The sequence below is a fragment of the Corallococcus sicarius genome (assembly GCF_003611735.1).
GTDB lineage: Bacteria > Myxococcota > Myxococcia > Myxococcales > Myxococcaceae > Corallococcus > Corallococcus sicarius.
In genome coordinates, this window is sequence record NZ_RAWG01000011.1 from 1 (window position 1) to 57,671 (window position 57,671).

The 57,671-nt window shown below is 68.5% G+C and carries 47 protein-coding genes and 1 pseudogene (1 of these 48 running past the window's edge); 21 read left to right on the forward strand and 27 right to left on the reverse strand.

The features are described 5' to 3' along the window. From D7X12_RS02720 to D7X12_RS02730, 3 genes are all read left to right on the forward strand, one after another. Positions 1-1,349 (forward strand): TolC family protein (locus D7X12_RS02720; protein ID WP_244224316.1); only part of this gene is annotated, 1,349 nt, incomplete at its 5' end. Positions 1,350-1,387: 38 nt separating this feature from the next. After that, entirely contained in the window at positions 1,388-2,551 is a 1,164-nt protein-coding gene (locus tag D7X12_RS02725; RefSeq protein WP_120623743.1) for an efflux RND transporter periplasmic adaptor subunit, read from the forward strand. A gap of 25 nt (positions 2,552-2,576) precedes the next feature. Beyond that, the gene (locus tag D7X12_RS02730; RefSeq protein WP_120623701.1) at positions 2,577-5,735 is read left to right on the forward strand and encodes an efflux RND transporter permease subunit; all 3,159 of its coding nucleotides are present in this window, start codon (positions 2,577-2,579) and stop codon (positions 5,733-5,735) included. Positions 5,736-5,841: 106 nt separating this feature from the next. Here D7X12_RS02730 and D7X12_RS02735 read toward each other — a convergent pair whose 3' ends face one another. Next, on the reverse strand, positions 5,842-6,822 hold the full coding sequence (locus D7X12_RS02735; protein WP_120623744.1) for a hypothetical protein: 981 nt from the start codon (positions 6,820-6,822) through the stop codon (positions 5,842-5,844). Positions 6,823-7,005: 183 nt separating this feature from the next. Further along, a complete protein-coding gene (locus D7X12_RS02740; RefSeq protein ID WP_120623702.1) occupies positions 7,006-8,577 on the reverse strand; it encodes a carbohydrate-binding module family 20 domain-containing protein in 1,572 nt (523 codons plus the stop codon). A 190-nt stretch (positions 8,578-8,767) separates the two neighbouring features. Between D7X12_RS02740 and D7X12_RS02745 the strand changes: the two genes are divergently transcribed. Beyond that, positions 8,768-10,054 carry an MFS transporter gene (locus tag D7X12_RS02745; RefSeq protein WP_120623745.1) on the forward strand — a complete coding sequence of 429 codons (1,287 nt, stop codon included), beginning with the start codon at positions 8,768-8,770 and terminating at the stop codon, positions 10,052-10,054. A gap of 5 nt (positions 10,055-10,059) precedes the next feature. Further along, positions 10,060-10,548: a GNAT family N-acetyltransferase gene (locus D7X12_RS02750; RefSeq protein ID WP_120623703.1), complete on the forward strand. Its 489-nt coding sequence runs from the start codon at positions 10,060-10,062 to the stop codon at positions 10,546-10,548. An 80-nt stretch (positions 10,549-10,628) separates the two neighbouring features. Here D7X12_RS02750 and D7X12_RS02755 read toward each other — a convergent pair whose 3' ends face one another. The 8 genes from D7X12_RS02755 to D7X12_RS02790 form a co-directional block, all read right to left on the reverse strand. Further along, on the reverse strand, positions 10,629-11,186 hold the full coding sequence (locus D7X12_RS02755) for an imm11 family protein (RefSeq protein ID WP_120623704.1): 558 nt from the start codon (positions 11,184-11,186) through the stop codon (positions 10,629-10,631). A gap of 18 nt (positions 11,187-11,204) precedes the next feature. Further along, positions 11,205-12,179, reverse strand: a complete 975-nt coding sequence (locus tag D7X12_RS02760) for an AHH domain-containing protein (protein WP_120623705.1) — start codon at positions 12,177-12,179, stop codon at positions 11,205-11,207. Positions 12,180-12,209: 30 nt separating this feature from the next. Beyond that, a complete protein-coding gene (locus D7X12_RS02765) occupies positions 12,210-12,593 on the reverse strand; it encodes a DUF4150 domain-containing protein (RefSeq protein WP_120623706.1) in 384 nt (127 codons plus the stop codon). 9 nt (positions 12,594-12,602) lie between these two features. Beyond that, complete coding sequence (locus D7X12_RS02770) at positions 12,603-13,676, reverse strand: hypothetical protein (RefSeq protein WP_244224317.1); 1,074 nt, start codon at positions 13,674-13,676, stop codon at positions 12,603-12,605. Further along, a complete protein-coding gene (locus tag D7X12_RS02775) occupies positions 13,676-14,713 on the reverse strand; it encodes a DUF2169 family type VI secretion system accessory protein (protein ID WP_120623707.1) in 1,038 nt (345 codons plus the stop codon). Before D7X12_RS02775 ends, D7X12_RS02770 begins: the two co-directional genes overlap by 1 nt. Positions 14,714-14,727: 14 nt before the next feature. Continuing rightward, positions 14,728-16,020, reverse strand: a complete 1,293-nt coding sequence (locus tag D7X12_RS02780; protein ID WP_120623708.1) for a TIGR02270 family protein — start codon at positions 16,018-16,020, stop codon at positions 14,728-14,730. A gap of 149 nt (positions 16,021-16,169) precedes the next feature. Further along, positions 16,170-16,475, reverse strand: a complete 306-nt coding sequence (locus tag D7X12_RS02785) for a hypothetical protein (protein ID WP_147443496.1) — start codon at positions 16,473-16,475, stop codon at positions 16,170-16,172. Positions 16,476-16,563: 88 nt separating this feature from the next. Beyond that, on the reverse strand, positions 16,564-17,985 hold the full coding sequence (locus tag D7X12_RS02790) for an insecticidal delta-endotoxin domain-containing protein (RefSeq protein WP_158619935.1): 1,422 nt from the start codon (positions 17,983-17,985) through the stop codon (positions 16,564-16,566). A 311-nt stretch (positions 17,986-18,296) separates the two neighbouring features. Between D7X12_RS02790 and D7X12_RS02795 the strand changes: the two genes are divergently transcribed. Beyond that, on the forward strand, positions 18,297-18,977 hold the full coding sequence (locus D7X12_RS02795) for a MotA/TolQ/ExbB proton channel family protein (RefSeq protein WP_120623747.1): 681 nt from the start codon (positions 18,297-18,299) through the stop codon (positions 18,975-18,977). A 10-nt stretch (positions 18,978-18,987) separates the two neighbouring features. Here the strand turns inward: D7X12_RS02795 and D7X12_RS02800 are convergent, their stop codons facing one another. The 5 genes from D7X12_RS02800 to D7X12_RS02820 form a co-directional block, all read right to left on the reverse strand. Continuing rightward, entirely contained in the window at positions 18,988-20,034 is a 1,047-nt protein-coding gene (locus tag D7X12_RS02800; protein WP_120623711.1) for a fatty acid desaturase, read from the reverse strand. A 1-nt stretch (position 20,035) separates the two neighbouring features. Beyond that, on the reverse strand, positions 20,036-22,336 hold the full coding sequence (locus tag D7X12_RS02805) for an efflux RND transporter permease subunit (protein WP_120623712.1): 2,301 nt from the start codon (positions 22,334-22,336) through the stop codon (positions 20,036-20,038). Positions 22,337-22,439: 103 nt separating this feature from the next. Continuing rightward, the gene (locus D7X12_RS02810; RefSeq protein WP_147443497.1) at positions 22,440-24,317 is read right to left on the reverse strand and encodes a hypothetical protein; all 1,878 of its coding nucleotides are present in this window, start codon (positions 24,315-24,317) and stop codon (positions 22,440-22,442) included. Positions 24,318-24,329: 12 nt separating this feature from the next. After that, positions 24,330-25,121: an outer membrane lipoprotein-sorting protein gene (locus D7X12_RS02815; RefSeq protein WP_158619936.1), complete on the reverse strand. Its 792-nt coding sequence runs from the start codon at positions 25,119-25,121 to the stop codon at positions 24,330-24,332. A 42-nt stretch (positions 25,122-25,163) separates the two neighbouring features. After that, positions 25,164-26,087, reverse strand: coding sequence for an N-acyl amino acid synthase FeeM domain-containing protein (locus D7X12_RS02820; RefSeq protein ID WP_147443498.1), 924 nt, complete (start codon positions 26,085-26,087; stop codon positions 25,164-25,166). A 433-nt stretch (positions 26,088-26,520) separates the two neighbouring features. Between D7X12_RS02820 and D7X12_RS02825 the strand changes: the two genes are divergently transcribed. The 3 genes from D7X12_RS02825 to D7X12_RS02835 all read left to right on the forward strand — a co-directional run bounded on the left by D7X12_RS02825 (position 26,521) and on the right by D7X12_RS02835 (position 30,397). Beyond that, positions 26,521-28,020: an FAD-binding oxidoreductase gene (locus D7X12_RS02825; protein WP_158619937.1), complete on the forward strand. Its 1,500-nt coding sequence runs from the start codon at positions 26,521-26,523 to the stop codon at positions 28,018-28,020. A 176-nt stretch (positions 28,021-28,196) separates the two neighbouring features. Further along, on the forward strand, positions 28,197-29,090 hold the full coding sequence (locus tag D7X12_RS02830; RefSeq protein WP_147443499.1) for a DUF3455 domain-containing protein: 894 nt from the start codon (positions 28,197-28,199) through the stop codon (positions 29,088-29,090). 110 nt (positions 29,091-29,200) lie between these two features. After that, entirely contained in the window at positions 29,201-30,397 is a 1,197-nt protein-coding gene (locus D7X12_RS02835) for a hypothetical protein (RefSeq protein ID WP_244224318.1), read from the forward strand. A 110-nt stretch (positions 30,398-30,507) separates the two neighbouring features. Here the strand turns inward: D7X12_RS02835 and D7X12_RS02840 are convergent, their stop codons facing one another. From D7X12_RS02840 to D7X12_RS02870, 7 genes are all read right to left on the reverse strand, one after another. Further along, the gene (locus D7X12_RS02840; RefSeq protein WP_158619938.1) at positions 30,508-32,361 is read right to left on the reverse strand and encodes an Ig-like domain-containing protein; all 1,854 of its coding nucleotides are present in this window, start codon (positions 32,359-32,361) and stop codon (positions 30,508-30,510) included. A 303-nt stretch (positions 32,362-32,664) separates the two neighbouring features. Then, positions 32,665-34,707: an endo-1,3-alpha-glucanase family glycosylhydrolase gene (locus D7X12_RS02845; RefSeq protein ID WP_120623719.1), complete on the reverse strand. Its 2,043-nt coding sequence runs from the start codon at positions 34,705-34,707 to the stop codon at positions 32,665-32,667. Between the two features lie 27 nt (positions 34,708-34,734). After that, positions 34,735-35,514 (reverse strand): phytanoyl-CoA dioxygenase family protein, encoded by a 780-nt coding sequence (locus D7X12_RS02850; protein WP_120623720.1) that lies wholly within the window; start codon positions 35,512-35,514, stop codon positions 34,735-34,737. 79 nt (positions 35,515-35,593) lie between these two features. After that, positions 35,594-36,511, reverse strand: a complete 918-nt coding sequence (locus D7X12_RS44915) for a sulfotransferase family protein (protein WP_120623721.1) — start codon at positions 36,509-36,511, stop codon at positions 35,594-35,596. A gap of 1 nt (position 36,512) precedes the next feature. Further along, the gene (locus tag D7X12_RS02860) at positions 36,513-37,505 is read right to left on the reverse strand and encodes a cupin domain-containing protein (RefSeq protein ID WP_158619939.1); all 993 of its coding nucleotides are present in this window, start codon (positions 37,503-37,505) and stop codon (positions 36,513-36,515) included. A gap of 65 nt (positions 37,506-37,570) precedes the next feature. Beyond that, complete coding sequence (locus D7X12_RS02865) at positions 37,571-38,605, reverse strand: MAC/perforin domain-containing protein (protein WP_120623723.1); 1,035 nt, start codon at positions 38,603-38,605, stop codon at positions 37,571-37,573. Positions 38,606-38,661: 56 nt separating this feature from the next. Beyond that, positions 38,662-39,495, reverse strand: coding sequence for a hypothetical protein (locus D7X12_RS02870; RefSeq protein ID WP_120623724.1), 834 nt, complete (start codon positions 39,493-39,495; stop codon positions 38,662-38,664). 325 nt (positions 39,496-39,820) lie between these two features. Here D7X12_RS02870 and D7X12_RS43640 point away from each other — a divergent pair, with 325 nt between their 5' ends. Continuing rightward, a complete protein-coding gene (locus D7X12_RS43640) occupies positions 39,821-40,036 on the forward strand; it encodes a glutathione S-transferase family protein (RefSeq protein ID WP_208718786.1) in 216 nt (71 codons plus the stop codon). Positions 40,037-40,103: 67 nt separating this feature from the next. Here D7X12_RS43640 and D7X12_RS02880 read toward each other — a convergent pair whose 3' ends face one another. Beyond that, entirely contained in the window at positions 40,104-41,075 is a 972-nt protein-coding gene (locus tag D7X12_RS02880) for a GlxA family transcriptional regulator (RefSeq protein WP_244224319.1), read from the reverse strand. A 100-nt stretch (positions 41,076-41,175) separates the two neighbouring features. Here D7X12_RS02880 and D7X12_RS02885 point away from each other — a divergent pair, with 100 nt between their 5' ends. The 5 genes and pseudogenes from D7X12_RS02885 (at position 41,176) to D7X12_RS02900 (ending at position 43,987) form a co-directional block, all read left to right on the forward strand. Then, on the forward strand, positions 41,176-42,003 hold the full coding sequence (locus D7X12_RS02885; RefSeq protein ID WP_120623727.1) for a dienelactone hydrolase family protein: 828 nt from the start codon (positions 41,176-41,178) through the stop codon (positions 42,001-42,003). A gap of 314 nt (positions 42,004-42,317) precedes the next feature. Then, on the forward strand, positions 42,318-42,629 hold the full coding sequence (locus D7X12_RS02890) for a hypothetical protein (protein WP_120623728.1): 312 nt from the start codon (positions 42,318-42,320) through the stop codon (positions 42,627-42,629). Between the two features lie 22 nt (positions 42,630-42,651). After that, positions 42,652-42,762 (forward strand): annotated as a pseudogene (locus tag D7X12_RS43645) (transposase domain-containing protein); the annotation flags it as partial. Between the two features lie 163 nt (positions 42,763-42,925). After that, on the forward strand, positions 42,926-43,162 hold the full coding sequence (locus D7X12_RS42240) for a hypothetical protein (RefSeq protein ID WP_147443500.1): 237 nt from the start codon (positions 42,926-42,928) through the stop codon (positions 43,160-43,162). Positions 43,163-43,441: 279 nt separating this feature from the next. Then, positions 43,442-43,987: an ester cyclase gene (locus D7X12_RS02900; RefSeq protein WP_120623729.1), complete on the forward strand. Its 546-nt coding sequence runs from the start codon at positions 43,442-43,444 to the stop codon at positions 43,985-43,987. Between the two features lie 152 nt (positions 43,988-44,139). On the opposite strand, the gene D7X12_RS02905 is transcribed toward D7X12_RS02900, so the two are convergent. Beyond that, positions 44,140-47,421: a C45 family autoproteolytic acyltransferase/hydrolase gene (locus D7X12_RS02905; RefSeq protein WP_120623730.1), complete on the reverse strand. Its 3,282-nt coding sequence runs from the start codon at positions 47,419-47,421 to the stop codon at positions 44,140-44,142. A 246-nt stretch (positions 47,422-47,667) separates the two neighbouring features. Here D7X12_RS02905 and D7X12_RS02910 point away from each other — a divergent pair, with 246 nt between their 5' ends. From D7X12_RS02910 to D7X12_RS02925, 4 genes are all read left to right on the forward strand, one after another. Beyond that, on the forward strand, positions 47,668-48,699 hold the full coding sequence (locus tag D7X12_RS02910; protein ID WP_120623731.1) for a 1,9-bis(guanidino)-5-aza-nonane synthase: 1,032 nt from the start codon (positions 47,668-47,670) through the stop codon (positions 48,697-48,699). A 152-nt stretch (positions 48,700-48,851) separates the two neighbouring features. Further along, the gene (gene ada / locus D7X12_RS02915; protein ID WP_120623732.1) at positions 48,852-49,925 is read left to right on the forward strand and encodes a bifunctional DNA-binding transcriptional regulator/O6-methylguanine-DNA methyltransferase Ada; all 1,074 of its coding nucleotides are present in this window, start codon (positions 48,852-48,854) and stop codon (positions 49,923-49,925) included. Then, positions 49,922-50,671, forward strand: a complete 750-nt coding sequence (locus D7X12_RS02920; RefSeq protein ID WP_120623733.1) for a 2OG-Fe(II) oxygenase — start codon at positions 49,922-49,924, stop codon at positions 50,669-50,671. The genes ada and D7X12_RS02920 overlap by 4 nt, the downstream gene beginning before the upstream one ends. 109 nt (positions 50,672-50,780) lie before the next feature. Then, positions 50,781-51,314, forward strand: coding sequence for a hypothetical protein (locus tag D7X12_RS02925; protein ID WP_120623734.1), 534 nt, complete (start codon positions 50,781-50,783; stop codon positions 51,312-51,314). Between the two features lie 84 nt (positions 51,315-51,398). Here D7X12_RS02925 and D7X12_RS02930 read toward each other — a convergent pair whose 3' ends face one another. The 3 genes from D7X12_RS02930 to D7X12_RS02940 all read right to left on the reverse strand — a co-directional run bounded on the left by D7X12_RS02930 (position 51,399) and on the right by D7X12_RS02940 (position 54,141). Further along, positions 51,399-51,827 carry a tellurite resistance TerB family protein gene (locus D7X12_RS02930; protein WP_120623735.1) on the reverse strand — a complete coding sequence of 143 codons (429 nt, stop codon included), beginning with the start codon at positions 51,825-51,827 and terminating at the stop codon, positions 51,399-51,401. Between the two features lie 204 nt (positions 51,828-52,031). Further along, the gene (locus tag D7X12_RS02935; protein WP_158619940.1) at positions 52,032-53,372 is read right to left on the reverse strand and encodes an ankyrin repeat domain-containing protein; all 1,341 of its coding nucleotides are present in this window, start codon (positions 53,370-53,372) and stop codon (positions 52,032-52,034) included. Positions 53,373-53,379: 7 nt separating this feature from the next. Next, positions 53,380-54,141: a hypothetical protein gene (locus D7X12_RS02940; protein ID WP_147443501.1), complete on the reverse strand. Its 762-nt coding sequence runs from the start codon at positions 54,139-54,141 to the stop codon at positions 53,380-53,382. An 843-nt stretch (positions 54,142-54,984) separates the two neighbouring features. Here D7X12_RS02940 and D7X12_RS02945 point away from each other — a divergent pair. After that, entirely contained in the window at positions 54,985-56,295 is a 1,311-nt protein-coding gene (locus D7X12_RS02945; RefSeq protein WP_120623738.1) for a hypothetical protein, read from the forward strand. A 156-nt stretch (positions 56,296-56,451) separates the two neighbouring features. Next, positions 56,452-57,671: the 5' portion of a hypothetical protein gene (locus tag D7X12_RS02950; protein ID WP_120623739.1), read on the forward strand. It continues 604 nt past the right edge of the window; the window shows 1,220 of its 1,824 coding nt (coding positions 1-1,220); its start codon is at positions 56,452-56,454; its stop codon lies off the right edge, out of view.

Genomic DNA, 57,671 nt, shown 5'->3' on the forward strand with positions numbered 1-57,671 from the left:
CCTCCGCGGCCCCTGCGAGCGCACCGGTTCCCGTCCAGCCGAAGGTGGACGACCCGATGCTCACCCCCGTCCCGCCCGCTCCCGAGCAGGTGAAGACGTGGGACGAGGCCCTCACGCTGGTGCGCCAGCGCTCCACGGACCTGCGCTTCGCCGAAGCGGGGGTGACGCGGGCGCAGGGCCGCTGGCGCCAGTCGCTGTCGGCGCTGCTGCCCAACGCGCGGGCCACCGCGGGGCTGGGCGTGGACGTGCTGAACCCGGACACGCCCTCCATCCCTGGAGCCGGCGGCGGTGGCGCGGTGGTCGGTGGCGGGGCCGCGGCGCCCGGGACCAAGGTCCCCAGCGCGCCCCTGGGCACGCTGTCCGCGACCCTCACCCAGTCCCTGGTGGATGTGAGCGCGTGGCGGGGGCTGTCGTCCGCGAGGGCTTCGGAGACGGCGTCCGTCGCCAACCTCCAGGACGCGCAGCGCCGCCTCACCCAGGGGCTGGCCAACGTGCTGGTGGCCACCGTGGCCGCGGAGCGCGCCGCGGAGATCAACCGCGTGGGCCTGCGCCAGGCGCTGGAGCGCGCCGCCCTCACCCAGCGCTCGTTCGAGCTGGGCGCCGGCACGCAGTTGGACGTGGTGCGGGTGGGCCAGGACGTGGCGCTGGCCCGGCAGTCGCTGGTGGCCGGGGACGAACAGCTGCGCCAGACGCGCGAGTCGCTGGGCCTGTCGCTGGGCACGGACCACGGCGTGGGCGTCACCCCGGACTTCAACCTCACGGGGCTGGTGGAGCAGACGCGGCGGGACTGCGCGCCCGTGCAGGAGCTGGGTGAGCGCGCGGACCTCGTCGCCGCCCGCGCCAACGTGGAGGCGGCTCGGGAGAGCCGGCGTCAGGCGTCCGCAGGATACCTGCCCACCCTGGGCCTGAGCAGCACCCTCTTCGGCTTCACCACCGACCCCGGCTTTGGCCGCTTCGCCACCTGGAACGTCTCCGCCGTGCTGGCCGTCCCCCTGTGGGAGGGCGGCGGACGCGCCGGACTGGTGCGCGAGCGCGCGGGGGTGGAGGAGCAGGCCGCGCAATCCCTGGAAGCCACCCGCCGCGGCGTCGGCGTGGAGGTTTCCCGCGCCCGGCGTGGAGTGGAAGTCGCCGAGGCCCTGTTGAAGACCGCGGCGGAGTCCCTCGAGCTCGCGGACCGGACGGACAGGCTGACCCGGCGGGCCTTCGAGGTGGGACGAGGTGGGAGTCTGGAGCTGGTGCAGAGCGGAGCAGCCCTCCGCCAGGCGCAGCTCGCGGTGGTTTTGAGGGAATTCGAGCTCGTCCAGGCCCGCCTGGACGCGTTCCTCACGGAGGCCCGGTGCGACTGGTGACGAAGGTGCGCCCCCTGAAGGCGCTGCTGACGAAGACGATGGTGGGCGCGACCCTGGTGGCCGGCGCGGCCGGCTGCTCAGGCAAGGTGGAGGCGAAGTCCGCGCCCCCGCCGCGCGAGGTGCAGGTGGTGGCGCTGGCGCCGCACGAGGTGCGGGACACCGGGGAGTACCTGGGGTCGCTCTTGTCGCGGCAGAGCGTCACCGTGATGCCGCAGGTGGCCGGCTACGTGCGAAAAATCCTCGTGAAGCCCGGCCAGAAGGTGGAGGCGGGCACGCCGCTGGTGGAGGTGGACGCGCGCGAGGAGACCGCGGCGCTGGACAGCGCCCAGGCCCAGCAGAGCTCCTCCTCGGTGAACCTGGAGCTGGCGCGCCGCACCCTGGCGCGCACGGAGTCCCTCAACAAGGAGGGGCTCGCGAGCGTGCAGGAGCTGGAGCGCGCCCAGGCGGACGTGAAGGCCGCGGAGGCCGCCACGCGCGCGGCCGGCGCGACGGTGACCCAGCGCCAGGTGCAGCTGCAGTTCAACCTGGTGCGCGCCCCCTTCGCGGGCACCATGGGCGACGTGCTGGTGCGCGTGGGTGACTTCGTGAGCGCCACCACCACGCTCACCACGGTGGCCCAGGCGGATGCGCTGGAGGTCAGCGTGTCGGTGCCGGCGTTCCGCGCGCGCACGCTCAAGCCGGACACCGCGCTGGAGCTGTTGGATCAGCAGGGCAAGCTCATCCTCAGCAGCACCGTCTTCTACGTGGCGCCGCAGACCGACCCGCGCACGCAGCTGGTGGAGGTGAAGGCCGCCTTCCGCAACACGGTGGGCCTGCGCCCCAGTGAGCTGCTGCGGGCGCGGCTGGTGTACTCCACCCGGGACGCGCTCCAGATTCCGGCGCTCGCGGTGGTGCGCCAGAGCGGGCAGCCCTTCGCGATGGTGGTGGAGAAGAAGGACGGCAAGAGCGTGGTGGAGCGCCGCCCGGTGACGCTGGGCGCGCTGGGCGACATGGCCTACGTGGTGGAGGGCGGCCTGAAGCAGGGCGACCTCGTCGCGGTGTCCTCGCTGCACATGCTCAAGGACGGCATGGTGGTGATTCCGAAGCAGGTGTCCCTGAACCCCGAGCCCGCGCAGGGCCCGGACGCGGCGCGCGCGGAAGAGGTCCCCACCCGCGCCATGGCGCCCAGGGCCGCGGGCGGCACCACCGGCGGCAGCCGCTAGGCGATTCGAGAGAGGGCGTCACACCGTGTTCGTCGACTTCTTCATCCGCAGGCCCGTCTTCGCCATCGTCTGCTCCATCATCCTGACGCTGGTGGGGGCCATCGCCATCCCCACGCTTCCCATCGCGCAGTACCCGGACCTCGCGCCGCCCCAGGTCACCGTCACCAGCACCTACGTCGGCGCGAGCGCCGAGGTGGTGGAGTCCGCCGTCACCATCCCGTTGGAGCAGGAGCTCAACGGCGTGGAGGACATGCGCTACATCACCTCCACCAGCAGCAACGACGGCACCAGCACCATCACCGTCACGTTCGCGCCCACCCGCAACATCGAGGTCGCGGCCGTGGACGTGCAGAACCGCGTCAGCCGCGCCGCCGCGCGCCTGCCCGCGCAGGTGAACCAGACGGGCATCGTCGTCAACAAGGCCTCCAGCCAGATGCTGCTGACGGTGGGCCTGTCCAGCCCGGACAACCGCTACGACGCGAAGTTCCTCTCCAACTACGCGGACGTGAACCTCAAGGACGCCATCAAGCGCGTGAAGGGCGTGGGCGAGGTGCGCATCTTCGGCGAGCGCAAGTTCTCCATGCGCCTGTGGTTGGACCCGTCGGAGCTGGCGCGCCGCCAGCTCACGCCGCAGGACGTGGTGCGCGCCCTCCAGGAGCAGAACCTCCAGGTGGCCGCGGGCCAGGTGGGCCAGCCCCCCTCCAGCAACGAACAGCCGTACCAGATCGCCGTGCGCGCCCGGGGCCGCCTGATTGAGCCGGAGGAGTTCGGCGACATCGTCCTCATGCGCAACACGGACGGCCGCGCCGTCACCGTGAAGGACGTGGGCCGCGTGGAGCTGGGCGCGGAGAACTACGCCACCCTGCTGCGCTTCAACGGCCGCACCGGCGTGGGCCTGGCCATCTTCCAGCTGCCCACCGCCAACGCGCTGGACGTGCGCGACGGCGTCATCAAGGAGCTGGATCGCCTGTCGCAGGCGTTCCCGCCGGGCCTGGAGTACCGCACCGGCACGGACACGACGCTCGCGGTGCGCGCCTCCGTCAACGAGGTGGTGCGCACGCTGATTGAAGCCATCGTGCTCGTCATCCTCGTCATCTTCCTGTTCCTGCACGGGTGGCGCAGCGTGCTCATCACCGCGCTCACCCTGCCGGTGTCGCTCGTGGGCACGTTCGCGTTCGTGTACCTGATGGGCTTCTCCATCAACACGCTCACCCTCTTCGGCCTGACATTGGCCACGGGCCTCGTCGTGGATGACGCCATCGTCGTCATCGAGAACATCGAGCGCCTGATGGCGGAGCGGGGCCTGAAACCGCTCCAGGCGGCGCGCGAGGGCATGAAGGAGGTGGCCGGCGCCGTGGTGGCCATCTCCGTGGTGCTGGTGGCGGTGTTCATCCCGGTGGCCCTCTTCCCGGGCACCACGGGATCCATCTACCGCCAGTTCGCGCTCACCATCGCCGCGTCGGTGGCCCTGTCCACCTTCTGCGCGCTGACGCTGACGCCCGCGCTGTCCGCGCGGCTGCTCAAGCACCACCACGGCCCCAAGTGGATCTTCTTCCGCAAGGTGGACCAGGTGCTGGACTGGACGCGCGACACCTACGGCCGGGGCCTGCGCAAGCTCCTGCGCCACCCCATGCTGGTGCTGGGGGCGTTCCTGCTCTGCATCGGCGCCACGGTGATGCTCTTCCGCGCGGCGCCCACGGGCTTCATCCCGGATGAGGACCAGGGCTACGTCATCATCTCCGTGCAGGGCCCGGAGGGCATGTCGCTGGCCCAGACGGAGAAGGTGCTCCAGGAGACGGAGGCCGTGCTCAAGGCCCAGCCGGAGGTGAACGTGATGTTCGCCATCGGTGGCTTCTCCCCCAACGGCAACGGGTCCAACTACGCCACCGTGTTCACGGCGCTGAAGCCGTGGGACCAGCGCAAGGGCAAGGACCAGTCGGTGGCCGCGCTGGTGGAGCGGCTGCGCGGCCCGCTGGGCCGGATTGGCAGCGCGCGCGTCATCCCCTTCCAGCCCCCCGCCATCCGAGGCGTGGGCAGCGTGGGCGGCTTCCAGTTCATCGTGGAGGACGTCGCCGGCAGCCACTCGCTGGAGGAATTGGCCAACGCCACGCAGGAGCTGGTGGCCAGGGGCAACGAGGAGGGCCGCCTGAGAGGCGTCTTCACCCCCTTCAACGCCAACACCCCCATCCTCGACGTGGAGGTGGACCGCCAGAAGGCCAAGGCGCTGGGCGTGCCCATTGAGCAGATCTTCGGCGTGATGCAGCTCTACATGGGCAGCCAGTACGTCAACGACTTCAACTACGCGAGCCGCACCTACCGCGTCTACGTCCAGGCCGAGCAGCAGTTCCGCGACAGCCCGCAGGACATCGGGTCGTTCTACGCGCGCACCGACACCGGGGACATGATTCCGCTGGAGTCGCTGGTGAAGGTGAAGCCCATCGTCTCCGCGCAGGTCATCAAGCACTACAACCTTTTCCGCTCCGTGGAGATCAACGGCCAGGGCGCCCCCGGCGTGTCGTCCGGCCAGGCGCTGGAGGCGATGGAGAGCGTGGCCAACCAGGTGCTGCCGCAGGGCATGGCCTCCGAGTGGACGGGCATCAGCCTGGAGCAGAAGGAGTCCGGCGGGCAGACGCTGATCATCTTCGGCCTGGGCATCCTCTTCGTGTTCCTGGTGCTGGCGGCGCAGTACGAGAGCTTCAGCCTCCCGTTCGTCATCATCCTGTCGGTGCCCCTGGCCATCATGGGCGCCCTGGGATTGCAGGTGGCGCGCGGCTTCGCCAACGACGTCTTCTGTCAGGTGGGGCTGGTGATGCTGGTGGGCCTGTCGTCCAAGAACGCCATCCTCATCGTGGAGTTCGCGGAGCAGCTGCGCGAGCAGGGCAAGAGCGCGCTGGAGGCCGTCGTCACGGCGGCGGAGGTCCGCCTGCGGCCCATCCTGATGACGTCCATCGCGTTCCTCCTGGGCGTCGTGCCGCTGATGACGGCGTCGGGCGCGGGCGCTGCGGCGCGCAACTCGCTGGGCACCGCGGTGTTCGGCGGCATGCTGGTGTCCACCATCGTCAACCTCGTCTTCATCCCCGGCCTCTACGTGCTGATGCAGAAGCTGCGCGGGGACGCGAAGCGCACGAGCGACAGCGACACGGAAAGCCCGGGCGAGGCCGTCGTCCCCGCCCACTCCCCGTGAGCTGACGACAGGGCTGCACCCCAGCGCTGAAAGACAAACCGCCCTCCCCTTCCGGACGTGAAGAGGAGGGCGGTGGTGTTTCGAGGCTCGGAAGAAAGCGCGCGCGTCAGATTTCGTGCGCGGTCTGCTCGTACACGATGACGTGGAAGGAGCGCGGGAAGAAGATGACGTTGAGCGTGCGCCAGTTGTCGCCGTTGGGGCCGGTGCTGAACTCGCGGAAGTAGCTCTTCACCTGCACGGGCTCCGCGGTGTCGCCGTACGTCGCGAGGATGGCCGGGTGCAGCGGCTGGAACGGCGAGTACATCCGCGTCAGGAGATTGGCGTACGCGAACGTCTGCGGGGCCGCGTCCGTGCGGTAGCCGGCGTACTCGGAGCGGGACAGCACCGCGGCGCCAGCGGCGTCCACCGTGGCGGGCGTGCTGTACGGCCACGCGAAGTCGAACTTGCGCAGGTAGGAGAACATGTCCTCGCGGTAGGTGTTCGCGGTGGCGAGCGTGGCCTGGAGGCCCGCGTCCACCGGCGCCTCCACCAGCGTCAGCCCCTGGTTCGCGGACGCCGGCTGCGGGTTGGGCACGCACGCGCCGCCCACGCACGACGCCTGCAGGCGGTACTGCTTGCCCGCCGCGTTGTTCCAGCCCACCACCGCCAGGTACTCGCCGGCCTTGTCCAGCGTGGCCAGGGACACCTTGCTCAGCTCGCCGTAACCGGAGTCATCGTCCTGGAACAGCACCTGGTGGCCGTAGCTGCCGCTCGCGTCCTTGGGGCCGTACACGAACAGGCCGGTGTCCAGGTACATGGAGCTGCCCAGGTGCGTCACCTCCAGCTGCACCTGGGTGTGCGCCGCGACGGTGAGCTTGTAGCCCTCGTAGCCCGGCGTCAGGCCCGTCGAAGACTGCACCGCGCTGCCCACCGCGAGGGGGCTCGCGTAGCTGGTGAAGGAACCCAGCGGCAGGGGCGGCGCCGCGATGAGGGGCTGCGCGGCCGTCGCGAGCGCGTCCTCACCCTGCTCCGGTGCACCGCCACACGCGCCCAGCAGGCCCACCGCTGACAGCCACAGCACGGCACTCCGCACAGTCGTCCGACGCATCATCGCTTCCGCCTTGTTTCAGGAGGACGGCGGCCGTCGGCACCCCATGGTGTGTCCGGCCACCGCCCAGGGGGTGGCGGACCCTGTGCCAGCTTGAGGGTGGGAACTCAAGCAACAGGTGAAACACAAGCAGGCGCAGACGCCCCGGGATTGTCCTGCCTCCGGGGCGCCTGTCGCATCGTCTCAGAAGCTGGCGGTGGTGGTGATGCTGGCGCCGGCCGCGGGCGTGGTGACGACGTTGTTGCCGCCGCCCTGCCAGACGACGTTGCCGGCGCCGTCACGCTTCACGCACTTCCACTGGATGGAGGTGTTGGCGGGCATGGCGTAGGTGCCGCGCCAGGTGGGGTACGCGGTGGGGTTGAGGATCTTGTTCGTCCCCGTGGCGCTCCAGTTGGACAGCTCCGTGATGCTGCCCGTCACGTAGACGTTCTGGCCCATCACCGTCGTGCCGTTGTTGCACACGAACTCCACGTTGGCGGTGGTGGGAGGAGGCGTGGTGCCGCCGGAGGTCCACACGGTGTAGTCGGTGCCGGAGGCGGCCTGCGTCCAGCCGGCGCCGGGGCTCCAGGACGTGGTGCCAATCTTCACGGCCACCTTGTTGTCGATGATGGCCGCGTACAGGCCCGCTTCCGCGCGCAGGATGTTGACGGTGGACTCGGAGGTGAGGCCCGCGTTCTTGCGGATCGTCATCAGGGCCTTGATGGAGTTGCCCAGGCCCCAGTTGAAGTAGTGCGGCCAGTAGACGGTGGGGATGCCCGGGTGGCTCAGGATGTAGGCGTAGCCCTGCATCACCTTGGCGCACGGCACCGGCCAGTGGTTCTGCGCGTTGCCGCACGTCTCGCTGGGGCCGGTGTCGTGGTTGTCCACGAACGTGACGGAGCCCTTCGGGTAGTGCCCGATGAAGCCCGCGGGCTTGCCGCTGATGGCCTTCAGGCGCGAGTAGTTGTTGTTGGTGAGCGCGTCGTTGAGCAGGCCCTTGGTGGAGAAGTCGAAGGCGGCGCAGGTGCCACCGTTCGCCGTCACCCAGTTGCCAATCTGCTGGCTCCAGTTGTCGGGGTTGTTCGCGTCGAAGTAGTTCGTGGGCCAGTGCTCGCCCACGCAGAACCAGGGCGCGGTGCCTTCCACGTACTCCTTCACGTAGCCGCCCGCGAAGCCCTTCACGAAGTCGAAGCGCCACCCGGCGAAGCCCACGCCCTTCAGCCGGCTGTTCATCCACGTCTTCAGGTCGTTGCGCACGAACGTCTGCGTGTGGTCCAGGTCACGCGCGGCGCCGTAGGCCTCACCGCTGTCGGGGTTGCCGCAGGCCGTCGCCCACTCGTCGCCCTTCGCCACCGCGTTGCAGCCGCCCCAGGTGGGGTTGGTGAAGTCCGCCCAGTTGGCGGTGCCCACGCGGTGGTTCACCACGATGTCCGCGATGGGCTTCACGCCCTGCGCGTTGAGCGCGGCCAGCGCGGCGGTGAGCTCCGCCTCCGTGCCGTAGCTGGAGTTGAGCACGTTGAGCTGCCGGGGCAGGTAGCCCTGGATGGAGGCGGCGTCGGACGGCGGCGGCAGCCACACCATCGTGAAGCCCGCGTCCTTCAGCGTGGCCGCGTTGTTCTTCACCGTGTTCCACCACCCGCCCGCGCTGGCCGAGTTCCAATGGAAGCCCTGGATCATCACGTCGGTGCTGGCGCCATCCAGCGGCTTGGCCGCGGCGGGGGCGGCGGCGAAAAGGCTGGCCATGGAGGCGGCCAGGAGGCGGGTCTTCATCGTCATCGGGACCTCGGGATTGGGGGAGGAAGCGGCGGCAAGCTAATCCCGCCCTCTCTGGTGAACCAGGACTGCCCGTGTACGCAGGACCTCCCACCTGCTGCACCCGGGACATGGCGCACTGCGTCGCACTTTGTTGAACGGGGGCCGTGTCTAGAATCCCACCCTCCTTCGTTTCCACCCCCGAGCGTTGCCCTTGATTGAACCCGAGACGGCCCTTCCGGCCACGGCGCCGGTCGCCGAAGAGCGTTGGTCCTGGCCTCCCCTGTTCGGCCTGCTGGAGGTGCAGTTCGGCGCCGCCGTGGGCTACCTGCAGACGGCGGTGCCGTACTGGCTGGCGAAGGACGGGATGCCGCTGGCGCAGATTGGCATCCTGTCGGGGGCGGCCTTCTCGCCGCACGCGTGGAAGCTGTTGTGGGTGCCGCTCATCGACCTGGGGCCGTGGCGCCGCGTCTGGTACGGCGTGAGCACGCTGCTCACCGCGCTGCTCATCCTCGCGTGCGCGGTGTTCCCGGACCCGGCCCGGCACCTGGGCGTCTTCACGTTGATGCTCACCGCGCTGCAGGCGGCGGCGACGACGGCGCACGCGGCGCTCAACGGGCTGATGGCCACGACGTCGAAGGCGTCCGACAAGGGGCGCACGGCCGGCTGGCAGATGGCGGGCAACGTGGGCGCCACGAGCCTGCTGGGCGCGCTGGCCCTCTTCCTCGCGAGCCAGTACTCCCGGCAGGTGGCGGGCGTCGTGCTGTCCACGCTGGTGCTGGCGAGCGGCGCGGGCATCTTCTGGATCACCGAACGGAACGACGCGTCCACGGTCCCCACCGGCTCCCTGCTGAAGGCGGCGTGGGAGCGGGTGAGGGGCATCGTGGTGGACCTGGGGAAGACGGCGTTCAGCCGCGACGGGCTCATCCTGCTGGTGCTGTGTCTGGCGCCGGTGGCCTGCGGGGCGCTCACCAACCTGTTCAGCGCGATGGCGGGCGCGTACCAGGTGCCGGAGCGCACGGTGGAGCTGGTGAGCGGCCTGGGCATGGGCATCGGGGGGGCGCTGGGGTCGCTCGTGGGCGGCTGGCTGTCGGACCGGATGAACCGCAAGCTCGCGTACGTGCTGATGGGCGGGGCCACGGGGCTGTGTGCCTTCGCGATGGCGGCGGCGCCCATGACGCCGACCACGTACATCTGGGGCACGCTCGCGTACAGCATCGCGAACGGCGCGGGCTTCGCCGCCTTCGCGGGCATGGTGCTGGAGATGGTGAGCGAGGGCGCGGCGGTGACGACGAAGTACTCGCTCTTCGTCGCGGCCTCCAACTTCGCCATCAGCTACACCACCGCGCTGGACGGCCGCGCGTCGGAGTTCCGGAACATCGGCCCGCGGGCGAGCATCGCGGCGGACGGCCTCATCACCTTCGCGGGCATCACGCTGGTGGTGCTCATCTTCGCGCTCTTCCTGCGCAAGAAGCCCGCGGCCCCCGCCGTCACGGCTTGAGTCCCATGTCCCCTGCCCCGTCCGCCGTGGAAGTCGTTACGTACCGGGATGCGTTCCGCGCCGACTTCGAGCGGCTCAACCGGCAATGGATTGAGAAGGACTTCCGCATCGAGGGCTCGGACCTGGACTCGTTCGCGGACCCGCACGGGATGTTCGTCGCCCCGGGCGGCGAGGTGTTCTTCGCGCTCGTGGACGGACAGGTGCTGGGGACGTGCGCGCTGCGCCGGGCGGACGGGGACACGTACGAGTTGTGCAAGATGGCCGTGGCCGCGGAGGCGCGGGGCCGGGACCTGGGCGACGCGTTGATGCGCGCCGCGCTAACCACGGCCCGGGAGCGCGGCGCCCGGCGGATGTACCTGGTGACGAACAGCGCGCTCGGGCCGGCGCTGGGGCTGTACCGCAAGCACGGCTTCGTCCTCACGCGCAGCGGCCCGGAGCTGGCGAAGGAGACCGGGTACTCGCGCGCGGACGTGGAGATGTCCGTCGACCTGTGAGGGCATGAAGCAGCGCCGCGCCCTTCGTAGGGACGCGGCGCCGCGCCCTTCGTAGGGACGCGGCGCCGGAGCCAGGGCCCTCAGCCAGACCAGTCCTCCGGTTTGTAGAAGACCATCCCGGGTACGCCCTGCTTCTCGACGGCCTGCTTCACCCGCTCATGCACGATGATGGCATTCACGCTCTGGGCCAGGCGGAACATGAGCAACCCCTGCGTCTTCGAAGCGTCGATGACGAGGCTGTCGAAGAAGACGTCAATCATCTCCGACTCCAGGTTGATGGGGGCTCGCTGGGACTTGTCCATGTCGGCCGCGGCCACGAGTCCCAGCACGTTGAAGGCCTTGTAGTCGTGGCGCTCCTGCCCGGTGACAGGGTCCTTGAGCACCGCGTCGAAGAGCTCGAAGTTGTCCACGCCTGCTTCTCGCAGCGCGCCCACCAGGTCGTTCCGGATGAGGGGAACGCCGGGGCCGTAGAAGGCCTTCGGAGTGCCACGGTACGTGGAGCTCAGGGTGTACTGGAGCGGCTGGGGCACCTGGATGTCGATGCGCGCACCTGTAAACCAGGGTCCACCCGGCAGCCGCGGTGCCTGATCCATCGCGGCAATGGGAACCGGGCCCGAGCAAGCCATGACGTAGTACATGAAGCGTTCCTCTCTTCCTCACGCGTCAGCGCGGTCATCTTCCGCAGCACGCTTCAGATACTTGTGCGCGGCATTGTAGGCATCTGTGAAGGTCTTGGACACCTTGGGGACGTTGGCCTCCGAGAAGATCGCTTTTTGCAAGCTGTCACTCGCGAACCAGGGACTCTCCCAGGCGCTGGGAGGGGCCAGGAGCTGCCCTTTCAAATATTCGGAAAAAGCATACAGCCTGTCCTTGACGAGGTAGGGAGGCGGCAGCTCGCTCTTCTTCTTGCAGTCTTCACAAACCTTGAGATGGCTGAAAAAAGCTACCGTGAGTTTGTCCAGCTCCTCCTGCACCTTCTCGCTGTAGTCGACGTGCGTGTCATGGAACTGCCCGCCCGCGACCTTGACCACGGAGGCTGCGTAGTTGATGCACCAGTTGGGTTTCGAGTCCCGGAGCTTCGACCACGTGTCCTTCATCTTCGTCTTGCCGGCACGGATGGCATAGCTGCCAGGCAGCCATACGCCGTTGTGGCACCCGTTGATGTTGTAGCCCACATGCGCGGAGATGGTCCACGACTGGCCACCGGACTGGACCGTTCCGCCCTTCCTCATGAAGTCATACAACTGGCTTCTCTTCAGCGCTGCGTTGCCGGGAATCAGGTGGTGCGCCGCCACCGTGAACGGCAGCCCCTGGTCCTCCACACCATCCGCTCCCGGCACATACACCGTGACTCCGGTGCGGTCGGTATCCACCTGCCTTTCCTTCTTCATCTCAGGAGGAGGACACGGCCCCCCCACCGTACCCGCCTTGCCCGGGGAAGCGTTGGCCAGGTTGGTGCCCAGGACGCCACCGTTGTTGGCCTGCAGCTCCACGACCGAGTCCCGGTCATCGTCCTCGATGCTCTCGGGCTCCTCTTCCAGCGACTCCCCGGCGACCCAGTTCTCCTGGAAGGGACACTTCGCTTTCACCTCCTCTGCCATCGCCACGGCGATCTTCTCCAGCGTCTCCATCGCAGCCCTCCCTTCAGCGCCGTGGCGCGTTCAGCCCATGATGTTCTTCTTGTTGTGGAAGAGCGGGTCCCCCAGCCGGCAGACGTTCTTCCCTTCGAACTTCACGTTGAACGAATACAGCATGAACTCCGCCGGTCCCTTGGTGGAGCCACTCACCACGCCGCCTCCCGCGGTCCCCGCCTCGTCGCCGCTGGTGCTCTTGTATTGGGCGCCCTTCACCATGGGCATCTTCCCGTTGATGGTGACCTTCTTCGGTCCCTTGGACGTGTCCGAGGACATGCCGACATTCGGATACGGCAGCGGCACCGGGCCCGCGGGAGACGGTGTCTTGCAGACGTCCGGGAAGACGAGGCTCTGTCCTCCGCTGTCCTCTGTCGCGATGCCCCGGCCATTGGCGAAGACTGTCGTTCCCATGCGTGCCTCCTAGACTGCGATTGCTTCGATGATGACCGCGCCCCGCTCTTCCCGGTCCGAGGAGCACCAGGCCAGCCAGGCGCCCTCGCGGTACCCCTTCGCCAGCCCCAATGAGGCCAGGGCCACCAGCATCGGACCGAGCGCCGCGCCCGGGTCGCCCATGCACTCGATGGGATGCTCGATGCGCAGCGGCTCCGCGAAGTGCCGGGCATGCCGCAAGCTGGCGACGCCCCACTCCTTGGCCCAGAAGTTCTCACCATTGAAGCCGGCTTGGACGCCCTGGACCTTGCGTCCCTGTCCGTCCCACGACTGGAAGACTTCCTGGAAGGCCGCGGCCAGTCCCTCGCCCCGGTAGGGCTTCGTGCTGGAGCGATGTCCCTCCTCGCGTCCCAGCCCCAGCGCGCAGATGCGAGCCAGGGACCTGGGCCCCTCACGCCGCCCGGTGTCCGCCAATCGCAGACACAGGAACGCGGCGCCCTCGCCCGGGGCAAAGCCGTCCGACAGCCCCTCCGCGAGCAAACGGTCCTCCGCATCCAGTGCCGTCAGCAGCTCCAGGTCCAGGTACGTGTCCACCCCGCCCACCAGCACGAACGGCATCCGCTGGCCCACCAGCAGCCGCAGCGCCTCCCGCAGCAGCAGGAGCCCTCCGGCGCGTCCCTGGGGGAAGACCTGGCTGTGGCGCACGTCCAGGGAAATTCCCGACTGGAGGGCCAACACCTCCAGGAACGCGGTGTCTGGCGCGGCAATGCCTCCGGCCCGAGGCTCCGGCAGGGCCAGCAGCAGGGGCAGCGGCGAGGACTGTCCCTGGGCGGCCTCCTGGAGCGCGCCTGTCGCCAGTCTCAACAGCCGCTGGTGATGGATGGAGGAGCGGGAGGCCCACTCCGACAGTCGCTCATCGATGGGCGGAAGATGCTCCTCCTCCAGAAAGCAGGTGATGAGCGGTTTGAAGCGCTTGTTCAGCACGGGCGACAACCGGGTCCGTGCAATCCCTGCGCGTATCGCCGCGGCGGTGGAGCGGGCCGTCAGCCCCACGGGGGTGACCATCCCCACCGAGCACACCTCCACCGGGCGCCAGGGCTCCATCAGGCGACTCCCTTCACGCCAGCCAGCGACTTCACCCGGAAGCGGGCGCCCTCGACCTTCAGGACCTGCTTGTCGCAAGGGAGCGCCCCCCGCCACAGGAGGCTCAGCCGTTCCTCGCCCGGCTCCAGCAGCACGGTCTCCAGCCGCATCCGGACCTGCTGCGAGCGGCCCGCGATCCTCGCGGTGACGTCGAGCTCGCACCGGGGCAACCGCAGGCTCACCACGCCGGACGGCGTCACGTTGCGAAGCTCCACGGGCTCGCCTCCCTCGAGGAAACCCGCGGCGCTCAAGCCAGGGCTGGCGGCACGGAAGTAGTCCGGCTTGAAGTCCCGGGGCAGGTAGGGCGCGCGCCCGGTCTTCCACGCTTCATCATAGGTCCCCGCCAACGCCCTGCGCGGCATCCACGAAGGCGCGACGTACCCCAGCCCCATGGGCACCGGCGCATCCGAGATGCTGTGGACGAGGGCACGCGGATCTTCCACGTTCGGCAGCGGCAGGTTCAGCATCTCCGAGGCACTGCGCCTGCCACGAAAGCCCCGCCCGACGGGATTCCTCGGTTCGGCCAGCACCTCGCCCCTTCCGCCCTCCGGCACATGGGTTCCACCGAATGCGTGCTCGTAACGCAGCGGCATCCTCACGAAGGGCTCGGGCGTGGAGATCCTTGGAGACATCACCCCGCCCTTCCACTGTCGCGCTCCGAAGACCTGGAGGGTGCGTTGCAGCGCGCCCACGCCCAACGAGACGAGACAGGACGTGACGGCCCGGCCGCCCGGCGCGAAGGCGTCGCCCACCAGCACCACGTCCGTGCCCGGCTTCAGCAGATGGACCTCGCTCGCGTACTTCAGGCTGGAGGCCCCCGACTCGCCCCAGTACGTGTCGGCGAGCACCAGCGGTGGCTGCACTTCCGCCACCTGAAGCGCGCCAGCGCCGAAGTGGAAGGTCGCCTTCACCGACAGGTACACCGTGTCCACTCCCGCTTCATCCGGAAGGATGAAGAGGCCGGGAACGAAGGGCGTTTCATTCTGTACCTGGAGCATGGGCGTCTCCTTGCCTAGCCAAGCGCTTGCGCCAGCGGCGACTGCAAGCGGATTTGGACCCGCGAGGACGCCACCCGCTGGAGCATGGCGCGCTGTTGGCCCACCCGCGCCCGGGTCTGCACGCGGCACGCGCCACGGGTGCGCAGCGCCAGCTCTCGTGCCAGCACATGCCGGCGCCGCATGGGCTCCAGGGCCAGGCCCTCCAGCAGCACGGCCGCGTCCATGAGGCGTCCGCGCAGGTAGCGCTGGCCTGGCGCGAAATCCGCACGAACCGTCTTCCACCACGCGGCCACCGCCCCCCCTCGTGGCATGGGCAGGTCGTCCTCGGGACGGGGCGTCAGGTCCGCGTCCAGGTCTTCCTCCTCGAAGGACTCGGACGCCTCGGAAGCCCCGGTCCTCGGCAGGATGAAGTCCGCCTCGAGCCGCAGCCCGGTGATGGCACAGAAGGCCTCGCCGGCAAGCGCGGCCATCTTGGGGTCCTCCATCCATGCGAGGCAGGCGTCGGCGGCCTCGACCCGCCCGGAGAAGCCCAGCGCCCAGAGCACCTGCGCTCGGAGCGGCTCCAGGTCGAGCAGCGCCACCAGCCGCACGATGTCCTTCTCACCACCACCGAGCGCCCACAGGACCAGCGCCTCGGACTCCCGGGCTTCGACCGCGCGCTCACAAGCGCCCCATGCCTCGCGCAGGCCATGCACCAGGCCCGCTTCAATCAACGAAGCGCCCGGGACGGAGGACTTCGCGCTGAGCATCCTGGACAGTGTCGTCCGGAACTCCTGCCGGGACGCGGCCAGCGCCCCTTCGAGCGCACTGCCGCGCACGCGCGCATCCTCATGCTGGAGCAGCCGCGCCACCACCTCGGACGACAGCGTCCCCCGCGCGGACAGCGTCCCCACCACCTCGGCCAGGAGCTCCGGTACGTCCGTCCCCAGAAGCGCGCCCAGGCGCAGGTCCAGCGCCGGGCACGCGGCCAGTGACAGGGGCGCCCGGAGCAGCGGGCGCAGCTCGGGGTCGCCGAGTCCCTTCTCCAGCAACAGCGCCCACCCCGCCTCGCCACCCTCCAGCAGGGCCAGGGCCGCGACCGACGCGCGGCACGGGTCGTCGGGAGCCAGCGCGGGCAAGAGGAAGCCCTCCACCACGTCGGGGCCCGCCTCGACCAGCCCATCCACATGGGACAAGAGCCGCTCCTCGACCCCTGCCGTCTCGGTCAGGTCGAAGTCGGGAGCGCACACGGCACGCTCCCGCTGGAGCCAGTGCCAGGAAGCCTCGTCGAGGTGCTCCTCCACGACATCCAGCAGCACGCGGCCCATGGAGTCTCCCTTCACTCAAGGTGAAGAATGGCACTCTCAGGGGCCGTCAGGCAAATGACATCGCCGCACCGCTCTCGGTGTCCACTGGGAGCCTGCCGCTCGTGTGGCCCGCGATGCGGGTCGCGTCCGAGCCGAATCAGACGAGCCCATCAGCGCCCCTTCACCGGAGCGGAGGAGGAGGACGGGCTGCCCTCGGTCCAGGTGGCGTTGCCGTCGTAGGCGAAGCGCACGCTGCCCACGCCCGTGGCCGTGGTGTTGGCGCGCACGTTGAGATTGCGAGTGGGCAGCGCGGACAGGTCCAGCGTGGCCCCGCTCCGCAGCGGGCCGAGGTCCTGGTCCCTGCCGGCGTTGATGAGGGTGAGGCCCGTCAAGCTCTGGGCGGAAGCGGGCAGGCCCAGGGCCAGCCACGCCACCACGGACAGGCGGAAGATGCCGCGAGAGAAGAGCGGGGGCATGAGGAGTGTCATCCCATGACAACGCTGAAGAACCCACCCGCCTCTACTCCCGGCCCACCACGGGCCGAGGATGCGTGCAGCGGCGACGTCAGCTTGCGAGCGCGGCGCCCTGCCCTTGCGTCCGGGCCTTCCGCCCCGCCTGATACGCGGCGCGCTCCGCCTCCCAGCCCTGCGCCTCGGCGAGCGCCGCGACGTCCTTCCGTCCCGCGGCGTCCGGTTGCACGACCTCCAGGAACTCGGGGAGCGAGGAGACCTTCGGAGCGGAGACGTAGAGCGTGCGCAGCACGCTCATGCTGACCGTGGACGCCGCGGCATACTGGAAGCCGACGATGATGCAGTCGGCCCCGGTATCGGGGGTGACGCCATTGATGAACACGCTCGATACAATCTGTCCGTCGTACGCATACGTGGCCTTCATCCCTTGAGCGACGGTGTCGCCGGTGATCGCCTGGCTCCCGTCCTGGAAGGTGAAGAAGCAGGCGAACGGCTCGCCCCCGGAGACGAGGACGGAGACGGTCGTGATGGGGTTCCCCGCGACGTCGAAGGTGCCGCCCAGCGGCGGGGTGCTCGACCCGGCGGTCGGATTGCCCAGACGTGGGGTGGTCGTGGCCCCGTTCGGGCCCGCGCCCTGCGGGTAGGTCGCCTGCACCGCGAAGATGTTGCTGGCGCCCCACACCGTGAGCTGTGACATCGGTTGGGTGGGCGCCGACGGCAGACCGTTCCAGCCCTCCGCGGTGCCGATCGGATCCGAGTAGATCTCGCTCTTCAGCTGGATGCTCACCGGAGGCGGGTAGGCGGACGGATCGAAGTACGGCCACAGCGTGGCGAAGTCGAGGACCATCCTCGTCATCTGACGCACGTACGTGTTCGTCCAGAGGAAGAGGGCCTGCCCCGCGTTCATCGAGCCGAGGTAGGGCGGAGCGGTAACGGGCGGAATCGGAGGCTTCAGGGGGGAATCCAAGATGCCCGGGACAAGGGGCGTGAAGCTGTTCTGATACGTCGTGTCCACGTAGGACACGTAGTCCTTGAGGGTCTGCGTCAGGAGCTGCTGCTGCTGCTGGAGGTAGTCTGCGGTCCACCCCCACGTGCTGCCAAAGAGCACGCCATCCCGCAGTAGCGACAGATGCAGGTTCGCGAACTGGGCGAACTGCGGCAGCAGGAGCACCGCGTAGGTCGCATCCTGGAACTTCGGAGCGCTGGCGATGAACTGGGTGTTGGCCGAAATCCACGTCGCGCTGATGGCCGAGGGGTCATCGCCGCCGGCCGTGGTCGTGTACTCGGTGATGACCCCCTTCAGCCCCGTGAGCGTGTCGTTGATCTGCCCCGTCTCGTAGTCAGAGAGGTCTTGAGCCACGAGGGCTTCGACCTGCGCCTTGATGTCATCCCAGACATTGTCGGTGGAAGGCCAGAGGATGTACGTGAGCGCCGAGAGCAGCGAGCCCACGCCGGGGACCAGCCCCAACACTCCCGCCACCGCCTGCTCCGCATCATACGACCAGGTGTTGCTCATTGCGTGACTCCACGTCTGAGGGACTCCAGGAGCATTAGCAATCCATGCGCCAGCGCTCCCTCCCCGGGTGTCGAGAGGGAGCGCTCCGTGGAGGCGCCCCCGCCGACGCCATTTCCGCCGTGGGGAACGTCGGCCGACGTGTCGACCGACGCGTCGACCGGCGCGATGACCGAACGATGACCAACGCATGGAGCCGAGCCCACCCTCGCGCCCATGCGCCTGCGTACCTTGGACACCGTTCCCGTCACCCGCCGTTCCCTCATGGGGCCATGCCGTGGCCCACGCGCACGGAGGCGCGTCTCGTTCCCACCATGAACTTCACATTCGCGGGTCTGTGGACCCACATGGGCCTGGTCGCACAGCTCATCGTCATCGTCATGGGCGTGATGTCGGTGGTGTCCCTCCTCATCCTCGCCGAACGCACGCTCGTCTTCCGCGCCTCCCGCCGCCACTCGCGCAGGTACGCCGCGCAGCTGGACTCCCTGCTCGCCAGCGGCGACTTCGACGCCGCCGCCGAGGCGAAGACGGAGCAGGACGTGGGCTACCTGGGGAGGACCATCCGCGCGGGGCTGACGGCCTACCGCAGCTCCTCCACTGACAGTCGTGAGGAGGTCATGGAGTCCGTGGCGCGCAGCCTGGAGCGACAGGCGCAGCGCGAGGTCCAGAGCCTCAAGCGCGGCCTGGGCCACCTCGCCACCGTGGCCGCCACCGCCCCCTTCGTGGGCCTGCTCGGCACCACCATCGGCATCGTCACCGCGTTCCAGGCGATGGGCGCCTCGAATTCAGGCGGCATCGGTGCCATCTCGACGGGCATCTCCGAGGCGCTCGTCACCACGGCCTTCGGCCTGCTCGTCGCCATCCCCGCGGTCATGGGCTACAACTCCCTGCAGGGCTGGGTGGACGCCCGCGCGGTGGACCTCTCCGAGGCCAGCAACGAGTTCCTCGACGCCGCGTCCCGCGCCCTCAAGCGCACCCGCGTCGCCGTGCGGTGAGTCGCACGACCTACGAGTAGACACCCTGCAGGAACCTTCTCAGCCCGTCGATGATCCCCGTGCGAACATTCGCATGATAAAAAGAATCCTTCTCGAAGTGGGGAGACAAACGTCTCCTCGCTTCCGGAAGATGATGAAAAGGAATCGCGGGGAACATGTGGTGGGTCAGGTGGTACTGGGTCCCCACCGGACAGAAAAGAAGGGTGCTCAGCCCCCTCTTTTCAATCTCGATACATTCCTCGATGTGCTCACTCCAGGGAATGGGAGCGTCCCCCATGCTGAAGTACTTGTGGGTCACCGCGAGGGCCCTGATGCCGTTGATCACGCCCACGCAGGTGATGATCGACGCCCAGACGACGATTGCGCTCCAGTGAAGCCTGCCCGCTAGAACGCAGAGGACCAGGGTCCAGAGATAGGCAAAGGTGACCATCTCCTGGATCGACCAGGACTTCAGCACGGACGCATCCTCGCTGATCCGACGGGCAAACCGGGACTTCATCCCCATGAAGGAAGCCTCTCTCAGCACCAGCTGCCGGAGCCTGGAGTGAAGGTGGCTGACGGGGGTCAGGATGCAGAAACGGACCATCCCCAGATAGGGGAGGAACAGATTCATGCCCAGGAATTCAATGAGACCCAACGTCGGGGCCTTCTTGAAGTTGATGTACTCCGGATCAAGGCTCGTTCCGTACTTCTTCGAGTGATGATCAATGTGGTTGTCACCGTAGATGAAAGCCGGAATCGCAAACAGACATCCGACGAGGATGTTCCAGGTCCAGAAGAACGAACCAAACCTCCTTTGATCAAGGTGGGCCAGCTCATGGGTGAACGTCACAGCATGGTAGACACAAATGACGGAAACCCAAAAACCACAGAAGAACACGAAGTCGAACTGAAGGCTGCTTGTCTTGGAGATGAGAAAACCCAGGGAAGCCCAGGCCGAAAAGGTTGCCAGGAGCAGATAGCTCCAGAACACCTTCATGTCAGGCTCCATGAGATCGCTCAAAAGCGGTCTCAATTCCTTGAGCCGGAGTTCGACTCTCTCTTCTTTCATGTTCATTTCACTGTTCCAGGGCAGGAAGGGATTCGTCGGGCCGGGGGAGCACGTCGACCCCCAGCCGGCTCCTCGTCACGAGGATCAGCGGCCCCAGCAGGAGCAGCTCTCCCACGAGGCCTGCCAGCATCGCCAGGGCGGTGAGCAGCCCGAAGTTCCGCGTGGGATTGAAGTTGGAGACCACCACCACCAACATTCCCAGCCCGATCACCAGCGCGATCCAGAAGGCCCCCAGGCCCTTGGTGCTCAGCGTCTCCTCGAGCGCCCGCTCCGGGTCGCCGTGCACGCGCAGCCGCTCCCGCATGTACTGGATGAAGTGGATGGTGTCGTCCACCGCGATGCCCAGCACGATGGGGGAGGCCATCGTCGTGGACAGGCTCAGGGGAATCCCCGCCCAGCCCATCCACCCCAGCACGCAGGCGATGGGGAACAGGTTGGAGGGGATGGTGAACAGCCCCGCGCGCACCGAACGGAACACGAGGAAGATGGGGCCGAAGATGAGCAGGAACGACAGCCCCAGGCTGTTGATCTGGCTGCCGATGATGTTGTCCGTCATCTCCACCCACAGCCGCCCCTGCCCCGTCGCCACCGCGCGGTAGCCCTCCGAGGCGGGGAAGTGCTCCTGCAGATACGCGCTCACCCGCCCGTAGAGTCCCTGGAGCCGGCTCGAGCCGTGCTCCTTCACCCGCGCCACCCCGCGCACCCACTGGTAGGACGCGTCCACGGACTCCCCCAGGCTGTCGTCGCCGTCGAGCTGGAGCAGCTGCGCCACCTGCTCGCGGGTGTCCGGGATGCGGAAGGACTCCGGCCTCCCCTCCTCGAACTCCCGGTGCAGGAGCTTCACGTGGTCCACGAGCGAGGTGACGTGGTCCGCCCCCACCTCCTGCTTCAGGAAGGTGTCGAGCGCCTCCAGCTTGCGCAGCTCCGCCGGCTCGAGGAACCGCTCGGGCTCCGCGGCGCGAATCGACACGATGAGCTGCGTGGTGCCTCCGAGGTGGTCCTCCACGAACCGGGTGTGCTGGCGCAGGAGTGTCCCTTCCCGGAACTGCTCCAGACTGTTCTCGTCCACCTTCAGGCGCGTCATGCCCACCCCCGCGACCAGGCTCAGGGCCACCGCCGCGGCCGCGAGCCAGCGCGGATGCCGGAACATCCAGCGGACGTACGCCGCCATCCACGCGTCGAGCCGGCCCGGGCCCCGGGCGGGCTCGCGCCGGATGTACCAGGACGCCGGCCGCAGCCGCGCCGCCAGCGGCAGCAGCAGGAAGGAGACCCCCATGGACAGCATCACCGCCAGCGCCGCCGCGAGGCCGAACTCGCGGACGGCCGGAGTGGGGCTGACCGCCAGCGAGCCAAACCCCACCGCCGTCGTCAGGTCGCACATGAACACCGGCACCATCAGCTCCGCCAGGGTGCGCACGGGCGCGCGCTCCGGCGTCTCCTCACGCGCGTTGCGCGCCCACTCCGAGAGGAAGTGGATGACGTTCGCCACCGACAGCACCATCATCACCGGCGGAAGAAGGGTGGAGAGGTTGTTGATGGAACCGCCCACCCACGTCAGCGAGGCCATGCCCACCAGCAGGCATCCCGTCACGTTCGCCACCGCCAGCAGCACGCCGGGGAGCCTCCGGGAGAAGGCCCACAGCAGCGCCACGGCCAGCGCGTAGACCAGGGGGATGAAGCGCTCCAGGTCCACCCGCATGGAGTGCGCGGTGTCCGCCTCCACCACCGGGCCTCCCGTGAGGAAGAAGCGGGTGGCATGGCGCGCCTCTTCCTGCGCCAGCAGCCGGCGGACCTCCGCGACGAGCGCCGCTTTGCGCGCGTCATCCAGCCCGTTCACCAGGCGCACGCTCAGGGCTCCCACCGAGGGCGACACGTCCGAGAGCAGCCCTCCGCGAATGAGCGGGTTGCGGCGCGCGCGCTCACGCAGGGCCGCCAGCACGGCCGGCTCTTCCGGCGTCGTTTCAGGGACGAGCGGCAGGGTGCGAAAGCCCTCCGAGTCCCCCACCAGGTCCTTCACGTGCGTGAGGCTGGTGACCTTCTCCACCGGGGAGGCCTCCGCCTCGTAGCCGGGCAGCTGGAGTCGTTGGAGGGCATCACTCAGCGCGCGCACCTGCTCCAGGCTGGCGCGTGAGAAGACGTCGTCCGTGCGGTAGCCCACGTAGAGCAGCTCGTCGTTGACGAAGTGGGCGTTGACCTCATCCAGCTCCGCCTGCAGGGGCGAGCCCCGGTCGAAGAAGGGCTCCGTCCCTGACTCCATCTTCAGGTGCGGCAGGGTGAGTGCGCTGGCCAGCAGCAGGCCCGCAAGCATCCCCCCCACACTCCAAGGGTGCGTGTACAGCCACCCGGCCAGACGTTCGGGGAAGTCCTGCGGCTGCCCTTCGGAGGTCGCGCTCACGTGTGTTGCCCCATCGCTAGAAGCTTGCTTCCATGGAGGCTTCGAGGCGCGAGTTGTCCCGGAAGGGCGCGAAGCTGCCTTCCTTTGCGCTCCCGAAGAGCCACAGGTATTCCAGCCGCGCCTTCACCCGGTCGAAGAGGACGTACTCCACTCGCGGGTTGACGAAGCCATCGTCCCCTCTCAATGACAGCGTCCCGGCCACCTCGAAGCGCAGGTCCGGACCGGCCTCGTAGGCCACGCGTGTCAGCAGCCCGCCAGGCACGGGCCGCCGCAGCCGCCCGAGCGCGTCATCCGACAAGCGGCCCACCAGGGCCTGGGCCTGCACCCACTCCAGGAAGACATGCAGCGAGTGGTCCTGGAGAAAGGGCCCCACCTGGTAGTCCCCGCCGATGACGCCAATCGCATACGGGTCCTCCACGAAAGGATTTTGGGCCCGGCGGTCCCGGGTGAGAAAGGCCGCCGCCTCCGCCACCAGCCGCAGCTTGCCCAGGCTGTACTCCGCGTCGAACGTGGCGACGTGGACCCGCTCGTGGGAGCCCGTGACGGTGACGTCCAGCTCGGGAGGCGGCGCTGGCGTGGGCAGGATGTCCACGCGCAGGGTGGGCATCCTGTCCATCAGCGTGACGAAGCCCAGCGACAGGTCCGCTCCGCCCACCGAGGCCACCAGTCGCACCCCACCCTGCGCGTGCGCGAGACGGGCAGAGGGCACCCGCGGCGGCACCAGGGTGACGCGGGCGGAGAGCCCCTCCGGCAGCGGCAGCCGACCGCGGCTCCAGCGCGAGCGGGCCACGAAGGCGCCGTCCGGACCGATGGCCTCTGGCAATGGCAGGAGGTTCTGCTCTGGGACCGGCAGGAAGTACCCCTCCAGCAGCACCGGGCCGAAGAAGGCGCTCAGCCGGGCCATCCACGCGCCGCGCTTCTCCGGGGCCAGGGGGTCGCGCAGGTCCACGGGATCCAACACGTCCGACGGGTTGTAGAGGCTCGCGGCGCCCCAGGACGTCAGCACGCGCCCCGCCCGGAACGCCCAGCGCGAGCCCTTCAACTCGAAGAAGGCCTCCTCCACGTCGAAGCGGTCCCGGCTGGGATCCGCGAAGTCGCGGCGCATCAGGAACGAACCCTGCGCCCGGGCCCCCTGCGTCGAGCCCCGCACCTGGACCGCCAGCTCCGCCACGTCGCGCCCCGACACCCGGTCGTCGCCCAGGTGCTTCGGGTAGCTGAAGTGCTCCACCGCCACCCGCGCGCCCAGCTCCACCGGCGGTTGGGTCTGGGGCGGCTCGGGCGCATCCTGGGCGAAGTCCACCCCGCTCATGGCCGCGGCCCACGCGTCATCGCTCGGGACGGAGGACTCCGGCGCGCGGGGGGCTTCGGCCACGGGTGGCGGCTCGGGCGCCGTGTCCGCGGGGGGCGCGGCGCTCCGGGGGGGCAGCTTCCGCGACAGGGACTGGACCAGCCGGTCGGCGGCCTCGGCGCGCAGCCGGGGCTTGCCCAGATCCGTGAAGGCGAGCGCCAGCTGCTGCCCGCTGCCAGGATCCACCGCGCGCAGCACCAGCCGGAAGCCCACGCCCCTGCGGGTGAGCGACGCCGTCACCGCCGTGTCGAAGGACAGACGCTCCGCGAGCTGCGGCAGGTGCTCGGGGTCCGCCTGGCGGCCCGCCGGGACACGGAGGGCCCGCGCGGCCTGCGCGAGCTGCCGCTTCCCGACCGTCTGGAACTGCCCGCTGCGCTCCAGCGCGCGCTGAAGCGTGTCGCGCAACGCGGACTCGGAGGCGAGCCCCGTGGCGTCCTTCACCCGCACCAGCCCGACCCGCGACGACACCTGGGGCTGCGCGGCCACCGTGGTGGCCGCCAGCACCAGGAGCGGCAACAAGGCCCGTCCCGGGAACCTCCATCGCATGGGTGGCTCCGCCTACTCGCCGCTCATCGCGTGCTGACTGAAGGTGTCCGGCGCGAGGGTGAACTCCGTCTGGCGCTGGTCCACCGTGAGCACGGTGCGGTGCTTGCGCTGGACGTCGATGACCGTCGTCTCATCCGCCCGCCACGCAGCGCCCGCAACCTTGCGGATCTGGCCCATCCGCATCTCCTTGAGCGGCTGGAGCTTCCGATCAAAGGCGCGCACGCGGACGGTGAAGAGGTTGTCCTTGCGCAGCCAGAGGTGCGTCTTGCCGTAGGGCGACTCCTTCACCACCTGGGGTGCGGAGGGCGTGGCTTCGATGAGGTAGCAGTCCTGGCCATCCACCGCCTCGCTGCCGAGCATGCGGTAGCGGTAGTCCTCCACCTCCCGGCGCTTGAGGTCCTCGAAGAAGAGGTCGGTGCCGACGAAGCGGTCCCCCAGCTCCGCCTGCCCCACCCGGCGCGTCTTGCGGAAGGACGGCAGGTACAGCCACTGGTCGTCCCCGCCATTCGCGTCCGGGGCCTGGAGGCTCAGCAGGGTGGTGCCCTTCACGTCCGCGGGCTGGAGGAAGCGCACGCGCAGCCGGTCCCCGCGCCCCTCGCCATCCAGCGTGATGAACTCCACCTGGCGCATGCGCTGGGCACCGCCTTGATCCTGCAACATCAGACGGGAGCGCACCCGCTCCTGCGGCAGGCGGTGCCAGGCGTCACCCTTCCGCATCAGGGCCAGGGCCTCGTCCTCGGCATGGGCCGGGACACCCAGGCCAGTCACGACCACCACCAGGAGGGCGAGGAACGAACGAAACATGATGTGTCTCATGGATGGATTTCGGGGGGGGGAGAACCGACGTCAGGAGTAGGCCAGGGCAGGCACGGAACGGGACGGCCTGGAGGGGGCCACCGGGTGCGGGAGCGCGAAGGGCAGCACCGAGTTCAGGTGGGCCCGCTCACCCGGACCGAGGGCGGCAATGACATCCGGGCGCAGCCGGGCCAGGTGCGCCACCGCACGTGCCCGGGGGCCCTGGAATCGCTCCAGGAAGTCCGGCTCCGCCGGGAACTGGAAGCCGGGCTCCTCCCGGACGCAATAGAAGTGATAGGGATTGGCGTTGGAGGGACGGGAGCCAAAGCGTTGCAGAAGCTCGCGCGGGGCGTCCTTGACGCGCAACCGCAGGCAGATGGCCAGGGCCTTCTCCGACAGCCCCTGGTACCTGCGCCGCTCCCCCACGCGCTCGGTCGGGAGGAAGCTGCGATACATCACCTCCGCGTCCGGGTGGACGGTCATCACCATGTCGTCCACGCCCAGCAGGCCCGAGGTCCGGTACACCATCTTGTTGAGCATCTGCACCACGCCCACGCTCCGGTGGCGGCGGGCAATGCACAGCGCCCCCACCTCCGCCAGCCGCCGCCCCTGGGCCCGCAGCTTTCCCACCACGTCCGCGAAGGTCTTGTCCAAGGGGAGCCCCTGCGGGGAGTCCACGTGCAGCGACACCGTCCCCACCACCTCGTCGGCGACCTTGGCCACGAGGATCACCGTCGAGGGGAGCAGCAGGTGCGGCGTCACCTGCACGCCCTCGGAGTGCGGGGAGATCAACCCGCGGTGCACGTAGCCTTCGTGGAGCACCCGCGCGGCGGCCTCCAGCTCCGCGGGGCTCTCCGCCACCTTGATGCTCACGCACGCCAGGCTCGCGGAGTCGATGCGCGAAAGCGAGCGGACCAGCCGCTCCTGCACTTCCTGGGGAAGCCACCGCAGACCCTGGCGGACGAGATGTCTCATGCCGGACCGCAGAGCAATTCACGGACCAACCCCGGTGCAGGCGCGCATTCCCTGTGGAGAGGCACATCGCGTGTCGGGCGCGACAGCCCGCGAGCCGTGGACAGTTCCCCACAGTCTGTTGGGCGATGCCCACGAATTGCCGGATCCGAGAGGCGGCGCGGCCGCCGGCCCTGGAAATGATGTCATATTTTTTCGTTGCGCCCGGCGCGCTTCAATGGATCTCTAGACAGACACGTCCACAGCGTGCCTCCGCAAGTGATTGCGACCCTGCCGCGTCCCTCCCTCTCCGCCAGCTCACGGGGCCACTGCCATGTCTCTTCCATCTTCCACCGAGTTGTCCACGCAGACCCTGGAAGCCCTGGCCGGGATTGTCGGGCCGCAGTGGCTCCGCACCGGAGAGGAGGCCTGGAAGCGGGGCACGAGCACCACGTCCATGAGCAGACGTGTCCCGGCGGTGGTCTTCCCCGCGTCGACGCGTGAGCTCGTGGCCCTGGTGGAGCTGGCCAACGCGCGAGGGTTGGCCCTGTACCCGGTGAGCACCGGCCGCAACTGGGGCTACGGCTGCGGGGCGCCCGTGCGGGATGACTGCGTGGTGGTGGACCTGTCGCGGATGGACCGCATCGTGTCGCTCGACGCGGAGCTGGGCCTCGTCACCGTCCAACCCGGGGTGACGCAGGGGATGCTGAGTCAGTACCTCCGGGAGCGACAGCTCCCCTTCCTGGTGCCCGTCACGGGGGCCGGCCCGGATTGCAGCCTGCTGGGCAACGCCCTGGAGCGCGGCTACGGCATCACCCCGCATGCGGACCACTTCGGCGCCATCACCCGGCTGGAGGCGGTGCTCCCGGACGGCTCGCTGTACCGGTCCGCGCACGGGGACCTGGGGGGACAGCGGGTGGACCAGGCCTTCAAGTGGGGCGTCGGCCCGTACCTGGACGGGCTCTTCTCCCAGAGCAACCTGGGCATCGTCACCGAGCTCACCTTCGTGCTCGCCCGGAGGCCCGAGCACCTGGAGGCCTTCTTCTTCTGGGTGCCCGAGGACGCGGGGCTGGAGGACGCGGTGGGTGCCATCCGCGAGACGCTGCGGGAGCTGGGCGGGGTGGTGGGCGCCATCAACCTGCTCAACCCCCAGCGCGTGCTGTCCATGGTCGCGCCCTACCCTCGCAACCGGGTGCCGCGCGGTGAGGCGCTCTCCGCGGAGCTGCTGGCCGAGCTGACCTCCCAGCATGGCGTGGGGGCGTGGACGGGCACCGGAGGCCTGTACGGCACGCGAGAGGTGGTGCGCGCCGCGCGGAGCACCATCCGGCGGAGGCTGGGGCGGGTGTCGCGGCGCCTCGTGTTCATGGGTGCGGAGAGAGCGCGCATGCTGGGCCAGTGGCTCCCCCGACTGCCACTGGGACTGGGCGCGAAGCTGTCCCCGCAGGCGCGCGTCCTGTCCAACGTGTTGAGCGTCCTGGAGGGTGTCCCCACACAGATGGCCTTGCCGCTGGCCTACTGGAAGTCAGGCCGACGCCCGCCGGAAGGGGCTCCCCTGAACCCGCACGCGGATGGCTGCGGTCTGCTGTGGACCTCTCCGCTCGTCCCCATGGTGCCGGAGTTGGTGCGCATCTACGTACGGACCGTGCGGGAGGTCACCGCGCGGCACCGCATGGAACCGCTCATCACCCTCACCTCGCTGTCCGACCGCTGCTTCGACAGCTCCATCCCGCTGCTGTTCGACCGGGAGGATCCGGACGAGGCCGCCCGCGCGCTCGCATGCCAGCAGGCATTGCTGGACACCTGCCGCCGCGAGGGTTTCCTGCCCTACCGCGTGGGGACCCACACCATGCGCTGGCTCGCCGAGCAGGCGCCCCAGGCCTGGCGGCTCACCGAGCACCTCAAGCGCGCCCTGGACCCGCGCCAGGTGCTCGCGCCTGAGCGGTACTCCGGCCTGTGATGAACCGATACACAGGCACCTGGGATTGAGTGATTCGGAGGCTCGCCCAGAACACGGGGACGGGCCTCCGGGCCGACTCCAGAGCGTCGTGAGGAAGACATGCGTTCCTCCCCCTGGATGGATTGCTGACACGGAAGACTGGCGTCACCGTCCCTCGTTTGTGAGGGAGCTCCGTCTTGAAGACTGCTCGAACGAGACCCGTCCGTGTCATCGCCACACTCGCGCTCACCGTCATGGCCTTCGGTGGGTGCGACGACGATGATGATGATGATGACAACGATGAGAAAGCGGCGGCCACGGAGGCGGTGAAGCGGATCTCCCAGGACGCCCCCACCAGCCTGCCTGCCAATGTGCCGGATGAGGTGCTGCGGGTGACGCTGGGAGGCGTGGAGTACAACCTGCGCGAGCTGCTCAGCCGCCCCCCTGAATCACGACCCTCCGCGCACATCGTGGCCGCCTACCAGACGGTCTCCACGCCCGCGGACCCACCGCCCTTCGGGACCCGCGACGTGGCCGTTCTTCCGGACTCCACGCGGGAGGCGCCAGCGGCCCAGGTCTACGAGTGCCGCCAGAACGCGAGCGACTTCGCCTGGGCCTTCCTCCAACCGGAAGCGGGTCTCCAGCCCATCACCGACGAAACCATCCCAGCGCTGGAGAAACTCGTCCTCGATCATTTCCGCTACCCGGCTGGCATTGATTTCGGGCCACCCACCGGCACGCCCCCCGTGGGTCCCGCCTGGCGCGTATCGGCTCCGTTGCTCGACGAGGGCTCGCCCACCGCCGGCCAGACCCTCTTCATCGGCAGTGTCGAGGCCACGGTCGCCAACGGGCCTGGCAACGTCCCCTTGCTGCGACTCGCCAACGTCGCGCGCATCGACCGGGGGCTCCCGTCCGAGGTGTTCTCGAGGACCCCGTCCGACGGAACCCAGACGGGCTACGTGCTCCGGCTCAACACCGCGGGAGGCATCACGCCAACGACGGGTTGCGACGGAACCTCGGACATGGGCAAGCGCAAGCGGGTGCCCTACGCAGCGGACTACTACTTCATCGATGTCTTCACGACTCCGTAGCGTCGGCCACATCTTCGCGTGAGCGGCCCGGGGCGCGCTAGGTTGCGGGCCCTGACGCCGCCATGCCCTCGCTCCGCCCACCTTCCATCCCCCTGATCGCGGCCGTTGTCGTGCTTGCCTCCAGTCCCGTGGCGCTCGCGGACAACCCGCCCCTGACCAGCTCGAACTACGCGATCGACGTGTTCCAGGGCCCGGTGCTGGCGCCGGTGCGGGTGACAGGCCTGGCCGGGGCGTATGCCCCCATCGCCGAGGGCGTCGAGGGCATCGGTGCCAACACGGCCGCCCCGGCCTTGCGCTCGCTCTACTCGACCCAGCACGTCGACTACGACCTGTCGCTGGGCTTCACCCTGCCCAGCTCCGTGCGCAACACCGACTTCGACAACAACGGCTCGGTGGGCTTCACCTACAAGAACTTCGTCTTCACCCAGCTCGGAGGCCTGATCCAATGGGGCCCCTGGGGGGCGGGAGGGCTCGCTTCCCTGCAGAGCTACACGCTGGGCCAGGACGCGAGCGGGCAGACCCTCCAGCTGAACACGAGCCGCTTCCAGATTCAGCTCGCGCGCACGCTGTTCGACGGCGAGCTGGTGGTCGGCGTTGGCCTGCGCGCGGTCTCCCTCGAAATCGACTCCGGTGAAGGCGAGAAGAGCAACCTCGCCTCCATGCTCGGCGTCAACACCGAGGCCGGCGCCATCTGGACCCCGCTGGCCCTGCCGCTGCGTGCGGCCCTGACGTTCCGGGCTCCCGTCCAGGGTCGGCTCAATCCCGACAGCCCGACCACCGCCGACGACGAGGGCAACGTGAGGGTCGCCAACCTCTACCTGCCCTCCACCATCAAGCTCCCCTGGGAGATCGAGGCGGGCCTCGCCTACCAGTTCGGCCCCCGCCCCCTGCAGATTCCGTGGGGCCCGGAGCGTGCCGAGCGCTTCAAGGCCCTGCCGCGAGCGAAGCTGCTCCTGACCGGCTCGGTCATCATCAGCGGCGCGGCTTCGAATGCCATCGGCTTCGAGTCCTTCCTGTCACAGCAGCTCGAGCGCTCCGGGCGCCATCTCCTGGTCTCACCCCGCGTCGGCGCCGAGCTTGAGCCCATCGAGAACCGGCTGCAGGTTCGCGCCGGCAGCTACCTCGAGCCCAGCCGCTTCGACGACATCCGGCCTCGCGTGCATGGCACCGCGGGCGCGGAGGTGCGCCTGTTCCGCTGGTCCGTCTTCGGCATGACGTCCCCCGAGACCTCGTGGCGCATCAGCGGCTTCGTCGACGTTTCCCACCTCTACCTCGGCTGGGGCGTTGGCGTCGGCACCTGGCACTGACGCCCCAGGGCGCGGACGAAGAAGGCGACGCGCGTCTACGGGACGTCCCCTGCACCAGGAGTACTACCCACCCGCCTGGCTGGCGGGTGGAGCGGGCTCCGCGGGAGTCTTCAGCCAGAGGTGGCCACGGTGAAGGACCGGGCGGGGAGGTGTGGGCTGTTATTGCCCGCCGCATCCGTCGCCCAGGCCTTCACCGTGTGCACTCCCAGCGCCAGCGCCTTGGTGGGAGTGAAGCTCCAGGTGCCCTCGGCGGTGGCCTTGGTGGTGCCCACCTTGACGCCATCCACGATGATTGTGACGGAGAAGCCGGCCTCCGTTCTTCCGCTGTAGGTGGGCGTGGTGTCGCTCGTCACCGAGCCAGCCGCCGGAGTCAGCACCGTCGGAGCCGACCGCTTGATGCGCAGTGTGATGGCGGTGAACACCTCGGTGCTGGTCCCATTCACCTGGATTTGATGACTCTCGTAGTGCACCGGCGTGATGAGCAGGTCGCTCGCGATGTTGCCGACGACCGCCTTCGGGCCAAACCGCCCGACCTGCATCGTGCCCATCGCCATGCCCGTGCACCCCACGCACTTGGGTGCGCGGTACACGAACACAGCGCCGCCGGGGATCTGGTTCACGCTGTTGACGCGTGACTTCGGCACGGCGACGAACAGCCGCTGCTCAGAGTCGGGGCTCTCCCAGACGGCACCCAACGGCAGGGGGCTGGCGTTGTCGGCGTTGTTGTCCACCGGCCGGAGCGTGACGTCAATCGAGCCACCAGCTTCGATCGCCGGGTTGACCTTCACCAGGTCCGCCTTCTTCGTCCAACCCAGCCAGTGGAGCTGCGGGAGGTTGTAGTTGTCCGACGGAAACCTGCCCATGTTCGTGCTCGCGTCGCCGCGGTCGTCGTCAGGGCCCGTGGCAATTTGCCGGTTGCCGTGCGCGAGGCCGAGGATGTGTCCGGTCTCGTGGTAGTAGGTCCGCATCAGGCCGTCATTGAGGTAGATGTGGTGGCCATTGGCCCTCGAGCTTGGACACATCCCCAGGGGCATGAGGTACACGTTCAGGAACGCGTTCGAGGTGCTGTGCTCCACGGCATATGTCTTCGCCTTCTCGCAATCGCTGATCGTCACCCTCACGGTCTCATCTGTGTTGAGGAATTTCAGGTGCACCTGGTTGTGCGATGCCACGGCGAAGGAATTATACATTTCCTGGATGCGGCCCCTGGCTGTCGCGATCGAGGGAGTTTCGCGACCCTCGATGACGACGCGGACGACCTTGACCGTGTGCGTCGTGTTCACCGCGCCCAGTTTCCTGTTGAAATTCCTGACGCAAGTCGGCTCGTTGTCGGCACAGACGTAGCTGGCTGGCGACGTCTCTTCGTCGGCGGACTGAACCCGGAACGACCGCACGTTGTCGTCCGTGCCAGCGCCGCTCGGGAACGAGGTTTCGCAGAGCTTCGTGTCGTATTGGACGACAGTCGATTCGCCGGTGCAGCCCGCGGCAACGTGGAGCGTCACGGTCTTGCCAAACGGAACCTCGACGTAGGAGGCATCCGCGCTACCGAGCGTGTAGCAGCCGTCAAGCTCGGCTTCCTGCATCACCGTGGAGTCGCCGTTGCAGCCCTCGCGCACGCGGACGCGCGGCGTCTGGGAAGCGATGAGCTGAGCGCTCAACGTGGGCCAGTTGGCGGACGTGCAGCGCCCTGCCTGTACCGCATCGAGGAAGAGACCGTCTTCGAGCTCCGGGTGCTCGTAGGTCTGGCACATTTCCCATAGCTCGCTCCAGTGCGCCCAGTCACAGGTCCCCGCGTTGACGTATCCCTGCACGCACGAGAGAGACGCCTCGAGATCCAGGGAGAGGAGCGACTGGCGGGTGGTGGTGACGGGCCCCCGGAGCTCTGGAGTCGGCTCCGCCGCGCTGCCACATCCTGTCACCAACGCCGCGCCCATCACGACAGCCACCACGAATGTCTTTTTCATGTTTCCCACGCTGATAGCTCACGGTGCCCGTGCGCCACCGCCCATCATGTGCGGCGGCACGACAGCCTCAATCCAATGAATCGGAGCCTCAATTCGTGGAGTCGACCAGTTATCCTGGAAAAGCTGCAATGATGACTTGTCCGCTTATTAATCGATTCAGGCAAGCTTTGATGCGGCGCCCGGCGCGATTGCCGCATGACCGTGGGCAGGACGCTGGATTGCGCGACGCGACAGCGCAGGAAGTCATGAAACCAGCCCAGGGCGTAGAGGCCGCTTGAGCCCCCTTGGGGACACGCCCAGCATTCAGCGCTTCAGCCACATCGGCTCGCCGGGGCACAGCCGGCAGCGGGCCTCACCGTTGGCACAGGAGGCCGCGCAGGACGGGAGCGCCGCGCGGGCCGAGCTTCCGGCGCGGTACAGCAGGTCCTGGTACGCGATGGAGCCCACGATGGGATGCATGCTCTGGAGCTGCACCACGGTGGCCCCCGAGCGCTTCAGCCGGAAGGTCGGCGTCCCCACCGCCAACGCCGTCCGGATGGCCTGCACGCCGCCCGCCGCCTTGTCCACGCCGTAGGTCGTCGTGCCCTGCGTGATTTCGAGCCGGCCCGCCGACGTGAGGAAGCCCACCAGCTCCACGTCATCCGTCGCCGGGCACCCTGCCCTGCACACCGCGAGGTTCGCTGACGTCTGGGTCGTGGGCACGAGGGACTGACGGTGGAGGCGGTGGTTGTAATACAGCACGTCGCGCTCGACGGTCGGCTGCGTGCCCATCTTGAACCACTGGATGTAGTACGCGGTCATGTCGTACGCGGGCCACTGCTTCCCCGTCGACGGCCGGATGTTGTGGTGCTCGTGCTGGTCGTTCCAGGTGACGATCTGGACTTCATCCAGGCCGTCAGCAATCACGTTTTCCCAGATGGAGCGGAGCGTCAGTGAGTTGCGCGCCTCCCAGAAGGCCCTGTCCTTGGGCCGGTAGTCCTGGCTGCTCATCGGGTGCATCCACGACTTCCCGTACCCGGCCGCCTTCGTCTTCAGGCTCCCGGAGTACCCCGCCGTCGTCACCGGGACGGCCGTCCCCCACCCCGCGTAGGCATCCCCCACGGTCCTGTACTCCTCGAAGAGCGCCGTGCTCCCCGTGCCAAGGAAGACAGGCACCAGGTACAGGCTCATGCCCAGCTCCGTCGCCGCGCGCTGCTTCACGGTGGCGTAGAACGCCGCCGTCCGGCCCTGCGCGGGAGGATTGAACAGGCCAACGACATACTTCCCATCCGGCCGCCGCAGGAGCGCCGCGTAGCTCTTCAGCTGGCCCAGGATGCGAATCATCAGGGCCTGGTCCCCCGCCTGGCTCCCCGTATTCAGGATCGTCATGTCGAAGTTGGGGACGATGTCGAAGCCGCCGACCTGCGAGGCCGCGTCGACAATCGTCTTCGCCCGCGTCCACACCGCGCCGTTGTTCACGTCGCTGTCGGTCCACAGGTTCAGATAGAAGCCGTCAATGCCAATCCTCGCCGCGAGCTCGATTTCGTCCTTCGCGTCGCGAAGCCGCCAGTCCGTCTCCGTGCGGGGCAGTCTTGGGAGCGGCCGCTCCCGCATCATGCCGCCGTAGGCCGCGTGGACTCCGCCCTCGCCATTCACCGCGATGTAGTTGAGCTCGTAGTAGTCGTTGGACGTCGGGTTCGTGTTGCCCAACGACACCGGGTAGTAGTGCCAGTGCGCATACACCCGCTTCGCCGACTGCCGGAGCGTGGCGAGCGGCACCGCGGTGAACGGCCACTCACACGGGCCACAGTCCGGCCCGCAGTCGACGCCCGTCTCGGTGCCGTTGCGCACCCGGTCCGAGCAGGTCGCGGCGGGCGTCACGCTCAGCGGGACGCTTGACTGGTTGTCGCTCTCGGAGGTCTCCGCCGGCAGGCGGTTGATGTCATCCACATGCGCGAGGAGCGTGTGGGCCCCCGCCGTGGCCGGAGCGGTCCACACCTTCGTCCCCGCGGGGCCGGAGTTGGCGGTGAGCGTGACGCTGGCCCCCGGCGCGAGGGAGCCCGTGTGCGTGTCCGACCACGACACCTGCGTGCCGTCCACCCAGAAGGAGAGTCCGTGGACGATGCCGGCAGGCGTCGCGACGTTCCCCGCGTTCTTGATGGTTGCGTTGAAGGTGACGGCACCGCTCGGGGTCACCGTGGTCGGGCTCACGCCCGTGACGACGAGGTTGTAGCCGTCCACGAGCGCATCTTCCTGCGAGGCCAGGGGCTCCTGGAGCGGATCCCCGCCACAGCCCATCCACGCGGCCAGCAGCCCCAGGGACAGGACCTTCCATGCGCTCTTCGAGGTGTGAATCGCCGGTTGCATCCAGAGGCTCCGTTCAGAATTCCGCCCCTACTCTCGCGCCAGCGCGAGCTGGATGGCGCGTTCCACGGGCGGGCCGGCTCCATTGTCGCGGTGGAGCTGAAAGGGTTGCTTTGGGAACAGCGGTGGCTGCGCCATGAACTTCGGCCGGGTGCCCCGGTGGGGTTGCGCGGCGTGCACCAGGAACGGATGGCAGAGGTAGACGGTGCCCGCCGCTCCCGTGGCGAAGGCAAGTGGGCACCCGTGCGTGGCGTCCAGCTTCTTCGCCAGCTCCATGAACGACAGGCCCGCTTCACCCTCGGGCTCCAGCAACCGGGCCGCCTGCAGGTGCGAGCCCACGCGGATGCGGGTGGGCGCGTCGTCCTCGCCCACGTCGGAGAAGAGGAAGAGCATCAGCAGCGCGCGGCCCCGCGAGGCCACATTCACACGCCAGTCGAAGAACGACGACGGGTCCTTCCCCGGGAAGCTGGCGTCCACATGCCAGCCGTCATCCCCCGGTACCTCGCTGCTCGGAAAGCGCACCGGGAAGCTGCCGAGGCTGGAGCGCGGCGCCCAGCCTCCGGGGCCCACGAGCCTGTCGTAGGCCGCGTGGAGTGGGGGCGTGTTCGCCGCGAGCCGGAAGGGCTCCTGGCTGTATTCGCCCAGCCGGATGACGGGCCGGGTCCAGGTCGCCGGGTCGTCCGGACTGCAGCCCGTGTCGCGCCACAGCAACTCGCGGGCTTCGGCCGCCAACGCTGACGGGAAGGCCCCGTCGATTCGAATGAAGCCCTCTTCGATGAACCGTTCCACCTGCGCGTCCGAGAGTTCCATCGCTGCTCCCATTGCTCAGGGCGTCTTCCACGTACCGGACGCCCTGGGCCGTGATGGCCTTGCCCTTCCGGGGTGGACTTCACCATCCATGCCCAGGGACCACCACCTTCACGGCCGCCCGGATGGCCTCCGTCGCCTCCGCCCGCTTCTGCTCCCCGTCGGGCACGAAGGCCTCCCGCGTGTTTCCCTTCGACCGATAACGGCCCTTCTCCTCCATCCGGGCCCGCTGCGGCGCATCCGCTTCCAACCCGAAGTGCGCAAGGATGTGACCGTGCACCATGCCGGGCAGGCGGGCGTAGTCCACCCATAGACACAGCGGCCCCTGGTGCTCCCAGGCCTTCTGCGCGTAGCGCGCCAGACACCCCGCGAAGAACGCTTCAGGCGCGTCCCGCTCCTCGCCGGGCCAATCCGGGAAACACGCCTCGAACCATGGCTCCCGGTTCCGGTACCACCGCAACGGCGCGGAAGGGCTCCGGAAATTGGATGCCATCACCTCCGTCGCGTCCCGCGTCAGGAACACCCAGGGCACGTCCGGCAGTGCGTCGCGGATCCGGTCCAGGAACAGCAGGTTCCATGAGGAGAACTTGATCACATACCGCCCGCCAGGCCCGACCCCTCGCCCGAAGGCCTTGATCAACCGGCGGAACGCCTCCGCGTCGAACGCGCAGGCGCCCTGGGCGCAGTGAAGCAGGTAGAGCGACAGCGCCTCCGGTTCGCTCACGCCCCGCACTCCCGGGAGCGTCCCCAACATCCCGGTCACCAGCGTGCTCCCACACCGCGAGACGTGGAAGATGAGGCCCACCGGCAGTGGCCCCTCCTCCGGCAGGTCCTTCACAGGACACGCGAAGGAGGACCGCCCCTCCCCTTCCGACAGGGCCTGGCGCAGGCCGTCGGACAAGAAGGGCGCTTCGTAGACCGAGGAAGGCAACTCCACCGTCTGGAGCATGGCCTGTCCATCCTGGACGTACAGGCGGGTGGGGACGGGGACGCGTTCCATGTCACCCGCCCCCGGACGAGACCACCCGGAGCCTGGGCTTCTCCATCTCCGCGAAGGACCGCGCCAGCCTGTGGATGCCGGCGGAGGCATTCCCGTTCGCGTGCCGGCCCAGGTACTCGTCCAACAGCCCCTCCAGCTTCGCGTCCAACCCCGCCATCACCGCGGCCTTCAGCTGGTCCTTGAACGCCGCCAGTTCCCCCTGCTGCCAGACCGCCAGCGGGACGGTGTTGCGCATGAAGTCCTCCTTTTCGAGCCCCTCCGCCACCCGCCGGAACAGCGCCTGCCAGGGGCTGGTCAGGAGGCCCACCGTCATGTGCAGGGAATGCACGTCCGTGGCCGTCACATCGTGGAAATGCCCCCGGGGCACGTACAGCAGGTCGCCCTTGCGCAGCACCTCATCGAACACACAGCTCAACGAGGGCCGGTGCTGCTCCGGGTTCTGCATCGGCTCGCCGTCATAGGGCAGGTGGATGGGCTTGTCATACAGGCGCCAGCGCTTCTCTCCCTCCAGCTGCAGGATGAAGGCATCGTGCGTGTCATAATGGAGCGTGAAGCCCTGGCTGCCCGCGGGCGTCATGTACAGGTTCGCCTGCACCCGCACCCGCCACTCCCGCTCCAGCGTGTCGCAGAACCGCCGGAGGGGCGCCAGGGCCGTCTGCGCCTGGTAGACAATCACCGAGTGACCCTGCTCCAGGAACAAGCGAGACACGCGCTCCCGGTTGATCATATGGTTGAAGTTGACGCGTGCCTCCTTGTAGGACATGGACGACGAGAACTCGCTATACGCCGTCTCGCGCCCCTCCTTCACCATCCGCACGTTGGGATAGGCGTTGTTCTCCTTCTGCAGGAACGACAGCATCTCCTCGATGCCGAAGAGGTCCGAATAGTATCCCGCGTCTCCCCGGCGGATCAGCAGGCGCTCCCGCTCGAAGTACGTTCGCAGGAACGCGTCCGGGGAGACAGGCTTCAGCAGGTGCTCGGTATCGTACTTCATGAGGGTCGTCACCAGGGCAGGAGGCGTAAGGGGGCGCACACGCGTGCGCCCCCCAGGGGGAGCCATCAGTCGTTCATGTCGGCCTGCTCCTCATTGGAGATGGCTTTCGTGTACGGCGTGACGCCGTATCTGGCGGTGATCGTGTTCGCCACCGTGTAGCGCAGGGCCTTGTCGGGGATGAGGTTGATGACCGGCTCCAGCACCAGGGTGTCGATGATGTGCCAGCTCACGTAGTTGCCATTCAAGGACGCGGCCCAGGCCGGGTACTTGCCCATCAGCGATCCGTCGCCGCCAATGACATTGATGGTGACGTTCTTGTCCGACTGCGTGGAACCGTCATGCGAGTTCGAGCCATGGCCGTTGCCGCCACTGCCGCCACCGGAGATGGGCACGTCCTCCAGCTCCAGGTTGGCCTGGAAGCCCGCGGAGACGCTGTCCGAGAAGCTGCTCCCCTGGCTCATGCTGGTGACCTTCCGGCTGTCCGTGCCGTACAGGAGGCCCCCCAGGTCCAGCTGCTTCACGTAGTAGTGACCCCACGCGTTCAACACGTTCGTGAGGTTGTCGTAGCTGCGGGGGTCGTTGACGCCAGGCTCCACCGCCTGCGCCAGCGCCTGGAGGAAGTCAGCCGTCAGCGTCATCGCGCCGTCGCTGAAGCCGATCTGCAGCTTGGGGACGCGGTACATGCTCGTGACGTAGTAGTCCGTCTCCGAGAACGACTGGTCATTCGAGTACTGGTGCTCGTGCTCGAAGTTGACGCTGAAGATGCCGGGGACGCCGATGTCCGCCTTCTCCACGTCGTAGCCCTGCGAGTGGTAGGTGTGCACCGTCTGGAAGAAGGTCTCCACCGTATGGAGCTGGGCGGTGATGTTCGGGACGAGCCACTGGAACGTCGCGTGGTTGTCCGGATGGAGCGGGTCCGGGAGGATGAGGTCCCCGGTGAGCTGCAAGCCCTGGTGGATGCTGAAGACGTTGGTGGGGTTCTGCTCCTGCGTGATCGCCATGGCGTGAAAGAGGCCACGGTCCTCGAACAGGTGGAGCCAGTCCTGGGCGGTGAAGTCATGCGGATCGCTGGGCAGGTCGGCATTCTTGAGCTTGGGCATTGTCTTGGTTCCTCGCAGGAGTGTCGATTCGACGTGAAGACATCCATCCGGCACCACTAGTCGTTCAGCCCGTCGCCGCCACCCGACTGGAAGAGCTGATAGGTCTGTGTGTTGTAATACTTCTGGTTGACCACGAACACGTCGAGCACCAGGGAGACAGACTGGCTGTCCATCGTGTAGCCCCGGCAGCCGCCATAGTGTTGACCGGAGGTGCCCGAGCCGGTGACCGTGCCGCCATGGACATTGATGTCACCATCCCCCTGCGCCGCGACGAGGCCCGGCAGGTTCGGCGGGTTCGAGGGGGGATCCAGGTTCGGCCGGTCCACGGAGTACGTGTTACCGTCGCCGTCGGTCCAGGAGAGCAAAGGCGTGCAGGTGAGCCGGATCTGATAGGAGTTGGTCGCTATCTCCTGGCCCAGCGGGTGCGTTCCGAAGTTGTCGTCGTAGACATAGATCATGTCACCGTCGTAGCCGCCATTGGCGCGGAACGCGTACTGACCCGCGACAGTCCACTGGTTGGTGGCCGCCACGGACGAACGGGGCAGGATCAGGGAGTTGTTGTCCACGATGGCGATGGAGCTCGGGAGGATCTCGATGCCAAAGCCGAACCCCACCTGGCAGCCAAAGCCAATCTGGAAGGCCAGGTAGGTATCCGGGGGGACGATGACGCCCTTGCCATTGTCAATCAGCTGGCTGTTCTTCAGGTTGATGACGTTCTCCACCATCAAGGGGGTGGAGAGATCCGGCAGGCCGGAGATGTTCGAGTACGCGGCGATCTGACGCTCATTCGCGGCCTTGGCGACCGGGTCGGCCATGTTGTAGGCCACCTTGACCGTCATGATGCCTTGCTGAAAGAGCTGGTTCTCGGCATTGCAACTCACAAGTGACATGCTTGCATCCTCGGGGCATCCAATGGCGGGTGTGTGCAGGCCTATCGCAAGCGCAATGCCATCCACGCGATGCCGCAAGGAGCTGGAATCATTGCCAAATCCGGAAAGACCAGGATGGCCGGAATGGCCTGCTGACGTGTCAAGGGCTATCCTTGACGCGTCAGCGGGCCGTCAAGAGGGGCGCGCACCTGTCACGCGGCTGGCGCGAGAGGCGGCGCAGGCAGCCTTCCCTGCATGTCCCTGTACTGCGCTTGCAGGTCCACGGACGCCCAGGTGGACGCGGTGCGCACTACCCTCCAGGTGCCGCAGCTCACGCGCGTGGCAGGTGCTGGATGCGCACCTCGCCGCGAACGGCCCCTTCCTGCTAGGGAAGACGCTCAGCGTCGCGGACTTCTACCTCGTCATGCTGATGCGCTGGTCCCGCGCCATGCCGAAGCCCGCCACGGCGTGGCCGCACCTGGCTGCGGTCGCCACCCAGTTGAAGGCGCGGCCTTCGTTCGCGACCCTGTACCAGCGCGAGGGGCTGACGGAGTGGGCCTGAGAGGCGGAGCTGCTCCACGGAGCCGAAGCCTGGGCATCGGCAGGCCCAGGTGCTTCAGACACGCAGCTCACCGCTTCCGGATGGCCCCCGCTCCCCGTCCTCGTGGCGTCTCGCCGGCATGCCGCTTGTACACGCGGCGAAACGCGGCCGCATCGGCGTAGCCCACCCGTGCGGAGACCTCCTCGACCGACTCCCGGGTCGTCTCCAGGAGGTGGGAGGCGTGAGCCACGCGGACTCGCTGCACGAACTCGAGCGGCGTCATGCCCAGGCCGGCCTGGACCCGCCGTGCGAGCGTCCGCGTGGAGGTGGCGGCGGCGCGGGCAAGCTCGTCCAACGTCAGCTGCCGGCCGAGGTTCGCCGCGACGAATCGTTCGACCGCGCGCAGCGCCGGATCCGCGACGCGCAGGTGCTCCATCACCATGTACCTGGACTGTGAAACGCGCTCGTCGAGCACGAGGTAGCGAGCCACCAGGTGCGCGAGCGACGGGCTCGCGACGCGAGCGACGAGGGCCAACATCAAGTCCGCGTGCGCGAAGGCCGAGCCCGCGGTGAGGACGCCTTCGCTCTCGACGACCATCCGGTCCGCGCGGACGGTGACTTCGGGGAAGCGACGCGCGAACGCTGGCACGAGCCACCAGGTCGTGGTCGCGCTCCGTCCCGCGAGCAGCCCCGCCGCAGCGAGGACGAAGGTCGCCGAGCAGGATGCCGCGACCATCGCCCCTTTCGCCGCCGCGCGCGCAAGCAGTTCGAGGCAGCGCGAGGTGTCGGCGCGGGAGAGCAGGGACTCGATGGCGCGCTCGCTGGCCGCGGAGAGTCCGGGCACCAGCAGCACGTCTCCCGCCTTCACGCTCCGGAGGCTGAGCGTGCCGTCCACGGAGACGGGGCGTCCCGTGCCCGAGCGGACGGGACAGCCGTCGAGCGACACCACGCGCTGACGCAGCGGCTCCGCTCGCCCGGGCCCAGGGCAGAGGCCTGCCTCCACGAGTCGCGTGGCCGTGGCGACCACGTCGAGTCCGACGCCCAGCGGGCCTTCGGCCACTCCATCCAGAACGACATGGGTGATCACGATGGCAAGACTAGACCGAAGCTTGTCAATCTCGCCACTGGCCTCGACGGTGGGTTTTCCGCATCGTCCAGGCATGCGAGCTTCCGCCCCTGAGTCCACCGTTGACGACCCGCTCGACGATTTCGAGCGACGGTCCATCACCCTCGATTCGGTCATGCGCCCGGTCTACGTCGCTGGTCGCGGTCCCGCGGTCATCGTCATGGCCGAGATGCCGGGCATCAGCCCTCACGTCGCGCGCTTCGCCCGGTGGGTGCGAGACGCGGGCTTCACGGTCTACATGCCGTCGTTGTTCGGGAGGGATGGTGCCTATCCGCAGGCGGAAGCAGGGCTGGCCTTGATGAAGCGCGCGTGCGTGAGCGCGGAGTTCCGCGCGTTCGCGGCGAACGAATCGAGCCCCGTGACGCAGTGGCTGCGCGCGCTCGCACGCCTCGCGCACCAGGAATGCGGAGGCCCCGGCGTTGGCGCCATCGGGATGTGTTTCACCGGCAACTTCGCGCTCAGCATGATGCTCGAGCCCGCGGTGCTGGCGCCCGTCCTCTGCCAGCCCTCGCTGCCGCTCGAAACCCCGGGCGCGATTCAAATCGCCCCCGGTGAAGCCGCGGCCGTGAAGGAGCGGCTCGAGCGCGAGGACCTGACGGTGCTCGCGTACCGCTTCGAAGGCGATCGCTACTGCACGGCACAGCGCTTCGCGGCCTATGCCGAAGCGCTGGGGCCGCGCTTCCTCCCGAAGGTCCTGCCAGCTTCGGCCGCGAACCCCAAGCCCCCACCGTTCTTCGAACGGGTCGTTGGCGGGGCGCACAGCGTCGTGACGGCCCACCTCATCGACGCGGCCGGAGAGCCGACGATCGCGGCGCGCGACGAGATCCTGGCCTTCTTCGCGCGAAGGCTTCATCCGGATTGAGCGCCGGTGGCCTCACCGCGGCCTGGGCCGCGCTCCATTGCAGGCCGCCCATGTCGTCGGAGGGCGCGTATCGGCGGGAGAGAGGCCATGTGGAGGGTGAGGGCTGGAGCGGAGGGGCCGAGCAGGGCCGCTGACGGGGGCCGCCAGAGCCGTAAGCCAGGCGGGTGGAAAAGCCACGCAGCCCCCTTGGGGACACGCCAGCCCTGGCCGACATCATTGCGCCAAGGCACAGCGGGCTCACGCGAACGCCAGTCCGTCCGAGGGTACGGTCGTGGCTTGCGCGCCGGAGCCGGGTCCGAGGAAGCTACCATCCCATGAAACTCAATCCCGCCGTGCTCATCCTCACCGGGGGCTTCAGCCTGTTCTTCCTCGCGTCCGGTGTGCGAGCCCTGGTGCGCAAGCGGATGACGGTCGTGAACCCCACCCATTCCGGGGCGTGGCCGGGCCTGCTTGGCAAGGCGATGCAATCGCAGCTGCCGACGAACCCGCTGGACCCCCACCCTTCGCTCCACATGGAGGCGACGGGAGGCCGGGCCCTCGGGATGGCCGTGCTCTACATCGTGCTGGGCGTGGCCTTCCTGAGCCTGGGCATCTTCGCCACGCTGGTGGAGAACGACGTGCTCTGAAGTTGGCAGCAGGGCCTCCCCGTCCTCCTGCGAGGCCCACCGCGTCAATCCCGAGGACTCCCTCGCTGACGTCCTGCCGCGCGTCCAGACACATCCGAACGCGCGCATCGGAGAGCTGCTGCCCCACGAATGGAAGCGGCTGCACGTCGTTGGCCGGACGGTGACCAACGTCCTGCTACGAGGGCGCGAGACGGAGGACACCGCATGGCTGGCTCCGCAGCAGGTCCCTTGCTCCCACCGCACAACAAGTGCCTACAGTTGCAAGGCCTGACAAACCCGAAGCTTGGAGAAAGCACATGCGAGCAATCATGGGAGCGCTGTGGGCCGTCGGTCTGCTGGTGGGCTGTGGTGCCGGAGCGCCTGATGGGGATGTCGCGTGCGCGGAAACGGGCACGTGTGGTGGACAGGGCGGGGACGCAGTCTCCTCCACGGAGCAGGGCGTGTGGATCCGCATCGATTGTGGGTGTGGTGGCTATCGTTGTTCGGGCGAGGAGGCGTACTGCCGGGCGTACTGCGCCAGCATGTGCCACTGACCGGCCTGCTGCTCCATCCCGCACCGTCTACGGGCGCGCGCCCGGCCAATGCCGGACCCAGGACACCGTCGTCGTGGTGCGCGAAGATGCGGTACTGGGTGAATCCGGTAGGTTTCGGCATGGATGCACTGGTTTCAATGCGCCCTCCTCGGGCATGCCCGTGTCGTCCACCACGCACGCAGCTTGAAAGAGGCGCACGGCGACGTCAGGAGCGCGGTCCGGGAAGGACGAGACCCGTCCCTCCGGTGTAGATCTCCCCGCCACTCCCCCGAGGCCCCCGTGACGACAGAAGCCAGACGCAAGGCGCGGCAGAAGCTGGTCCTGGATCATTTTCGTGATGAGGTGAGGCAGGACTGGGACGACGTCCTGTCGACCTTCCCACATCCGCACTACGAGCTGGTCCCCACCATGAAGGTGCATGACGGGGACCGCGCGGTGCGGGACTACTACCGGGAGACGCGCGTGGCGTTTCCGGACCAGCACCACGAGATCATCGCCCTGCGGCACAGCGACGACGCCGTCATCGTCGAGTTCTGGCTGATGGGCACCCACCTGGGGCCACTGGGAGCCATTCCGCCCACGGGCAGCCGCTTCCGGGTGCGAATGAGCGCGTACTTCATCTTCGACGAAGCCGAGAAGCTCGTCTGCGAGCGCGTCTACTTCGACACGCTCAGCATGCTCAAACAGCTCCTGGGCGGATTGGACATGGGGGCGCCGAAGAACTGGCTCCTGGCCGTCCGCTGCTTCAAGGGACTCCTGGCCATGTCCGGCGGCAAGCCTGCGCCCGAGCTCACCGAGACCCGTCCGCCCACCTTCACCGACTGACCCAATCCTTTGACCGGGTGAAGACCGGTGGGCAGTAGCGAAACTTCGCTCGGGCCTTCGGCACAGTGAAGCGCCAGCGGATCCGAAGCCGCTGGCGATTGGCCCCACCTCTTGCCGCTGACCAGCTCAGTCCTGACTGTCGTCAGGTGCTGTCAGGGCGTGGCCATGCCCAGCTTGGGCGCGGGCAGATCCACGGACAGCTCCTGGGTGAGGTTGTCCGGGGTGTGGAAGCCCTTGGTGCTCACCTCCCCTGCGCGGAACAGGGCCCAGCTCTGCAGGCCGCGCTGGAACGTGCGCGTCATGTGCCACAGCTCCAGGCCGCTGTTGGCGACGAAGAGGTACAGCGTGCGCTTCGGGTTCCAGGGGTTGGGCAGCGCCACGGCGAGGCCGTCATCCGCGCGGCCGTACGTCTTGCCCTGCCAGCGGAAGTAGCGCCGGCCCAGCTCCACCGGCAGCTTCTTCTCCGCCTGGAGCCGCGCGAGCAGCCCGTTGTCCTCCGCGCCACCGAAGACGACGAGGTCGCGGTCCGCCAGCTCCGCGTCCGTCACCTCCGCGTCCGGCTTCAACGTCGCCAGCCGCTCCGGCGACGCGTCCGCGAGCTGCTCGCGGTAGTTCAGCGCCAGCGTGCGCATGGACTCCACCTGGTGCGCGGAGCCGTACACGAAGAGCAGCTTCTCCCAGTCATCCAGCGTGTTGCCCAGGGTCTGGTGGCGCTCGTGGGCCACGGGGATGTCGTTGCCCACGTTGAACACCACGCGCGTGGGCTTGTCCGCGACCTTCACCGTGAAGGTGTCGCTTGCGCCCTTCACCTCCACGCGCTCCAGCGTGGCGCCCTTCTCCGTCTGCACCTCCACCAGCGTGGCGAACTGCCAGGGCTTGCCGGACTGCTCCACCTTCAGCGTCACCTCGTAGCCCTCCTTCGCCTTCTGGGCGCGCGAGGTGAGGCGCGGCGCGGGCAGCCCCCCGCGCTCCACCCACTGCTTCACGAGCGGCCCCAGGTCCCGGCCCGCCGCCTCCGACGCCGTCTTGATGAAGTCCTGGGTGGACAGCTTCTTGTTCGCGTACCGGCCGTGCACCGCGGTCATCACCTGCGCGAACTTCGCGTTGCCCAGCGTCAGCCGCAGCTGGTGCAGCAGGTACGTCCCCTTGATGCGCGGGACGGCGTACGGGCCATAGCGGCCGTAGTCCGTGCGCGCGGCCGTGGGCACCACGTCGCCCTCGCGGGCGGTGACATAGAGGTAGCGGGCGTTGAGCTCCGCGAGCGCGTCGCGCTGGGCCTCGAAGGCCTTCGCCAGCACGTCCTCGCCTTCCGGCAGGGCCTTGAGCTGCGTCCAGTACGCGGCCGAGCCGCTGCCGAACCAGTTGTCCGCGTCCGTGGCCGGGAACACGGTGTTCGCCCACAGCTTCTTCTCATCGAAGCGGAGCGCGTCCTTCACCCGGGCGAAGTCCTTCTTGGACGTCTCCACCTTGGGTTCGGGCTTCGACTTCTGCTGCGCCTTCGCGGCCTTGAGCTTGTCCGCCACGTAGACGGGACTGAAGGCCGTGTAGCCCAGGGACAGGTGCGGCGTGGCGCCGGGCAGGTCCGGGATCCACTTGCTGCCCACCATCTTCTCGCGCAGCGTCGTCTTGCCGTAGTGGGCCAGGAACATCAGCTTCTCCGCCATCTCCGACGTGGTGACCTTGCCGTCGCACGCGTGGGGGCGGTTGATGGGGCTGGACGCCATCATCCGCGTGGCGCTGTCCACGTCGAAGCCGCCCTTGCCGTACTTCGCATAGGCCTCCTGGAAGGCGATGTCGCGGTTCCAGGTGTTGAAGGCCAGGTCCACCGGGGCGTTGCTGGCATTGGGCACGGACTCCTTGCGGACCTCCGGGTCGCGGTTGTTGTTGTTGGCCCAGATGAAGTCCTTGAGGTTTCCGGGCGTGTCGGAGGCCTTGCCCTTGCTGCCCGTGCGCCACAGCCGCGTCTTCGCGGTGCCGAGCAGCAGGCACGCGCCCTCGTCCGTCTTGGTATCCGCCAGCGTCCAGTCGTTGGTGTAGAGGCCGTTGTTGCGGTCCTTGAGGATGCGCTCCACGTCGTCGATGGACGACGCGTACTGCACGGCCTTGCGGATGCGGTTGCTCTGCGGCGTTCCGTCGATGTTGAAGGGCGTCTGGCCCACGGTCGTCTCACCAATGACGATGCCCGCGTCGTTGAGCATCCAGTCAGAGCCGCTGTGGATGCCGCCCGGGAAGGTCTGCATCACGAAGCGGTGGCCCTTGGTGGGCTGCACGTCCAGCACCACGTCCCAGTGGACGCCGGTGTAGCCGCTCCACATGAAGATCTGCCCCATGACGACGCGGCCGTCCTTCGTCGCGGACTTCGTGGCCACGAACGACGAGCAGTGGTCGCCCTCCCCCGCCCGGCCGTTCTCGTCCTCGCCCTTGAGGAACGTGCGGCCGGACAGCGGCGACGCCGTCACGTGGTTGGCCTCCTCCAGCTGGCCCAGGTCCACGGCGGAGTTGAGCGCGACGATGTCCAGCAGATCCAACTCGCGCTCCTTCGCATCCGGCCCCTTGAACTTCGCGCCGGCCGCGTTGGCGCCGTCGGCGATGCCCTTCATCTCCTCCAGGTACTCGGGGTCGAAGCGGCGCAGGAAGAGCGAGTCCGCGAGCAGGCGCACCTGCGCCCAGCCCCTGGCGGAGTCCGCCTTGTCCTTCTGCACGCCCAGCTTGTCGATGTAGCGGACGATCTCCTGCGACACGAGCTCGCCGAACTGCTTGCCGCGCTCGTAGGGCTCGCCCTCGATGTGCACGTACACCCAGCCGCCGTCGTCATACCGGAAGCCCTTGCCGGCCCAGCGCACGCTCTCCATGGGGACGTACGCGGTGATGTCGTCCACCTCCTCCAGCTTCACGTCGTCGAACCACGCGGTGCCGGTGGCCTTGCCGTTGTGGCCCAGGTGCGCCCGCACGCGGTCGCTGGCCTTCGTGGCGAAGAACAACACCTGCACCCGGCCGCTTGAGTCCGCGCCCTGCGGCGGAGAGCAGTTGGTGAAGGGGAAGCTCTGCATGGACAGACATGCGCCCAGCGCCGTGGGGTAGCGCGCCTGCGCATCCGCCTGCACACCCTTGGTGCGGACCCAGGCGCTCAGCCGGTAGAGGCGGCCCACCTGGAGCTTCACGGACTCCGACTGCACCGTCGTCTCCGCGCCGCCCTGGGGACTCTCGATGACGAGCCCGCGGCTACCTTCCGCCTTCACGTCGGCGCTGGTGGATACCTTGCCCTGGCCGGACGCCGTCCAACCCTGGGGGAGGCCCGCGGTGGCGGCGGCTTCGAAGCCCGCGTTGGGTACAGCAATGGGCGCGGGGGCCGCCCAGGCGGGGGCGGCGACACAGGCCAACAGCGAAGGCCAGAGCAGACGGGAGCGTTTCCACATCAGTCGGAGGTGGGGCATGGCGTGCGCATCCTGAACCTGGGAAGTGGGGCGCGGCATCCTGTCACGCCGTCCACGGGCATGCAGGCGTCTGTTGTTCGCCACCTGCCTGGCTGGCGTGGTAGAGGACAGGGGTCGCACGCCACCTGACGTCTCCGATGGCGGTTCCCCCCGTTCGCGGGCCGGACCGTAGGACGTCTCGGGTGGCGCTTGTTGTCGGCCCAGGGCCTCCCGACCTCCATCCAAGGCCGTCGGGGTACACCCGCCGTGACAACGACTCCCAGCAAGACCGAGCTGCTCCGCGACACCGTCCAGCACATCGACATCAAGGCGTTCGACGTGCGTCCCCTCGTCCAGGCCATGGGCCACATGGCCTTCCAGGCGCGCAACCTGCACCGCGCCGCCACGCTCTATGACGCCATGCTCCGTGACTCGGGGTGCGGCGTCATCCTCTGCCTCGCCGGCAGCCTGTTCTCCGCGGGGCTGAAGCAGGTGGTGGTGGACATGGTGCGTCACCGGATGGTGGACGCCATCGTCTCCACGGGCGCGCTCATCGTGGACCAGGACTTCTTCGAGGCCCTGGGCTTCCACCACTACAAGGGCCGCGCGGACGCGGACGACAACGCGCTGCGCGAGCTGCACATCGACCGCATCTACGACACGTACATCGACGAGGACCAGCTGCGCGAGTGCGACGCCACCATCGCGCGCATCGCCGCCGGGCTGGAGCCCCGCCCCTACTCCTCGCGCGAGTTCATCGGGGAGATGGGGAAGTACCTCACGGTGCATGGGAAGACGCGCGACAGCGTGGTGCTGGCGGCGCACGAGGTGGGCGTGCCCATCTTCTGCCCGGCGTTCAGCGACTGCTCGGCGGGCTTCGGGCTGGTGCACCACCAGTGGCACCGGGCCGGCAAGCCGCAGGTGTCCATCGACAGCGCGAGGGACTTCCTGGAGCTGACGAAGTGCCGGCTCCGGATGGAGGACTCGGGGCTGTTCATGGTGGGCGGCGGCGTGCCGAAGAACTTCGCCCAGGACATCGTGGTGGCGGCGGACTTCGTGGACCAGCCGGTGTCCATGCACAAGTACGCGGTGCAGCTCACCGTGGCGGACGAGCGCGACGGCGCGCTGTCGGGCTCCACGCTGCGCGAGGCCAGCAGCTGGGGCAAGGTGTCCACCGTGCACGAACAGATGGTGTACGGCGAGGCCACGGTGACGATGCCGCTGGTGGTGGGCGCCGCCTTCCATGAGCGCGGCTGGGCGCAGCGGCCGGAGCGCCGGCTCGTGGACGCCTGCCGCTAGACGTTGGCGGTTCCCCCCCCGCGCTCCGGACCTTCCGGGGCGCGGGGGCCGCCTTCCGAATTCAAGCGCAAGACGCGGAGTGCTGGCCCGGAGCGCTGGGGTTAGTTTCCTGGCGTGGTCATGGGGACCGCTCGCAACGGGAGGCACCGCGGATGAAGACGAAGGTGGACGCCCTCGCGGCGGAGACGCTGGGTGACCCGCGCTGGGCAGCCGTCCTGGCGCGGGACGCCGGAGCAGATGGACGCTTCTTCTATTCCGTCCGGACGACGGGCGTGTACTGCCGGCCGTCCTGCGGGGCCCGGACGCCCCGGCCGGAGAACGTCGCGTTCCATGCGACGACAGCGGCGGCGGAACAGGCGGGCTTCCGCGCGTGCAAACGGTGCAAGCCGGGGCAGCCCTCGCTCGCCGTGCGGCACGCGGACCAGGTGGCCGAGCTGTGCCGCTTCATCCAGGGCGCCGAACAACCCCCGAGCCTGGAGGAATTGGCGGACCGCGCCGGGATGAGCCCCTACCACCTGCACCGCGTGTTCAAGGCCGTCACCGGGCTGACGCCGAAGGGCTACGCGGCGGCGCACCGGGCGGAACGGATCCGCGACGGGCTCTCGCGGCGCGGCTCCGTCACCGAAGCCATCTACGACGCCGGGTTCAACTCCAGCGGTCGCTTCTACGAAACCTCCCGCCAGGTCCTGGGCATGACACCGACGAACTTCCGAGCAGGCGGCGCGAACACTCAAATCCATTTCGCCGTGGGCGAGTGCAGCCTGGGCCCCATCCTCGTGGCCGCGAGCGACCGGGGCGTGTGCGCCATCCTGATGGGGGAGGACCCGGACGCGCTGGCGAAGGACCTCCAGGACCGCTTCCCGCAGGCGACGCTGGTGGGCGGGGACGCGGAGTTCGAGCGGCTCGTGGCCCGGGTGGTGGGCTTCGTGGAGGCCCCGGGCGTGGGACTGGACCTGCCGCTGGACGTGCGGGGCACGGCGTTCCAGCAGCGCGTGTGGCAGGCGCTGCGGGAGATTCCGGCCGGGAAGACGGCGAGCTACACGGACATCGCGGAGCGGATTGGTTCACCGAAGTCGGTCCGCGCGGTGGCGCAGGCGTGCGGTGCCAATGCCCTGGCGGTGGCGATTCCCTGCCATCGCGTGGTGCGCCATGACGGAGCCCTGTCCGGGTATCGCTGGGGCGTGGAGCGCAAGCGCGTGCTGCTGGAGCGCGAGGCGAACCGATGAGCGCGCGAGGCGGCGGGGCGCTCGCGGTCCGTCCGGTGGATGGAATCGCGGAGCGAGTTCGCGCGGTGGGGTGGGACGCAGTGGCGAGGGAGCTGGATGCGCGGGGCTGCGCCGTCGTGGACGGGCTGCTCACCGCCGGAGAATGTGAGGCATTGGCGCTGCTGTACGACGTGGAGGACGCGTTCCGCAGCCGGGTGGTGATGGCGCGTCATGGGTTCGGCCGGGGTGAATACCAATACTTCGAGTACCCGCTGCCGGAGGCGGTGTCGGAGCTGCGGACCGCGCTGTATCCCTGCCTCGCGCCCATCGCGAACCGTTGGAACACGGCGATGGGCATTGACGTACGGTATCCAGACGCGCACGCGGACTTCCTCGCACGCTGTCATGAGGCCGGACAGGTGCGGCCCACGCCCCTGCTGTTGCGGTACGGCGTGGATGACTACAACTGCCTGCACCAGGACCTGTACGGGGAGCACGTCTTCCCGCTCCAGGTGGCCGTCCTCCTGTCCGAGCCGGGGCGGGACTTCACCGGCGGCGAGTTCGTGCTGACGGAGCAGCGCCCCCGGATGCAGTCACGGCCGGAGGTGGTGCCGCTGCGGCAGGGAGACGCCGTCGTATTCGCGGTGCACCACCGGCCGGTGCAGGGCACGCGGGGCACCTACCGCGTCAACCTCCGGCACGGCGTCAGCCGGGTGCGTTCGGGACAAAGACATACGGCGGGCATCATCTTCCACGACGCGGCCTGACAGGATTCCAATTTCAACCATAAAACTGGAATAGCCGCTTTGCTGGATTTTCCCTGAAATGTTCTGGTATTCTGCCTCCGCAACGTTTCTCCCAGGAGGCAGTCCCCGCATGTCCATGGTCAAGAGCAAGCTCCTCACGCTGTCGGTGCTCACCCTCTCCCTGGCCTTCACCGGCTGTGGCCCCAGCGAGGAGCAGGAACCGGCTCAGCCGGAGCAGACCGCCGTTGACGCGGCGGAGTCGGACGACCGGCAGGTGTCGGCCCAGGCCTTCGACGGTGCCTGCGCGCCGTCCTGTGATGACGAGTGCGTGGCCTACGCGCGCTGCCGGACTGCGCAGGATTCCTACGGCATCAATTTGCCCTACGGCCTGTTCACCTGGGCAGACAAGAAGGCCATCATCAACAGCAACCATGCCCACGTTGGCTGCGTGGCGATGATCCTCGGTTCGAACCCGGCCGGCCACACCGCGTTCGTGCACAGCGTCGACACCGCCGCCTCGCCCAACCGCATCACGCTGCACGAGTCCAACTGGAGCAGCAGCAGTGCCTGCGACGCGCGCACGGGCACCAAGGCCGGCCTGAACATCACCAACTACTGGTGCCCGCCGGGCGCCCACACCCAGAACTGCTCGGGCCCGCTGTAGTCGCTTCGCCGGGGCGCGGACAAGGAAAAGCCCGGCGACCCTCCAGGTCACCGGGCTTCCCGACATCGCGCCGGCGGGAGCGGATCAGAGCAGCTTCGCCATGATGTCGCGCTCGCGCTGATCGAGCTTGATCGAGTCGAGCGTCCAATCGATGAGCTCGTCAGCGACCGACGCGTCGAGTCCGAAGGCACGGGCGGTCTCCTTCACCGACGCGCGCTCCTCGGCCACCACCTCTCCGTCGGAACAGGCCACCTCGACGAGCATGCGCAGCAGGTGCGCGCGCAGCTCGCGGATTTCAATCTTGCTGACGATGTCGGTGAGGCGGCCGGGCTTCTGGAACTCCGCCTCGATGAGCGCGGAGACCTGCTCGTCACGGGGCGACAGGCCGATGTTCAGCACCACCTCATCCAGCTGCTGGCGCTCGTCCTCGGTGATGCGGCCATCGCTCGCCGCCACGTTGGCCATGGCCTGCACGAACGCCAGCAACTGCTCCTGGGGATACTCGCGCGTCATTTCGTCTCCTGGGTGAGCGGCGCGCGGCGGGCCAGAAACGGCCGGACAGACGGGAGCCGGACCGCGCGTGGACGCAGGATAGTGGGCACCCGCCAGGACCGAAAACGGTTTCGTCCGCGCACCTGCGTGAGCGCGCAGCCTCAGGACGCAGGGGAAGCAGGCACTCGGCGCATCACCCTCGGTCCCCTGCACGAGCCGAAGGCCTCAACGGAAATCGCTGTCGGGCGAGGGGGGCATGCCGGCCTGCGTCAGCTCCCGTTCGAAGGCCGGGTGCTGCTTTGCCTGGCGCCAGAGGAAGGTCCAGTCCGCATCGTCGTCCGCGCGGATGCGGACCCCCCCGGAGCGCAGTGCCTGGAGCACCCGCACGGTTTCCTCCTCCGGACAGAAGTTCCGGTTGCGCAGCGCCGACGAGTAGGGGCCCGCGCCCCGCGCGGGCGTATTGCGCCAGGGGACCTTCCGCTTGAGCAGCAGGGCCACCGTCTTCGGACTGCAGCTGCCCGCAGCCGCCTGGAGCAGGTGGCTCCCAGCTTGGGGCGTCCTGACATCCGCGCCGGCATCCAGCAGCAGTTGGGTGATGGAGGTGTCCTCCGGCTTGTAGGGGTTCCTGCCCACCGCGTGCAACAGGGGCAGCTGTCCGGAGGTGGCCTTCTTGTTCGGATCCGCTCCGGCTTTGAGCAGGAGCCGGACCGCGTCTACGTGCCCGTTCCTGGCGGCCGCGCTGAGGAGGGTTTCGCGGCCGTCGGCGTCCTCGGCGTCGGGGGAGGTGCCGGCCTTCAACGCGCGCGCCAGCAGCCCGGTATGGCCCTTTTCCGCCAGCTCCGCGACCGGCGGTGGCTTCACCCCCGCGTCCATCAGGACGCCCATGGTGGCCACATCGTCGTAGAGGAAGGCTTTGTCCATCCAACCGTCGCCCCGGGTCCTCCCGTCCCGGTCAGGCGCGGCAGGACGGCCTACCCGCAGCACCTCGCGCATCAGCCCGGCATCATGGTGCGCCAGCGCGAAACCGACCGCGTAGTGGGTGACGTTCGCGGGGAGCCGACCGTGCGACCGCTGGACCTGTCGCGAGACCTCCTCGACGTCGCGCTTCTGGACGGCCGCGAGGAAATCCGCCTCCCGCAGACAGACAGGCTCCGGGGGGGCGCCTGCGGCAATCAGTCGCCCCTCGATGTCTGTCAGGTTCTTCCAGCGCGCGAAGCAGAGCGCGGACCAGCCCACCGGGGGCCAGTGGTTGGAGTGCCGGGGCACGGTGACGCTGGGGTCCGCTCCCGCTTCCAGTAACACCTGGGCGGCATCCGGCCGGCCCCACCCACAGGCCACCATCAGCGGAGATTGTCGACTGTTGTTGGGAGCACTGCCCGGCCTGTTCCTGGGCTCGCCTTGCGCCAGGGCCGCGCGCAGGGCCGGCAGATCGCCGTCCTCGATGGCCCTCACCACGGGACTGTGTTCATGCCGGATGAAGTGGGACTCCGCCCGCGCCGTGGGAGCAGCCACGGTCAGCGCGAGGAGCATGAGGCTGGCGAGCCTTCGCGAAAGAGACGGGAGCATGGTGGGCCTATCGGCGCAGCAGCTTGTCCAGCCGCGCATCCTTCGTGCTTTGGGAAAGAGCTTCGAGGCAGGACTCGCGGTTGGGCCCTGACCGCGGGCGCCTTCCGCCCTGCGCCAGCGACAGACACCGCATCAGCTTCAGGTCGAAGGGCGTGAGGGGGGCGATGCTGTCCGCGTCCTGGAGCTCATCCCACGAGTTGCGTCCCAGGACGGCCCACATCCAGGCCCTCAGGCAGTTGCGGACGAGGTCCGCGTCGCCCAGGAGCTCCAGGCATTGGTCGGGCCGTGTCGCGCCCATGGGGACATTGGGGTCTCCCTGTCTGGGGCCCTCCGGGTTCGAGCCGCGGTAGCGAATCTTCCGGCGCTTCGCGCCCACCGCGCAGTCCTCGGGGCAGTTGCAACGGTGCTCCAAAGAGGAACAAACGCCGTCGCCACAGGCCAGGCACATGGGCTGCTTCTCGGGGTCGCGCTCGTCGTGACAGGTCCTGTCCCCGGTCTTCATCGCGCAGCGGGCGACGAGCCCTTCGCAGCAGGCCACCTCTCCGCCGTAGTACCCCTCCTCGCCGCACGTCCGCCCCCGGGCCCCCCGCCGGGACGTGCAGAAGCGCTGCCCGTCGCAGTACGTGGCCGCGTGGCATTCCTCCGGAAACGCTCCACAACGCTCCGGGGACAGTCCCTCGCACCAGACGTCCGCGAGGCGACGCGCTGCGGAGGGCTCGGAGGGCTCGGAGGGCCTGGCGGGCGAGGGGCTGGAGGGAATGGGAGGCATCACCCGTCCCGCGTTCGGTCGGGGGGAAGGACGGGAGCGTGTGAAGAGCACGGCCCCTGCGATTCCCAGGCAGAGGGCGACCGCCACGATGAGGAGGTTCCAGCGGACGCCCGGTGGGAAGGACCGCCGAGGCTCGGTAGGCGGAAGCATGCCGCATTCAAGCGCGCTTGCCTCGCACGACGGAAGAGGGGGAAAGCCGATAACGCTCGCGGCGCTGTTGTCCCGAGAGCGAAAGCTGCGTGTCGGCGGTGGTCCACTGAGAGTGCAGTTGGTAATCCATGTCCGGAACATGAGCACCTCCCTGCGCCGGGGCTGGAAAGGTCGGCGCTGGCCTTGACGGTCTTTTGGGCATGGAGCGCTTCTTCCGCGGCGGCAATGGCTGCCATCCTCGACTTCGAAGCGATGGCCTCCGCGTTCGTCATGGAATGAGCGCTCCGGTCGGGGGTTCTGCTCGCGTACCTCAACGCAGCCTCGTCGCGGCCACCTCCGTCTTCGCCGCCCGGAGTGCCTTGAGGTAGTCCGGCTGGCACCTGCTGATCGAGCAACGCCTGGAGCTTCTTCCTGGAGCTTGCGAGCACCCTCTCGGCGGAGGCCTTCCCCTCCCAGTGGATGAAGCGGGAGGTCTCGCGGCGGGGCATTTGGAGGGAATGACCCGGCCGGCGTCCCAAAATCTTTCCTCCCCTTCGCATCTCAGAGTCCCGGACTAAAGGCTCTCCGTGCCGGAGGCCGGACCGGCCATGCGTTCAACGGGGAAGCCGAATGATGCGGAAGAAGAAGCTTGCAACCTGGATGATGCTGGGCGGACTCGCGCTGCTCGCTGCCTGAGGAAGTGCGCCCCAGCCCGTGGAGGTCATCACGTCGCCCGGGTCTGGAGACGTGGTGCTCCTCCTCGAACGGGAAGTCGGAGCCGGCCTCTACCTGGCAAGCACGGCGGAGCGGTTCAAGCTGGTCGCCTCGGGCGAGCTCCTCAAGGCGGTGCGCTGGAGCGCCAACGCGGGTTCCCTCCAGCCCGACGCGGAGCAGGTCACCTGGACGCTGCCTCCGGCGGGGATTGCGTCGCTGTCCGTCTCCGTCGAAACGGAGTCCGGAAAGAAGGCGGAGGGCTCGTTCAACTTCAACGTCATCGCCTCGCCGCTCGTCGCCCACACGGTGATCGACACGGGCCCGTCCGTCACGGGCGGCACCTGTGAGTTCGCGTTCGACAACGCGGGCAATGGCCATGTCGTCTATACGAACGACACCCACAACACCCTCTGGTACGCGAGCTGGGACGGCACGACCTGGAAGACGGAGCAGATTGACGGTCCCGGCTTCAACACGGGCAGCGCCTTCGTCACGACCGCCGTGCTGGCGGTCGACGCGGCGACGGGCACGCCGCACGTCGCCTATCTCAAGGGGACGGGGACCCTCCCGAGCGGCTATGAGACGGTCGGATACGGCGTCCGCGTCAATGGCGTCTGGGTCCGCGAAAGCCTGAACACCGCGGGGACGACCCGGCTGGGCATCGCGCTCAACCCCGCGCAGGGGCAGCAGCCCGTCATCGTCTACGCCAGCAACCAGGCAGGGAGCATCCGGGTCGCGACGCGGACGGCGGTCAACAGCTGGTCCACCGTGCTGCGTCCCCTCGCGACCGCCTCCCTCAACAACAGTGATCCCCTCTTCGACGCGACCGGAGCGCTGCATCTCGTCACGACCCAGAACGACGGCCTCACCTCCAACTACCTGCAGGTCATCCGGGGCTCGGCCATCGGGTCCTTCGAGCTGGCGAACACGTCGACCTACGCCCAATCGCGGTCGGTGGCCTGGGGCGCGGACCGGCACATCCTCTCGCTCTCGGTCGCCATCAACGACGGCCAGAAGTCCGCCCTCGATGACATCACGTTGGGCACGCCGCTTTCGGCCAGCACCGTGCGGTCCTCCCCGGTCGACTACAAGTACAAGGCCGCAGATCTGGCGTATGGCGGCGGAAAGCCCGCCGTCGTCACGCGCACCAGCACGACGTTGCAGCTGATGACGCCGGACGCGCAGGGCCTCTGGACGTATACCCAGCTCGGGTCGGTGGATGACAACACGCGCCCGAGCGTGGCCATCCGTCCCACGGACGGCACGCCGCACGTCTGCTACCAGCGGGGTTCCCGGGTGAGCTTCCAGTAGCTCCTGACAGCAAGTGCCAGCCTCGTCGTCGAGGCTGGCATGGAAGTGCCCCACACGCAGGGTTGAAAGATTTTGTGGGACGCCGGCTGGCACGTCCCCTCTTTCTTGCCGACAACCTGGTCGCTCCCAGCGGCCGCGTGTGAACGGAGACCCCCCATGGGCAAGATCGACAACGTCACCCGGCGCCATAACGCCGATCCCGCTCCTTCCGCGACCGCCGCGCAGAAGAAGCCCTCCCCGCCGAAGAAGGATTCGCCTTCCGCGAGCAGCAACCCGAACGTGCGCGCCCATGCAGGGCAGAGCCGCTTCGAACCCGCGGCAGGTGCCACTGCCGCCGCGCCCGCCGCCAACGCCGCGACCGCCCAGAAGGAAGTCCAGGCCGCGAAGGCCCGGCTCGACGAGGCACGCGAGGCCACCCAGGCGAAGAACGAACGGCTGTCGAAGCTCCTGGTGAACTTCGGCCCGGCGCTCAACGACAAGCAGAAGGCCCAATTCATCCAGAAGTTCCAGCAGTCCCCCGAGAACAAGGCTGCCTTCGCGGAGGAGCCCCGGGCGGCCCAGGCGCTCGCGGATTCGCTGGAGAAGCACCAGGCCACGCTGGGGCAGGCCGCCGTCAAGGATCCCCAGGCGCGCAAGGAACTCTACGCGTCGCTCAAGTCGCTGGCCGGCTCCCCCGCGTCCGCCAGGACCGTGGACGTGGTGGAGAAGCTCTTCAAGGACCCCGCTGTCGGACGAGCCTTCAACGAGTTCAAGGACTTCGACAAGGAGGTCCTCCAGCCCGCCGCCCAGGGACTCGCCGCCCGCGTCCTGGAGGAGAACAACGGGGATCCCAAGAGCGCGATGAACGCGTTCCAGGAGCAGCTCCAGTCGCTCGACAAGACCTTCGGCGATTTCGGCAAGCCGCTCTTCGACGCGAAGGACGGCGCGGCGCAGGCCACCGCGGCCATCCAGGCCCTGGAAGACGCCGCCAACGGCAACTACGACCACTTCAAGGAGCTGGGCAAGGACTTCGCGAACCAGAGCACCGGGCAGAAGCTGCTGACCGGCGGCCTCATCGCCTTCAGCGCGCACACCGGGGCGGCCAAGGCCCGCCAGGGGGAGTACGCGGAGGCAGTGAAGGAGTTCGCCGGTGCGGGCAAGGGGACCCTTGAGCTGGTGGCGGGTGCCACGCAGAAGCTGGTGGACGTGGGCCGCAACGCCGAGAACGGGCTGGACCTCCGCCATGGCGGCAAGGCGCTGGTGGCCTCGGAGTTCGCGCTGAGGTTCGCCCCGGGGCTCGGAGCCCTCTCCAGCGCCGCGTCCCTGGCCATCAACGCGGGCAAGGCGAAAGAGACGGGCAACCCTGGCTACGCCGTGGCCCTCTTCGGTGATGCCAT

Coding starts and splice junctions, on each gene's coding strand:
- D7X12_RS02725 (WP_120623743.1), top strand. CDS start 1,388: ATGGTGGGCGCGACCCTGGTGGCCGGCGCGGCCGGCTGCTCAGGCAAG.
- D7X12_RS02735 (WP_120623744.1), bottom strand. CDS start 6,822: ATGCGTCGGACGACTGTGCGGAGTGCCGTGCTGTGGCTGTCAGCGGTG.
- D7X12_RS02740 (WP_120623702.1), bottom strand. CDS start 8,577: ATGACGATGAAGACCCGCCTCCTGGCCGCCTCCATGGCCAGCCTTTTC.
- D7X12_RS02750 (WP_120623703.1), top strand. CDS start 10,060: ATGTCCCCTGCCCCGTCCGCCGTGGAAGTCGTTACGTACCGGGATGCG.
- D7X12_RS02755 (WP_120623704.1), bottom strand. CDS start 11,186: ATGTACTACGTCATGGCTTGCTCGGGCCCGGTTCCCATTGCCGCGATG.
- D7X12_RS02760 (WP_120623705.1), bottom strand. CDS start 12,179: ATGGAGACGCTGGAGAAGATCGCCGTGGCGATGGCAGAGGAGGTGAAA.
- D7X12_RS02765 (WP_120623706.1), bottom strand. CDS start 12,593: ATGGGAACGACAGTCTTCGCCAATGGCCGGGGCATCGCGACAGAGGAC.
- D7X12_RS02770 (WP_244224317.1), bottom strand. CDS start 13,676: ATGGAGCCCTGGCGCCCGGTGGAGGTGTGCTCGGTGGGGATGGTCACC.
- D7X12_RS02775 (WP_120623707.1), bottom strand. CDS start 14,713: ATGCTCCAGGTACAGAATGAAACGCCCTTCGTTCCCGGCCTCTTCATC.
- D7X12_RS02780 (WP_120623708.1), bottom strand. CDS start 16,020: ATGGGCCGCGTGCTGCTGGATGTCGTGGAGGAGCACCTCGACGAGGCT.
- D7X12_RS02785 (WP_147443496.1), bottom strand. CDS start 16,475: ATGCCCCCGCTCTTCTCTCGCGGCATCTTCCGCCTGTCCGTGGTGGCG.
- D7X12_RS02790 (WP_158619935.1), bottom strand. CDS start 17,985: ATGAGCAACACCTGGTCGTATGATGCGGAGCAGGCGGTGGCGGGAGTG.
- D7X12_RS02795 (WP_120623747.1), top strand. CDS start 18,297: ATGAACTTCACATTCGCGGGTCTGTGGACCCACATGGGCCTGGTCGCA.
- D7X12_RS02800 (WP_120623711.1), bottom strand. CDS start 20,034: ATGAACATGAAAGAAGAGAGAGTCGAACTCCGGCTCAAGGAATTGAGA.
- D7X12_RS02805 (WP_120623712.1), bottom strand. CDS start 22,336: ATGCTTGCGGGCCTGCTGCTGGCCAGCGCACTCACCCTGCCGCACCTG.
- D7X12_RS02810 (WP_147443497.1), bottom strand. CDS start 24,317: ATGCGATGGAGGTTCCCGGGACGGGCCTTGTTGCCGCTCCTGGTGCTG.
- D7X12_RS02815 (WP_158619936.1), bottom strand. CDS start 25,121: ATGTTTCGTTCGTTCCTCGCCCTCCTGGTGGTGGTCGTGACTGGCCTG.
- D7X12_RS02820 (WP_147443498.1), bottom strand. CDS start 26,087: ATGAGACATCTCGTCCGCCAGGGTCTGCGGTGGCTTCCCCAGGAAGTG.
- D7X12_RS02825 (WP_158619937.1), top strand. CDS start 26,521: ATGAGCAGACGTGTCCCGGCGGTGGTCTTCCCCGCGTCGACGCGTGAG.
- D7X12_RS02840 (WP_158619938.1), bottom strand. CDS start 32,361: ATGAAAAAGACATTCGTGGTGGCTGTCGTGATGGGCGCGGCGTTGGTG.
- D7X12_RS02845 (WP_120623719.1), bottom strand. CDS start 34,707: ATGCAACCGGCGATTCACACCTCGAAGAGCGCATGGAAGGTCCTGTCC.
- D7X12_RS02850 (WP_120623720.1), bottom strand. CDS start 35,514: ATGGAACTCTCGGACGCGCAGGTGGAACGGTTCATCGAAGAGGGCTTC.
- D7X12_RS44915 (WP_120623721.1), bottom strand. CDS start 36,511: ATGGAACGCGTCCCCGTCCCCACCCGCCTGTACGTCCAGGATGGACAG.
- D7X12_RS02860 (WP_158619939.1), bottom strand. CDS start 37,505: ATGAAGTACGATACCGAGCACCTGCTGAAGCCTGTCTCCCCGGACGCG.
- D7X12_RS02865 (WP_120623723.1), bottom strand. CDS start 38,605: ATGCCCAAGCTCAAGAATGCCGACCTGCCCAGCGATCCGCATGACTTC.
- D7X12_RS02870 (WP_120623724.1), bottom strand. CDS start 39,495: ATGTCACTTGTGAGTTGCAATGCCGAGAACCAGCTCTTTCAGCAAGGC.
- D7X12_RS02885 (WP_120623727.1), top strand. CDS start 41,176: ATGCGAGCTTCCGCCCCTGAGTCCACCGTTGACGACCCGCTCGACGAT.
- D7X12_RS02890 (WP_120623728.1), top strand. CDS start 42,318: ATGAAACTCAATCCCGCCGTGCTCATCCTCACCGGGGGCTTCAGCCTG.
- D7X12_RS42240 (WP_147443500.1), top strand. CDS start 42,926: ATGCGAGCAATCATGGGAGCGCTGTGGGCCGTCGGTCTGCTGGTGGGC.
- D7X12_RS02905 (WP_120623730.1), bottom strand. CDS start 47,421: ATGCCCCACCTCCGACTGATGTGGAAACGCTCCCGTCTGCTCTGGCCT.
- ada (WP_120623732.1), top strand. CDS start 48,852: ATGAAGACGAAGGTGGACGCCCTCGCGGCGGAGACGCTGGGTGACCCG.
- D7X12_RS02920 (WP_120623733.1), top strand. CDS start 49,922: ATGAGCGCGCGAGGCGGCGGGGCGCTCGCGGTCCGTCCGGTGGATGGA.
- D7X12_RS02925 (WP_120623734.1), top strand. CDS start 50,781: ATGTCCATGGTCAAGAGCAAGCTCCTCACGCTGTCGGTGCTCACCCTC.
- D7X12_RS02930 (WP_120623735.1), bottom strand. CDS start 51,827: ATGACGCGCGAGTATCCCCAGGAGCAGTTGCTGGCGTTCGTGCAGGCC.
- D7X12_RS02935 (WP_158619940.1), bottom strand. CDS start 53,372: ATGCTCCCGTCTCTTTCGCGAAGGCTCGCCAGCCTCATGCTCCTCGCG.
- D7X12_RS02940 (WP_147443501.1), bottom strand. CDS start 54,141: ATGCCTCCCATTCCCTCCAGCCCCTCGCCCGCCAGGCCCTCCGAGCCC.